Origin of the sequence: Bradyrhizobium sp. MOS003 (genome assembly GCF_003020125.1) — a bacterium.
Classification (GTDB): domain Bacteria; phylum Pseudomonadota; class Alphaproteobacteria; order Rhizobiales; family Xanthobacteraceae; genus Bradyrhizobium.
The window spans coordinates 487501-544338 of the sequence record NZ_PYFW01000002.1; the positions used below are offsets into that span (position 1 = coordinate 487501).

The 56838-nt window shown below is 64.9% G+C and carries 51 protein-coding genes, 1 rRNA gene and 1 riboswitch (2 of these 53 cut by a window edge); of the genes, 20 read left to right on the forward strand and 32 right to left on the reverse strand.

What is annotated here, in order from left to right; translation table 11 throughout:
• Positions 1–1158: ribosomal RNA gene (locus tag C7G42_RS12790) — 16S ribosomal RNA — on the reverse strand (it extends 331 nt beyond the left edge of the window).
• A 1156-nt stretch (positions 1159–2314) separates the two neighbouring features.
• Here C7G42_RS12790 and C7G42_RS12795 point away from each other — a divergent pair.
• Positions 2315–4381, forward strand: a complete 2067-nt coding sequence (locus C7G42_RS12795) for a M23 family metallopeptidase (RefSeq protein ID WP_106949315.1) — start codon at positions 2315–2317, stop codon at positions 4379–4381.
• 145 nt (positions 4382–4526) lie between these two features.
• Positions 4527–6146 (forward strand): NHL repeat-containing protein, encoded by a 1620-nt coding sequence (locus C7G42_RS12800; protein ID WP_106949316.1) that lies wholly within the window; start codon positions 4527–4529, stop codon positions 6144–6146.
• A gap of 162 nt (positions 6147–6308) precedes the next feature.
• On the opposite strand, the gene clpB is transcribed toward C7G42_RS12800, so the two are convergent.
• Positions 6309–8948, reverse strand: a complete 2640-nt coding sequence (gene clpB / locus C7G42_RS12805) for an ATP-dependent chaperone ClpB (RefSeq protein WP_106949317.1) — start codon at positions 8946–8948, stop codon at positions 6309–6311.
• 242 nt (positions 8949–9190) lie between these two features.
• On the opposite strand from clpB, the gene C7G42_RS12810 reads away from it, so the two are divergent.
• Positions 9191–9979, forward strand: coding sequence for an MOSC domain-containing protein (locus C7G42_RS12810; protein ID WP_106949318.1), 789 nt, complete (start codon positions 9191–9193; stop codon positions 9977–9979).
• 126 nt (positions 9980–10105) lie between these two features.
• On the opposite strand, the gene C7G42_RS12815 is transcribed toward C7G42_RS12810, so the two are convergent.
• Positions 10106–10927, reverse strand: coding sequence for a TIGR02594 family protein (locus C7G42_RS12815; RefSeq protein WP_106949319.1), 822 nt, complete (start codon positions 10925–10927; stop codon positions 10106–10108).
• A gap of 214 nt (positions 10928–11141) precedes the next feature.
• Between C7G42_RS12815 and C7G42_RS12820 the strand changes: the two genes are divergently transcribed.
• Entirely contained in the window at positions 11142–12005 is an 864-nt protein-coding gene (locus C7G42_RS12820; RefSeq protein WP_106949320.1) for an alpha/beta fold hydrolase, read from the forward strand.
• A gap of 145 nt (positions 12006–12150) precedes the next feature.
• Here C7G42_RS12820 and metW read toward each other — a convergent pair whose 3' ends face one another.
• Together metW and metX are read right to left on the reverse strand one after the other, a co-directional pair.
• Positions 12151–12813: a methionine biosynthesis protein MetW gene (gene metW / locus C7G42_RS12825; protein WP_199580872.1), complete on the reverse strand. Its 663-nt coding sequence runs from the start codon at positions 12811–12813 to the stop codon at positions 12151–12153.
• Between the two features lies 1 nt (position 12814).
• Positions 12815–14011, reverse strand: coding sequence for a homoserine O-acetyltransferase MetX (gene metX, locus C7G42_RS12830; protein ID WP_106949714.1), 1197 nt, complete (start codon positions 14009–14011; stop codon positions 12815–12817).
• Between the two features lie 91 nt (positions 14012–14102).
• Positions 14103–14182: riboswitch (SAM riboswitch) on the reverse strand.
• 157 nt (positions 14183–14339) lie between these two features.
• Here metX and C7G42_RS12835 point away from each other — a divergent pair.
• From C7G42_RS12835 to C7G42_RS12845, 3 genes are read left to right on the forward strand one after another with little or no spacing between them, the layout of a single operon-like run.
• Positions 14340–15188 carry a chorismate mutase gene (locus C7G42_RS12835; protein WP_094973254.1) on the forward strand — a complete coding sequence of 283 codons (849 nt, stop codon included), beginning with the start codon at positions 14340–14342 and terminating at the stop codon, positions 15186–15188.
• Between the two features lie 36 nt (positions 15189–15224).
• Complete coding sequence (gene hisC / locus C7G42_RS12840; protein ID WP_106949322.1) at positions 15225–16322, forward strand: histidinol-phosphate transaminase; 1098 nt, start codon at positions 15225–15227, stop codon at positions 16320–16322.
• Entirely contained in the window at positions 16319–17254 is a 936-nt protein-coding gene (locus C7G42_RS12845; protein ID WP_106949323.1) for a prephenate/arogenate dehydrogenase family protein, read from the forward strand. The genes hisC and C7G42_RS12845 overlap by 4 nt, the downstream gene beginning before the upstream one ends.
• 62 nt (positions 17255–17316) lie before the next feature.
• Here the strand turns inward: C7G42_RS12845 and C7G42_RS12850 are convergent, their stop codons facing one another.
• Positions 17317–18501: a DUF2125 domain-containing protein gene (locus tag C7G42_RS12850; RefSeq protein ID WP_106949324.1), complete on the reverse strand. Its 1185-nt coding sequence runs from the start codon at positions 18499–18501 to the stop codon at positions 17317–17319.
• Positions 18502–18611: 110 nt separating this feature from the next.
• Here C7G42_RS12850 and C7G42_RS12855 point away from each other — a divergent pair, with 110 nt between their 5' ends.
• Positions 18612–19220, forward strand: coding sequence for a gamma-glutamylcyclotransferase (locus tag C7G42_RS12855; RefSeq protein ID WP_199580873.1), 609 nt, complete (start codon positions 18612–18614; stop codon positions 19218–19220).
• Here the strand turns inward: C7G42_RS12855 and C7G42_RS12860 are convergent.
• The 4 genes from C7G42_RS12860 to ftsE all read right to left on the reverse strand — a co-directional run bounded on the left by C7G42_RS12860 (position 19217) and on the right by ftsE (position 22582).
• The gene (locus C7G42_RS12860; protein ID WP_106949326.1) at positions 19217–19990 is read right to left on the reverse strand and encodes a lysophospholipid acyltransferase family protein; all 774 of its coding nucleotides are present in this window, start codon (positions 19988–19990) and stop codon (positions 19217–19219) included. The genes C7G42_RS12855 and C7G42_RS12860 overlap by 4 nt on opposite strands.
• A 34-nt stretch (positions 19991–20024) precedes the next feature.
• Positions 20025–20729: a YdcF family protein gene (locus tag C7G42_RS12865; RefSeq protein WP_106949327.1), complete on the reverse strand. Its 705-nt coding sequence runs from the start codon at positions 20727–20729 to the stop codon at positions 20025–20027.
• A 232-nt stretch (positions 20730–20961) separates the two neighbouring features.
• Positions 20962–21930, reverse strand: coding sequence for a cell division protein FtsX (locus tag C7G42_RS12870; protein WP_106949328.1), 969 nt, complete (start codon positions 21928–21930; stop codon positions 20962–20964).
• The gene (gene ftsE / locus C7G42_RS12875) at positions 21923–22582 is read right to left on the reverse strand and encodes a cell division ATP-binding protein FtsE (RefSeq protein ID WP_063694655.1); all 660 of its coding nucleotides are present in this window, start codon (positions 22580–22582) and stop codon (positions 21923–21925) included. Before ftsE ends, C7G42_RS12870 begins: the two co-directional genes overlap by 8 nt.
• A 161-nt stretch (positions 22583–22743) precedes the next feature.
• Here ftsE and C7G42_RS12880 point away from each other — a divergent pair, with 161 nt between their 5' ends.
• Both C7G42_RS12880 and C7G42_RS12885 read left to right on the forward strand, forming a co-directional pair.
• Positions 22744–23625, forward strand: coding sequence for an MJ0042-type zinc finger domain-containing protein (locus C7G42_RS12880; protein WP_106949329.1), 882 nt, complete (start codon positions 22744–22746; stop codon positions 23623–23625).
• A gap of 46 nt (positions 23626–23671) precedes the next feature.
• Positions 23672–24049, forward strand: coding sequence for a response regulator (locus C7G42_RS12885; protein WP_106949330.1), 378 nt, complete (start codon positions 23672–23674; stop codon positions 24047–24049).
• Positions 24050–24194: 145 nt separating this feature from the next.
• Here C7G42_RS12885 and C7G42_RS12890 read toward each other — a convergent pair whose 3' ends face one another.
• Both C7G42_RS12890 and C7G42_RS12895 read right to left on the reverse strand, forming a co-directional pair.
• Positions 24195–25349: a DUF4175 family protein gene (locus C7G42_RS12890; RefSeq protein WP_106949331.1), complete on the reverse strand. Its 1155-nt coding sequence runs from the start codon at positions 25347–25349 to the stop codon at positions 24195–24197.
• Positions 25337–27274 carry a TIGR02302 family protein gene (locus C7G42_RS12895; RefSeq protein WP_106949332.1) on the reverse strand — a complete coding sequence of 646 codons (1938 nt, stop codon included), beginning with the start codon at positions 27272–27274 and terminating at the stop codon, positions 25337–25339. The genes C7G42_RS12890 and C7G42_RS12895 overlap by 13 nt, the downstream gene beginning before the upstream one ends.
• A gap of 167 nt (positions 27275–27441) precedes the next feature.
• Between C7G42_RS12895 and C7G42_RS12900 the strand changes: the two genes are divergently transcribed.
• Together C7G42_RS12900 and C7G42_RS12905 are read left to right on the forward strand one after the other, a co-directional pair.
• Positions 27442–27825: a carboxymuconolactone decarboxylase family protein gene (locus tag C7G42_RS12900; RefSeq protein ID WP_028134137.1), complete on the forward strand. Its 384-nt coding sequence runs from the start codon at positions 27442–27444 to the stop codon at positions 27823–27825.
• A gap of 218 nt (positions 27826–28043) precedes the next feature.
• Entirely contained in the window at positions 28044–28952 is a 909-nt protein-coding gene (locus C7G42_RS12905) for an NAD(P)-dependent oxidoreductase (RefSeq protein WP_106949333.1), read from the forward strand.
• 191 nt (positions 28953–29143) lie between these two features.
• Here C7G42_RS12905 and lysA read toward each other — a convergent pair whose 3' ends face one another.
• The 3 genes from lysA to argH form a co-directional block, all read right to left on the reverse strand.
• Complete coding sequence (gene lysA, locus C7G42_RS12910; protein ID WP_106949334.1) at positions 29144–30409, reverse strand: diaminopimelate decarboxylase; 1266 nt, start codon at positions 30407–30409, stop codon at positions 29144–29146.
• Between the two features lie 23 nt (positions 30410–30432).
• Positions 30433–30729, reverse strand: a complete 297-nt coding sequence (lptM, locus tag C7G42_RS12915; RefSeq protein ID WP_106949335.1) for an LPS translocon maturation chaperone LptM — start codon at positions 30727–30729, stop codon at positions 30433–30435.
• A 93-nt stretch (positions 30730–30822) separates the two neighbouring features.
• A complete protein-coding gene (argH, locus tag C7G42_RS12920; RefSeq protein ID WP_106949336.1) occupies positions 30823–32220 on the reverse strand; it encodes an argininosuccinate lyase in 1398 nt (465 codons plus the stop codon).
• A 101-nt stretch (positions 32221–32321) separates the two neighbouring features.
• On the opposite strand from argH, the gene tlpA reads away from it, so the two are divergent.
• Positions 32322–32987 (forward strand): thiol:disulfide interchange protein TlpA, encoded by a 666-nt coding sequence (tlpA, locus tag C7G42_RS12925; protein ID WP_106949337.1) that lies wholly within the window; start codon positions 32322–32324, stop codon positions 32985–32987.
• Positions 32988–32991: 4 nt separating this feature from the next.
• Here tlpA and C7G42_RS12930 read toward each other — a convergent pair whose 3' ends face one another.
• From C7G42_RS12930 to C7G42_RS12955, 6 genes are all read right to left on the reverse strand, one after another.
• A complete protein-coding gene (locus C7G42_RS12930) occupies positions 32992–33186 on the reverse strand; it encodes a hypothetical protein (RefSeq protein WP_094973271.1) in 195 nt (64 codons plus the stop codon).
• 169 nt (positions 33187–33355) lie between these two features.
• Positions 33356–34237, reverse strand: a complete 882-nt coding sequence (locus C7G42_RS12935; RefSeq protein ID WP_106949338.1) for a 3-hydroxybutyryl-CoA dehydrogenase — start codon at positions 34235–34237, stop codon at positions 33356–33358.
• A 210-nt stretch (positions 34238–34447) separates the two neighbouring features.
• On the reverse strand, positions 34448–35398 hold the full coding sequence (locus C7G42_RS12940; protein WP_106949339.1) for an electron transfer flavoprotein subunit alpha/FixB family protein: 951 nt from the start codon (positions 35396–35398) through the stop codon (positions 34448–34450).
• A complete protein-coding gene (locus C7G42_RS12945) occupies positions 35398–36147 on the reverse strand; it encodes an electron transfer flavoprotein subunit beta/FixA family protein (RefSeq protein WP_106949340.1) in 750 nt (249 codons plus the stop codon). Before C7G42_RS12945 ends, C7G42_RS12940 begins: the two co-directional genes overlap by 1 nt.
• Positions 36148–36273: 126 nt before the next feature.
• Positions 36274–36846 (reverse strand): cob(I)yrinic acid a,c-diamide adenosyltransferase, encoded by a 573-nt coding sequence (locus C7G42_RS12950; protein WP_106949341.1) that lies wholly within the window; start codon positions 36844–36846, stop codon positions 36274–36276.
• Positions 36847–36848: 2 nt separating this feature from the next.
• A complete protein-coding gene (locus C7G42_RS12955) occupies positions 36849–37043 on the reverse strand; it encodes a twin transmembrane helix small protein (RefSeq protein WP_106949342.1) in 195 nt (64 codons plus the stop codon).
• A gap of 317 nt (positions 37044–37360) precedes the next feature.
• Here C7G42_RS12955 and C7G42_RS12960 point away from each other — a divergent pair, with 317 nt between their 5' ends.
• The gene (locus C7G42_RS12960; protein ID WP_106949343.1) at positions 37361–38254 is read left to right on the forward strand and encodes a YihY/virulence factor BrkB family protein; all 894 of its coding nucleotides are present in this window, start codon (positions 37361–37363) and stop codon (positions 38252–38254) included.
• Here the strand turns inward: C7G42_RS12960 and C7G42_RS12965 are convergent.
• Together C7G42_RS12965 and gluQRS are read right to left on the reverse strand one after the other, a co-directional pair.
• The gene (locus C7G42_RS12965; RefSeq protein WP_106949344.1) at positions 38181–39455 is read right to left on the reverse strand and encodes an ATP-binding protein; all 1275 of its coding nucleotides are present in this window, start codon (positions 39453–39455) and stop codon (positions 38181–38183) included. The genes C7G42_RS12960 and C7G42_RS12965 overlap by 74 nt on opposite strands.
• A 103-nt stretch (positions 39456–39558) precedes the next feature.
• Positions 39559–40428: a tRNA glutamyl-Q(34) synthetase GluQRS gene (gluQRS, locus tag C7G42_RS12970; RefSeq protein ID WP_106949345.1), complete on the reverse strand. Its 870-nt coding sequence runs from the start codon at positions 40426–40428 to the stop codon at positions 39559–39561.
• 181 nt (positions 40429–40609) lie between these two features.
• Here gluQRS and C7G42_RS12975 point away from each other — a divergent pair, with 181 nt between their 5' ends.
• The 4 genes from C7G42_RS12975 (at position 40610) to C7G42_RS12990 (ending at position 44960) form a co-directional block, all read left to right on the forward strand.
• Positions 40610–41257 carry a DNA-3-methyladenine glycosylase family protein gene (locus C7G42_RS12975; protein ID WP_106949346.1) on the forward strand — a complete coding sequence of 216 codons (648 nt, stop codon included), beginning with the start codon at positions 40610–40612 and terminating at the stop codon, positions 41255–41257.
• A 129-nt stretch (positions 41258–41386) separates the two neighbouring features.
• Positions 41387–43162 carry a flavin-containing monooxygenase gene (locus C7G42_RS12980; RefSeq protein WP_106949347.1) on the forward strand — a complete coding sequence of 592 codons (1776 nt, stop codon included), beginning with the start codon at positions 41387–41389 and terminating at the stop codon, positions 43160–43162.
• A gap of 48 nt (positions 43163–43210) precedes the next feature.
• Positions 43211–44188, forward strand: a complete 978-nt coding sequence (locus tag C7G42_RS12985) for a peptidyl-alpha-hydroxyglycine alpha-amidating lyase family protein (RefSeq protein ID WP_106949348.1) — start codon at positions 43211–43213, stop codon at positions 44186–44188.
• Positions 44189–44402: 214 nt separating this feature from the next.
• The gene (locus C7G42_RS12990) at positions 44403–44960 is read left to right on the forward strand and encodes an HNH endonuclease (RefSeq protein ID WP_008142962.1); all 558 of its coding nucleotides are present in this window, start codon (positions 44403–44405) and stop codon (positions 44958–44960) included.
• Positions 44961–44969: 9 nt separating this feature from the next.
• On the opposite strand, the gene C7G42_RS12995 is transcribed toward C7G42_RS12990, so the two are convergent.
• The 3 genes from C7G42_RS12995 to C7G42_RS13005 all read right to left on the reverse strand — a co-directional run bounded on the left by C7G42_RS12995 (position 44970) and on the right by C7G42_RS13005 (position 48465).
• The gene (locus tag C7G42_RS12995) at positions 44970–46439 is read right to left on the reverse strand and encodes a GH1 family beta-glucosidase (RefSeq protein WP_106949349.1); all 1470 of its coding nucleotides are present in this window, start codon (positions 46437–46439) and stop codon (positions 44970–44972) included.
• 2 nt (positions 46440–46441) lie between these two features.
• The gene (locus C7G42_RS13000; RefSeq protein ID WP_106949715.1) at positions 46442–47443 is read right to left on the reverse strand and encodes a glycoside hydrolase family 16 protein; all 1002 of its coding nucleotides are present in this window, start codon (positions 47441–47443) and stop codon (positions 46442–46444) included.
• A 140-nt stretch (positions 47444–47583) separates the two neighbouring features.
• Positions 47584–48465 (reverse strand): DMT family transporter, encoded by an 882-nt coding sequence (locus tag C7G42_RS13005; RefSeq protein ID WP_106949350.1) that lies wholly within the window; start codon positions 48463–48465, stop codon positions 47584–47586.
• Positions 48466–48628: 163 nt separating this feature from the next.
• On the opposite strand from C7G42_RS13005, the gene C7G42_RS13010 reads away from it, so the two are divergent.
• A complete protein-coding gene (locus C7G42_RS13010) occupies positions 48629–48850 on the forward strand; it encodes a dodecin (RefSeq protein ID WP_106949351.1) in 222 nt (73 codons plus the stop codon).
• Between the two features lie 81 nt (positions 48851–48931).
• Entirely contained in the window at positions 48932–49579 is a 648-nt protein-coding gene (locus C7G42_RS13015) for an HAD family hydrolase (protein WP_106949352.1), read from the forward strand.
• A 16-nt stretch (positions 49580–49595) separates the two neighbouring features.
• Here C7G42_RS13015 and C7G42_RS13020 read toward each other — a convergent pair whose 3' ends face one another.
• The 6 genes from C7G42_RS13020 to C7G42_RS13045 all read right to left on the reverse strand — a co-directional run.
• The gene (locus C7G42_RS13020; RefSeq protein WP_106949353.1) at positions 49596–50564 is read right to left on the reverse strand and encodes an ABC transporter ATP-binding protein; all 969 of its coding nucleotides are present in this window, start codon (positions 50562–50564) and stop codon (positions 49596–49598) included.
• Positions 50561–51556 (reverse strand): ABC transporter ATP-binding protein, encoded by a 996-nt coding sequence (locus C7G42_RS13025; RefSeq protein WP_106949354.1) that lies wholly within the window; start codon positions 51554–51556, stop codon positions 50561–50563. The genes C7G42_RS13020 and C7G42_RS13025 overlap by 4 nt, the downstream gene beginning before the upstream one ends.
• A complete protein-coding gene (locus tag C7G42_RS13030; RefSeq protein ID WP_106949355.1) occupies positions 51556–52473 on the reverse strand; it encodes an ABC transporter permease in 918 nt (305 codons plus the stop codon). Before C7G42_RS13030 ends, C7G42_RS13025 begins: the two co-directional genes overlap by 1 nt.
• Positions 52439–53398: an ABC transporter permease gene (locus C7G42_RS13035; protein ID WP_106949356.1), complete on the reverse strand. Its 960-nt coding sequence runs from the start codon at positions 53396–53398 to the stop codon at positions 52439–52441. Before C7G42_RS13035 ends, C7G42_RS13030 begins: the two co-directional genes overlap by 35 nt.
• 30 nt (positions 53399–53428) lie before the next feature.
• Positions 53429–55222 carry a peptide ABC transporter substrate-binding protein gene (locus C7G42_RS13040; protein ID WP_106949357.1) on the reverse strand — a complete coding sequence of 598 codons (1794 nt, stop codon included), beginning with the start codon at positions 55220–55222 and terminating at the stop codon, positions 53429–53431.
• A 261-nt stretch (positions 55223–55483) separates the two neighbouring features.
• A protein-coding gene (locus tag C7G42_RS13045) for a M20 family metallopeptidase (RefSeq protein ID WP_106949358.1) crosses the window boundary here: on the reverse strand, positions 55484–56838 show its 3' portion. The gene runs 64 nt beyond the window's last position; the window shows 1355 of its 1419 coding nt (coding positions 65–1419); the start codon falls outside the window, past its right edge — the gene reads right to left on this strand; it ends in the stop codon at positions 55484–55486.

Genomic DNA, 56838 nt, shown 5'->3' on the forward strand with positions numbered 1-56838 from the left:
AAGGGCCATGAGGACTTGACGTCATCCCCACCTTCCTCGCGGCTTATCACCGGCAGTCTCCTTAGAGTGCTCAACTAAATGGTAGCAACTAAGGACGGGGGTTGCGCTCGTTGCGGGACTTAACCCAACATCTCACGACACGAGCTGACGACAGCCATGCAGCACCTGTGCTCCAGGCTCCGAAGAGAAGGTCACATCTCTGCGACCGGTCCTGAACATGTCAAGGGCTGGTAAGGTTCTGCGCGTTGCGTCGAATTAAACCACATGCTCCACCGCTTGTGCGGGCCCCCGTCAATTCCTTTGAGTTTTAATCTTGCGACCGTACTCCCCAGGCGGAATGCTTAAAGCGTTAGCTGCGCCACTAGTGAGTAAACCCACTAACGGCTGGCATTCATCGTTTACGGCGTGGACTACCAGGGTATCTAATCCTGTTTGCTCCCCACGCTTTCGTGCCTCAGCGTCAGTATCGGGCCAGTGAGCCGCCTTCGCCACTGGTGTTCTTGCGAATATCTACGAATTTCACCTCTACACTCGCAGTTCCACTCACCTCTCCCGAACTCAAGATCTTCAGTATCAAAGGCAGTTCTGGAGTTGAGCTCCAGGATTTCACCCCTGACTTAAAGACCCGCCTACGCACCCTTTACGCCCAGTGATTCCGAGCAACGCTAGCCCCCTTCGTATTACCGCGGCTGCTGGCACGAAGTTAGCCGGGGCTTATTCTTGCGGTACCGTCATTATCTTCCCGCACAAAAGAGCTTTACAACCCTAGGGCCTTCATCACTCACGCGGCATGGCTGGATCAGGGTTGCCCCCATTGTCCAATATTCCCCACTGCTGCCTCCCGTAGGAGTTTGGGCCGTGTCTCAGTCCCAATGTGGCTGATCATCCTCTCAGACCAGCTACTGATCGTCGCCTTGGTGAGCCATTACCTCACCAACTAGCTAATCAGACGCGGGCCAATCTTTCGGCGATAAATCTTTCCCCGTAAGGGCTTATCCGGTATTAGCACAAGTTTCCCTGTGTTGTTCCGAACCAAAAGGTATGTTCCCACGCGTTACTCACCCGTCTGCCGCTGACGTATTGCTACGCCCGCTCGACTTGCATGTGTTAAGCCTGCCGCCAGCGTTCGCTCTGAGCCAGGATCAAACTCTCAAGTTGGACTTGAACTTTGAACCGGCTGATCACAACGTTTGACGAGGTCCCACCATTATCGACCGAAGTCGATGTGCTGCCTGCGATTCACATCGCGGGCAACGATGGTGTTTCCTTGAAAACGTGTACCGCCGAAGTCTTTCGTCCCCTCTCAGAATTCAAAAGCCGAAGCTCTTCAATGTCCGAGAGGCGCAAGGACTCCGCCGTCCACGTTTCTCTTTCTTCATCTTCACTTGTCAAACAGCCCGGGACCAAGAGGCCCCAACCTTCCAGAGTGGAAGGGTTCCGACACCCTTACCGACGACGAATGAACTCCAACCGATTTGTGTCGGCTGTTGTGCACTCAACGAGGTGAGGAGCATCAGTGGCGCGTTCGCTCGCCTTGGTCAGTGACCCGGCGGCGCCGCGCTCAGTGGTCGGGTTATAGGCCCCCGCCCTCGGGATTGTCAACGCCCAATGTCAACAAATCGTCGCACGGTGGATTGTCGCGAAAAACGCCGCGTTTCCAGGCGGTTACAAGGACGGCAAATGCGCCAATCCGATCGGGTCGGTGAAAAAAGTTGAAAAAAGTTTGGGGCCCAGGGGGCTCCGGAGCCGCCCCGGGAGGGGGTGTGGAGGCAGGCGCGGGGAGCGACCCGAAAAGCCCCGGGGGATACGGTCTGGCCAGTGGCTTGCGCGCGGGTCGGCGACTTGGACAGGATGCTTGGGCTGGATATCCGGCACGGATCGCTGGGGAGGCTCGAAGGCGGCTCGCCGTAGTTTTTCGGTAGGACGCGGCTTACGGCGCCCTCTCGGAAGGGCCCCTGCCCCCAGGACGTTCAGGAAACTTTTTCCATGACAGGCGCCGTACTTGAGCCACAATCCCGCGGCGTTCTGATAAGAGACGAGCTTGAATCGCAGGGATGCCAGTGGGGGCTGTCGGCGGTTTTCATGGGGTCAGAGGAAGGCGATCTTGCAGATGACGCGGCCTTCTTCCGACATTCGAGAGACATCGAGAGAGCTTTTTCCGCACAGCTGTTCGTAATTTCGGCCGGGCCCTTCGCGGGGCCTTCTGAGCGCGAACGCCTGCGCGGCTTGCCTTTTCCCGGCTATCCCCCTTCAAGAGGGCGGCCAGGGACAGGGTTCGAACCGGGCTTCTTGGGTCGTTGATTGGGGGACTTGAGTGAACCACAGGACATCACGCGGCGCTTACGGGCGTGAGACCGGGATCATCGATCTCGGCCACGAGCCGCCGCTGTCCGTCGATGGTTCCGAGGCCGCCGTGATCGATCGCCGCCGCGTCTCGGTGCAATGGTTCAGCGGGACAATTTTGACCGGACTTTGCGGCGCAGCCCTGATCGGCGGCGCCGTTTTCGCATCGCTCGACGGCGAGATGACCTTCGCCAAGGTGCCGGAGCGGGTCGAGGGCGCGCTGCGCGGTGCATTCGGCGCCGCCGATCGCGCCGCCACGCTGCACAAGAGCGATCGCCTGCCGCCACCGAGTGAATCCACGGCGTCCCGCAACATCGTGCGCGTCTCCACCGTCGCTCGTGTCGGCAACCGCGACGTGATGCGGGTGCGTCCCTTCGTGCGGATCGCCGGCAATCTGTCGATGACCACGAGCGACCTGTCGGCGAAGATCCCGCCGTTCAACGCCCAGCGCCTGCTCACCGACGTCGGCTCCGATCCGAAGACGGCTGCCGAGGACCCTAACAATCCGGAAGCCGTCGAGCCCGACGCGGAAGTCTCCTTCGTCACCAAGGACCTTTCGGCGGTGCTGCCGAAGGCCAAGATTTCCGCCGTGGTGGCGCTCGACGACATCCTGATGCGGGTGCGCGACGCCGCCAACTGGCGCGGCAATGGCGGGGTGCGCTACGCCTCGCTCGCCAATGCCGCCGCCGACATCTCGGGCGCGACCGGCCCTTCCGACATGAGAAGCGCCTACGCCGCCGAAGCCTCGCCGTCCGATCCCTATGCCGGCTTCGAGACCCGCGTGGTGCCGGAAAACGTGACGCTGCTGCCCAAGACCAAGGAGCAGATCACCGGCGGCAATCCCAATGGCGAACGCGTCCATCTGGTCAAGAAGGGCGACAGCGTCACCTCGGTGCTGCGCGATCTCGGCGCGACGGCCGAGGAAATCAAGGCGATCGCCGCGACGCTCGGCCCCCGCGGCCGCGACGGCGGCCTCAAGGAAGGCGAGAAGCTCCGCATCCTGATGGCGCCGGCGAGCCCCGGCGCCCGCCTCCAGCCCTATCGCGTCGTGGTTGCAAACGAAACCATGGTCGAGGCGATCGCGGCGCTGTCCGATCTCGGCAAATACGTCGCGGTCGACGTCTCCAGCATGAACACCGTCGCCGACGCCGCGGCCAGCGCCAGCAGCGAAGACGACGATGATGACGACGGCACCGGCGTGCGGCTCTACCAGAGCATCTACGAGACCGCGATGCGCAACAAAGTGCCGATGCCCGTCATCGACGACATGATCAAGATCTACTCCTACGACGTCGATTTCCAGCGCAAGGTGCAGCCGGGCGATTCCTTCGACGTGTTCTACGCCGGCGAAGACGAGGGCGTGACCTCGAGCGAAAAGAACGATGTGCTGTTCGCCTCCCTCACCGTCGGCGGCGAGACCAAGAGATACTATCGCTACCAGAGCCCCGACGATGGCGTCGTCGACTACTATGACGAGACCGGCAAGAGCGCGAAGAAATTCCTGGTGAGGAAGCCCGTCAACAACGCCATCATGCGCTCGGGCTTCGGCGGCCGCCGCCACCCGATCCTCGGCTATGTGAAGATGCACACCGGCGTCGACTGGGCCACTTCTTACGGCACGCCGATCTTCGCCTCCGGCAACGGCGTGATCGAGAAGGCCGGCCCCGAAGGCGGCTACGGCAAATATATCCGCATCAAGCATTCCAACGGCTACGAGACGGCCTACGGCCACATGTCGGCGTTTGCCAAGGGCATGGAGCCGGGCAAGAAGGTGCGGCAGGGCCAGGTGATCGGCTTCGTCGGCTCGACCGGCCAATCGACGGGCCCGCACGTCCACTACGAAATCCTGGTCAACGGCCGCTTCGTCGATCCGCTGCGCGTAAAGTTGCCGCGCGGCCGTTCGCTGGAAGGCCCGGTGCTGGCGGGCTTCGAGAAGGAGCGCGACCGGCTCGACAGCATGATGAGCGGCCGCGGCGGCGCGATCGCGCGGATGTCGGATGCGACCGGCGGCCCCTTGCAGGTCAGCAACCGGCAGTAGCAACCGGCAGGCATCGGCCTGACATCCAGATGCGATCCAAACTCGGCGTTCTCGCGAGGCCCGCGTCGCGGCGTCTCAATTTAAAGTTTCGTTTGCCAAAGCCGCATCAGGGGCGAATACTTTCCAAAAAACGGGAGGTCTCGCCATGAACGACAGGCTCGCCTGCGCAGCATTCGTCGCAGCTTTTTTTGCCACCACGAGCGTATCGGCCGAGACCTGGGAGGTCAGCAAGCTGGTCCAGGGCTCGGCATTCCATGGCGTGCACGGGCTCGGCATCGACAAGGCCGGCCATCTGTTCGCCGGCAGCGTCGCCGGCGCGGCGCTCTACGAGGTCGACATATCCGGCGGTACCGCCAAGGTTGCAATCCCTTCTCCGGTCGGAATGGCCGACGACATCGCGTTCGCGCCCGACGGCACCATGGCCTGGACCGGATTCCTGACCGGCGATCTCTATGCGCGCAAGGGCGACGGCCCGATCAAGAAGCTCGCCAGCGGCCTTCCCGGCATCAACTCCCTCGCCTTCCGCAAGGACGGCAGGCTCTACGCCACGACCGTTTTCCTCGGCGACACGCTCTACGAGATCGACGTCGAGGGCGTGAAACCGCCGCGCCAGATCATGGAGAAGATGGGCGGCCTCAACGGCTTCGAGTTCGGTCCCGACGACAGGCTGTACGGTCCGCTCTGGTTCAAGGGCCAGGTCGCAAAAGTCGACGTCGACAAAGCCGAGCTGACCGTCGTCGCCGACGGCTTCAAGATCCCGGCCGCGGCGAACTTCGATTCCAAGGGCAATCTGTGGGTGGTCGACACCGCGCTCGGCCAGCTCGTCCGGGTCGATCCCAAATCGGGCGCCAAGACCATGGTCGCGCAGCTGAAGCCGTCGCTCGACAATCTCGCCATCGACGACAAGGACCGCATCTTCGTCTCCAACATGGCCGACAACGGCATCCAGGAGGTCGATCCCGCGACCGGCCAGGCCAGGCAGATCATCATCGGCAAGCTCGCTTTGCCCGGCGGCATCGGCGTCACCTCGGAGAGCGGCAAGGATACGATCCACGTCGCCGACGTGTTCGCCTATCGCACGTTGGACGGTGCGACCGGCGAGGTCACCGAGAAGGCTCGCATGCACGCCGCCGGCATCACGCTCGAATATCCGATGAGCGCGACGGCGCGAGGCAACGACGTGGTGCTGTCGAGCTGGTTCACCGGCACGGTGCAGGTGATCGACGCCAAGACCGGCGCCACCCGCGACATGCTGCACGGCTTCAAGGCGCCGCACGACGCGATCGTGCTCGCCGACGGCACCATCCTGGTCGCCGAGCTCGGCACCAAGTCGCTGGTCAAGGTGAGCGGCGAGCACGGCAAGGATCGCACCACGCTGATTGGCAACCTCGAGGGCCCCGTCGGGCTTGTCCGTGGCAAGACCGACGAGGTCTACATCACCGAGGCGTTTGCGGGCACGGTGTCCCGGATCGACAGCAACGGTGAAAAGACCGTGGTCGCCAGGGAGCTGAAGATGCCGGAGGGCATCGCGCGCGGCAGCGACGGCATGCTGATCGTCGCGGAAGTCGGCGCCAAGCGGCTGATCGCAGTCGAGCCGGACAGCGGCAAGATCACCGAGATCGCCGCCAATCTCCCGATCGGCCTCGCGGGCGCGCCGGGCGGATTGCCGACCAACATTCCGACAGGCGTCGGCATGGGGGCTTCAGGCGTGATCTATTTCTCGTCGGATATCGAAAACGCAATTTACAAGGTAGTGAAGAAGTAGCGCGTAGTCGCTCCGATCAGCCTAACCGGGATGAGCGCATCATTTCCGGAGGAGCTTCGCTTCCGCGACCGTGATTTGGACCCGGCGGACGTGATCAAAAAAGTCCCGGAGAGGCTGACCTCTCCGGGGCGTTTTATCTTTTCAGGCTTCGACCGCCAGCGTTCAGTTCAGCTTTCGCTTCGCTGGCGGTGCCTCGAACTGGGCGATCTCCGCGATCTGCGGGGCCTTGCCGTTGAAGGTCAGCACGTTGCCTTCGGACGAGATCGCGACACTGTCGCCGTCCCTGACGTCGCCGGCCAGGATCATCTCGGCGAGCGGGTCCTGGACATGGCGCTGGATCACGCGCTTCAGCGGCCTTGCGCCATAGGCGGGATCCCAGCCCTTGGCGGCGAGCCAGTCGCGACCGGCGGCGTCGAGCGTCAGCACGATCTTGCGATCGGTCAGCAGCTTCTGCAGCCGCGCGAACTGGATCTCGACGATCCGCCCCATCTCGCTCCGCTGCAAGCGGTGGAACAGGATGATCTCGTCGACGCGGTTGAGGAACTCGGGACGGAAATGCCCGCGCACCATTCCCATCACCTGCTCACGCACGGCTGAGGTGTCTTCGCCCTCGGGTTGATTCACCAGGAATTCGGAACCGAGGTTCGAGGTCATGATGATCAGCGTATTGCGAAAATCGACGGTACGTCCCTGGCCGTCTGTCAGGCGGCCGTCGTCGAGCACCTGCAACAGCACGTTGAAGACATCGGGATGCGCCTTCTCGATCTCGTCGAACAGCACGACCTGGTAAGGCCGGCGCCGCACCGCTTCGGTGAGCGCGCCGCCCTCGTCATAGCCGACATAGCCCGGAGGCGCGCCGATCAGCCGGGAGACCGAGTGCTTCTCCATGTACTCGGACATGTCGAGGCGGACCATCGCGGTCTCGTCGTTGAAGAGGTACTCCGCGAGCGCCTTGGTCAGTTCGGTCTTGCCGACGCCGGTGGGGCCCAGGAACATGAACGAGCCCATCGGCCGGTTCGGGTCCTGCAGGCCCGCGCGCGAACGGCGCACGGCGGTCGCAACCGCATGCACGGCTTCGGCCTGTCCGACGACGCGCTTGCCGAGGGAGTCCTCCATCTTCAGGAGCTTGTCTTTCTCGCCCTCCAGCATCTTGTCGACGGGCACGCCGGTCCAGCGCGAGACCACCTGCGCGATGTGGTTGGCGGTGACCGCCTCCTCCATCATCTCGCCGGAGTTCTCCTTGGCCTCGATGTCGGCAAGCTGCTTCTCGAGCTCGGGGATCCGGCCATAGGCCAGCTCGCCGGCTTTTTGGAATTCACCGCGCCGCTGGGCGTTGGCAAGCTCGACCCGCAAGCCGTCGAGCTCGGCCTTCAGCTTCTGGGCGTCGGAGAGCTTGTTCTTCTCCGCACTCCAGCGTGCCGTCAGCGCCGCGGACTTCTCTTCGAGGTCGGCCAGTTCCTTCTCCAGCGTCTGCAGGCGGCTCTTCGAACCGGCATCGCTCTCCTTCTTCAATGCTTCCTGTTCGATCTTCAGCCGAATGATTTCCCGATCCATCGAATCGAGCTCTTCCGGCTTGGAATCGACCTGCATCTTCAGCCGCGCCGCGGCTTCGTCCATGAGGTCGATCGCCTTGTCGGGCAGGAAACGGTCGGTGATGTAGCGGTTGGATAGCGTCGCCGACGCCACGAGCGCGGAATCGGTGATCCGCACGCCATGATGCTGCTCGTACTTGTCCTTCAGGCCGCGCAGGATCGAGATGGTGTCCTCGACCGAGGGCTCGCTGACGAAGATTGGCTGGAACCGCCGCGCCAGCGCAGCGTCCTTCTCGACGTGCTTCTGGTACTCGTCGAGCGTGGTCGCGCCGATGCAGTGCAGCTCGCCGCGCGCAAGCGCGGGCTTGAGCAGGTTGGAGGCGTCCATCGCGCCGTCGCCCTTGCCGGCGCCGATCAGCGTGTGCATCTCGTCGATGAACAGGATGAAGGTGCCCTCGCTCCCGGTCACCTCCTGCAGCACGGCCTTCAGCCTTTCCTCGAACTCGCCGCGGTATTTTGCACCCGCGATCAGCGAACCGAGATCGAGCGAGAGCAGCTTCTTGTCCTTCAGGCTCTCCGGCACGTCGCCGTTGACGATGCGCAGCGCGAGGCCCTCGGCGATGGCGGTCTTGCCGACGCCGGGTTCGCCGATCAGGACGGGATTGTTCTTGGTCCGGCGCGACAGCACCTGGATGGTGCGGCGGATCTCTTCGTCGCGGCCGATGACCGGATCGAGCTTGCCGTCGCGCGCAGCCTGGGTCAGGTCGCGGGCATATTTCTTCAGCGCGTCATAGGCGTTCTCGGCGGTGGCCGAGTCGGCCGTGCGGCCCTTGCGCAGCGCCTCGATCGCGGCATTGAGATTTTGCGGGGTGACGCCGCCCTTGGCGAGGATTGCGCCGGCCTCGCTGGTCTTTTCCAGCGTCAGGCCGAGCAGCAGCCGCTCGACCGTGACGAAGCTGTCGCCGGCCTTCTCGCCGGCCTTTTCGGCGGCATCAAAAGTGCGGGCGAGTTCGGGCGCCAGATAGATCTGGCCGGCGCCGCCGCCGGAGACCTTCGGCACCTTGCCGAGGGCGTCCTCGGTCGCCTTCAGGATTGCGCGAGAATTGCCGCCGGCGCGGTCGATCAGACCGCCGGCCAGTCCCTCGCTGTCGTCGAGAAGTACCTTGAGGAGGTGCAGGGTCGAAAACTGCTGGTGCCCCTCGCGCATCGCGAGCGACTGCGCGGACTGGATGAAGCCCCTGGAGCGTTCGGTATACTTGTCGATGTTCATTTCGTTGTCTTTCCCTCGGCCTGCCCTCGGAGCCCTCAAAGGCACTCCTAGCGGCATCTTCATTGGGTTTCCGCTTGCCGCGTTGACATTCCTCAACCGACATCGGTCGTTAGCAGCCGGCGCTGGCGTCGGCCTGACCCAGATGTGGGAAGCGTGGCCTTGGATCGGAAGAGGCGACTTCACAATTTCGTGCGCTGATCCTCCTGCTTGGCGCCGCCTGGCCGAATCCCCTAAGTAGCGTCATGACAGCCAGCCAGACCGCCGAAATCACCGGCCTTTACCGCTACCCCATCAAGGGCCTGACGCCAGAGCCTTTGACCCGCGTCCTCTTGCGGACCGGCCAGACCCTGCCCGCCGACCGTCGCTACGCCATCGAGAACGGCCCGAGCGGGTTCGATCCCGAACAGCCGCAGTGGAAGCCGAAAATCCAGTTCCTGATGCTGGCGCGCAATGAGCGGCTGGCGGCCCTCGACAGCCGGTTCGACGACGCCACCAATGTCTTGACCATTCGCCGCGACGGCCAGACCGTCGCCAGCGGCGACCTTGAGACCGCGGCCGGACGCGCCGCCATCGAGAGGTACTTCGCGGAGAATTTTCAGCCGGAGCTGAAGGGGCCGCCGAAGCTGCTGTCAGGCCGCGACCACAGTTTTTCCGACGTCGCCCGCAAGGTGGTCTCCATCATCAATCTCGGCAGCGTCCGCGCCATCGAGACCATGCTGGGCGGCACTGCCGTGCATCCGCTGCGCTTTCGCGCCAATCTCTACCTGAAGGGCTGGCCGGCCTGGTCCGAGCTCGAACTCGTCGGCCAGACGCTGGCGATCGGCGCGGCACGGCTGAAGGTGGTCAAGCGTATCGTTCGCTGCCCGGCCACCAACGTCGACCCGGTGACGGCCAAGCGCGATCTCGAAATCCCGCCGACACTCTCGCGCAACCTCGGCCACATGGATTGCGGCATCTATGCCGAGGTGATCGAGGGTGGCGACATCGGCGTGGGTGATGCGATCGCGGTCGAACAGCCGAGATTGGTGTGAGCGAGCAACGCTGCTGCAGGGTGGGCAAAGGCGCACTTGCGCCGTGCCCACCACTTTCTCTGAGTTGATAGAAGCCGTGGGCACGCTTCGCTTTGCCCACCCTACGGCACCGTCGCCGTCGTTACCTCAATTCGGCATCACATACGCATAGATCCGGCCGCGCGAGACCGGGGCTTCGCGGACGCGATTGCCGTTGTTGCCGGAGATCATGATCGGATTGCCCTGCGCGTCGACGCCGGTGATGATGCCGACGTGACCGCCCCGGCGCCCCCGCGACATCACCGCGATGGCACCTACCTGCGGGCCGGAGACACGCGTGCCGTAATGCGCGAACGAGTTCGCCATGTCAGATCCGGTGCCGCGGTGGCCGGTTTTCTCCAGCACCATGTTCATGAAGCGCGCGCACCACAGGCTACCGCGGCCGGTCGGATTGCCGCCGACATAGCGGCGCGCCTCGGACACGAGGCCTGATCCCCCGCCGAAGCCGCTGCTCATGCTCATGTTGCTGGCGTTGCCCATATCGCCGGCGCCGTTTTTGTTCACGGCATAGCTCTTGTTGACGGCACGGCTCATATTGCCGGCGCGGCTCATGTTGCCAGGGCGGCTCATGTTGCCAGGGCGGCTCATGTTTCCGCCAAAGCCCATGTCTCCACCGCCCACGTAGCGCATGCCACCCATGCCGCCGCTGTTGGCGTTCGGATCGTAGCTGGCCTGGGTGTCGGCGAATCCGCTCGCCTGCAATTGCGCCGCACCGCGCTCAAAGCGCGAGCTGCGTGCATGGTGGCGGTAGTGATGATGATATCTGGCGTGATGCGCGTGAGCGTGCCGCTCTGCGCTATGACGATACGGCCGTGCCGAGACCGGAGAGGAAAACGCGGCAACCGCCGCGGACAAGATCGCCAGCGCGACAACACAACGCGACAGGCGAGACGCAAACAACTCAAACATTCTTCATCCTTCGTTGACACCCCGCTTCCAATCGGCCCGTGCAACGGCCGACATCGCTTTGGCCGTTAAGCCGCCGGATGTGGCGAGAAAAAGACGACGCGCCCGTGAATAGCTGCGATGACTTTGTGCCGACACTGGATCGAGGCTGCCGCATTGCGGACAACGGCATTAACTGCGATCCTGCAAAGGCGGCTTCAAGAGAGGGAAACGGTTAATGCCCCACGCCACGACCAGGGACGACGTCCGTATCTATTTCGAAGAAGCGGGCCAGGGAACGCCGATCATTTTTCTGCACGAGTTCGCGGCCGACCACACCAATTGGGAGCCGCAGATGCGCTACTTCTCGCGCGGCCACCGCTGCATCACCTATTCGGCGCGCGGCTACACGCCGTCGGACGTGCCAGATGGCGAGGTCTACAGCTACACGCATTTCTACACCGATGCGCTCGCGGTGCTCGACCATCTCAAGATCGAGCGCGCGCATCTGGTCGGCCTGTCGATGGGCGCCTACTCCTCGCTCCAGATCGGGCTCAACGCGCCGCAGCGCGCGCTGTCGATGACGCTGGCCGGCGTCGGCTCCGGCTCCGAGCTCGAGAATCTGGACGCCTGGCGCAAGCAGTGCCGCGCCAACGCCGAGCAGTTCGAGACGCTGGGCTCCGCCGAGGTCGCGAAAGTCACGCGCGAGGCGCCGAGCCGGATTCCCTTCCTGGTGAAGGACCCCCGCGGCCATGCCGATTTCTACGCCGGGCTGGCTCGGCACGATTCCAAGGGATCGGCAAACACGATGCGTGGCTTCCAGGGCGGCCGCCCCTCGATCTACACGATGACGGATGCGATCAAGAAAGCGTCCACGCCGGCGCTGATCGTCTGCGGTGACGAGGACGATCCCTGCGTCGGACCGAGCCTGTTCCTGAAGCAGCATCTGCCTGCGGCCGGGCTCGCGATGTTTCCGAAGTCGGGCCATGTGCTCAACCTCGAAGAGCCCGCACTGTTCAACGAGACAGTAGCGCGGTTCGTGACGCTGGTGGAAGCCGGGCGTTGGCCGGTGCGCGATCCGCGGTCGCTGGCCGCGCATTAGGACGAGGCGCAATCGCATATTCCGTCATTGCGAGCGTAGCAAAGCAATCCAGAATCCCCCCGCAGAAAGACACTGGATTGCTTCGCTACGCTCGCAATGACGAAGATAGAGCTGAGTTGACTATCCAGAGCACACGGACCAGAGACTACTTCCCCCCGCCCCTGCTCAGCAGAAACACGCCCTGCTCGCCGAACATGTTCCACACCCACCAGGGCAGATTCAGCGGGATCGGGCGGCCGTAGAGATCGAGCGCCACCGAACGCTCCATCTTGACGTTGATTGCGTCGCAGAGTTCGACGAAATCCTTGATGGTGCAGAAATGGATGTTGGCGGTGTCGTACCAGGTCGCCGGCAGATTCTCGGTGCGCGGCATGTGGCCGCCGATCAGGAGTTGGAGCCGCATCTTCCAGAAGCCGAAATTCGGGAACGAGACGATGGCGCGGCGGCCGATGCGCAGCAGATTTTCCAGCACCACGCGCGGCTGCCGGGTCGCCTGCAGCGTCTGCGACAGGATCACGTAGTCGAACGCATCGTCGGGATAGTTGACGAGGTCGGTGTCGGCATCGCCCTGCACCACCGCCAGCCCCTTGGCGACACAGCGGTTGACGCCCTCGCGCGACAGCTCGATGCCGCGGCCGTCGATGCCGCGGGTTTCCAGCAATTGAAGCAGATCGCCCTCGCCGCAGCCGACGTCGAGCACTTTCGAGCCGGGCTTGACCATCTCGGCCACCAGCCGATGATCGGCGCGAAAATCGCCGGACTGCCCGGTCGCGACGCCGCCCAGCGGCAATACTTCCTGCACGGACATGCTAGCCATCCTTCAGTCCGCGCGCCTTGCCTGCCGATTGCAGGAAAGCGCGGGAGATATCGAGGAATTCGGGCACGTCGAGCAGGAAGGCGTCGTGGCCGCGATCGGTCTCGATCTCGGCGAACGACACCCGCGCGCTCGACGCATTCAGCGCGTGCACCAGCGCGCGCGATTCCGAGGTCGGGAACAGCCAGTCGCTGGTGAAGGAGACAACGCAGAAGCGGGTCTTGATGTCCGCAAACGCCTTCGCGAGCACGCCGCCATGGTCGGCGGCGATGTCGAAGTAATCCATCGCGCGCGTCAGATAGAGATAGGAGTTGGCGTCGAAGCGCTCGACAAAGGACGAGCCCTGGTAGCGCAGATAGGACTCGACCTGGAAGTCGGCGTCGAACGAGAAGGTCGGCAGCTCACGGTCCTGCATGCGCCGGCCGAACTTGCGATGCAGCGCGGCGTCGGAGAGATAGGTGATGTGAGCGGCCATCCGCGCCACCGCCAGCCCGCGATGCGGATGGATGCCCCGATCGGCATAGCCGCCGCCGTGCCAGTCGGGATCGGCCATCACGGCCTGACGGCCGAGCTCGTGGAAGGCGATGTTCTGCGCCGAGTGCCGCGTCGCGCAGGCAATCGCCAGCGCGGAAAACACGCGAGCAGGATAGGCCGCGGTCCATTGCAGCACCTGCATGCCGCCCATCGAGCCGCCGACCACCGCGAACAGCGTGTCGATGCCGAGCCGGTCGATCAGCATGGCCTGCGCGCGCACCATGTCGGGGATGGTGATCACGGGAAATGCCAGGCCCCAGACCTTGCCGGTGGCGGGATTGATCGACGCCGGCCCGGTCGAGCCCATGCAGCCGCCGATCACGTTGGAGCAGATGATGAAGTAGTGCTTGGGATCGATGGGGCGGCCGGGACCGACCAGCGTCTCCCACCAGCCGGGCTTGCCGGTGACGGGGTGCACATTGGCGACATGCTGATCGCCGGTCAGCGCATGGCAGATCAGCACCGCGTTGGAGCGATCGGCGTTGAGTTCGCCATAGGTCTGGTAGGCGATCTGGAACGGGGTGAGATCGACGCCGCAATCGAGCCGCAGCGGCTGCTCGGCGCCGAAATGCGCGACCTGCGAGCTTGGATGATCCACCTCATGCGACCGCTCGTCGGCGCTGATCGCAGGACTCGGTATCGACTTGACGTCACCCATCTGACCATCGACCTCGTTTGCGGTCAGGCTCGAGACCGCATTTGAAATCAGGCCATGAAAAACCCGGCCTGAACGATAGGTTCGGCCGGGATCGAAAACGTCCCCGGCCTGTTTAGCGAGTTTTTTAACGTGGCTGCAAGCCGGCCGGCTCAAATGACCACGGAACGAGCAAAAGCTACCGTCTTGGGCGGTTTTCGTCAAGTCGCGGCCCGGATCGACCAAAATCGCCTGCTCCGCCTTCGGCGGAAAGAAGCGTCATTTCTCTTTGCTTTCGCGGCCCCGACTGCCTAATCAGGGCATTCCCCATCGGAACAATCGACAGCCAGACATGTCCCAAATTCCGCCCGCGCCACCATCGCTGCAGGAACTGCGCAAGGAGATCGACGCGATCGACGACGGCATGCATCGCCTGTTGATGCAGCGTGGCGACATCATCGACCGCCTGATCCAGGTGAAGCAGACCCAGGAGGTCGGCTCGGCGTTCCGCCCGGCGCGCGAGGCCGCCATGATGCGAGACCTCGTGCAACGTCATCGCGGCATCCTGCCGCTCGACACGGTCGAGAGCATCTGGCGCGTCATCATCTCGACGTTCACTTACGTGCAGGCGCCGTTCTCCGTGCATGCCGACATCTCCGTGAGCGAGCCCGCGATGCGCGATTCCGCGCGCTTCCATTTTGGTTTCACGGTCCCTTACGTCGCGCATTTCAGCGCGCAGGCCGCGGTCGAGGCGGTGGCGAAATCCAAGGGCGACCTGGCGCTGGTCTCGGCGACCTCGAGCCGCACGCCGTGGTGGCTCTCGCTTGAGGAAAAAGGCGCGCCGAAGATCATCGCGCGCATGCCCTTCGTCGAGCGGGCCGACCATCCGGCCGCATTGCCGGTGTTCGCCATCTCGCGCGTCCCCGACAGCGCCCTGGTAACCGAGGTCGAGACCTTCAGCGTCCGCGTCTCGGGGTGGAACGCCGAGGTCGCGCGCGCTCTGTCCCCGCTCGCCGAGATCGTGGCGGTGCCCGATACCGCCTTCGACGGCGCGGCGCTGCTGGTCTCGGTCACGAGCGCGACCAGCATCGACAAAATCAGGGCTGCCCTGATCGAGGCGGGGGCCTCGGTGCGCTCCACGGCCCTCGTCGGCAGCCACGCAACGCGCTATACGGTGCCCCCGACCGGGGCGAAATCGTAAGTCACGCGCCGCGCCCCGCCATTTTCGGAGTTCAAGATGTCACGCCCCGTGCCGAATCCCGGCATTCTCGATATTGCGCCCTACACGCCCGGCAAGAGCCCGGTCGCCGAGCCGGGCCGCAAGGTGTTCAAGCTCTCCGCCAACGAGACGCCGTTCGGGCCCTCGCCCAAGGCGATCGAGGCGTTCAAGAACGTGGCGGATCATCTGGAAGACTATCCGGAAGGGACCTCGCGGGTGCTGCGCGAGGCGATCGGCCGCTCCTTCGGGCTCGATCCCAACCGCATCATCTGCGGCGCCGGCTCGGACGAGATCCTCAATCTGCTCGCCCACACCTATCTCAGCCACGGCGACGAGGCGATCTCCACCACGCACGGCTTCCTGGTCTACCCGATCGCGACCATGGCGGTCGGCGCCAAGAACGTCGTCGCGGCCGAAAAGGACCTCACCTGCGACGTCGACGCCATTCTCAAGGCGGTGACGCCGAAGACGAAGCTGGTCTGGCTCGCCAACCCCAACAATCCGACCGGGACCTATATTCCGTTCGACGAGGTCAAGCGGCTGCGGGCCGGCCTTCCCTCGCACGTGCTGCTGGTGCTCGACGCCGCCTATTCCGATTACGTCTCGCGCAACGACTACGAGATGGGGATCGAGCTGGTCGCCACCACCGAGAACACGGTGGTAACCCACACCTTCTCGAAGATCCACGGCCTTGCCGCACTGCGCATCGGCTGGATGTTCGGTCCCGAGCACATCATCGACGCGGTCAATCGCATCCGGGGTCCCTTCAACGTGTCGACGCCGGCGATGTATGCCGCGGTCGCAGCGATCGAGGACACTGCGCACCAGGCGATGTCGAAGCAGTTCACCGAGACCTGGCGCAACTGGCTGACCGAGGAGATCGGCAAGCTCGGGCTGAAGCTAACGCCGAGCGTCGCCAATTTCGTGCTGATCCACTTCCCGACCGACAAGGGCAAGACCGCCGACGAGGCCGACGCGTTCCTGACCAAGCGCGGCCTGGTGCTGCGCGGCCTGAAGAACTACGGCCTGCCGCATTCGCTGCGCATGACCATCGGCACCGAGGAGGCCAACCGCCTCGTCGTCGAGGGCCTGCGCGACTTCATGGCAGGCAAATGAGCAGCGCACCGCACTTCCAGCGCGTCGCGCTGATCGGCTTCGGCCTGATCGGCGGCTCGATCGCGCGCGCTGCGAAGCTCCAGGGCCTGGCCGGCGAGATCGTCACCACCGCGCGATCGGAAAAGACCCGCGCGCGGGTGATGGAGCTCGGCATCGTCGACCAGGTCGTGGCGACCAATGCGGACGCCGTGAAGGATGCCGATCTCGTCATCCTCTGCATTCCCGTCGGCGCCTGCGGGCCGGTGGCGCAGGAGATTGCCGCGCACCTGAAGCCCGGTGCGATCGTGTCCGACGTCGGCTCGGTCAAGGGCGCCATCGTCAGGGACATGGCGCCGCATCTGCCGAAGACGGTTCATTTCGTGCCGGCGCATCCTGTCGCTGGCACCGAGCATTCGGGACCGGATTCGGGCTTCGCCGAGCTGTTCATCAACCGCTGGTGCATCCTCACCCCGCCGGAAGGCGTCGATGCGGCCGCCACCGATCGCCTGCGCGCATTCTGGGCGGCGATGGGCGCCAAGGTCGAGGTGATGACGCCGGATCATCACGATCTCGTGCTCGCGATCACCAGCCATCTGCCGCATCTGATCGCCTACACCATCGTCGGTACCGCCGACGAGCTGGCGCAGGTGACGGAATCCGAAGTGATCAAGTTCTCGGCCGGAGGTTTTCGCGATTTCACCCGCATCGCGGCCTCCGACCCGACGATGTGGCGCGACGTCTTCCTCGCCAACAAGGAAGCCGTGCTGGAGATGCTCGGCACTTTCACCGAGGACCTTTCAAAACTCACCCGCGCGATCCGGCGCGGCGACGGCGAAGCGCTGTTCGACCATTTCACCCGCACCCGTGCCATCCGCCGCGGAATCGTCGAGATCGGCCAGGATTCGGCGGCGGCGGATTTCGGCCGCCAGCACGGCGCGCTGAAGAAGCCGTAGCTTTTTCCGCACTCTCCGTCATGACCGGGCTTGACGACGGCGCGTGTGATCGGCCCCTGCTCTCAATACAGCGGCGGGATCTGGCCGACCTTGACCGGGCCTAGCAGCACGGCGCCGTCAACGAATTTCAGCGGGAAGCTGCGCGCCTTCTTGCCTTCCAGCGTGCTCTCGGTACCGATCGAGTTGATGCCGGCAGCGACGCCGGCATTGGCGTTCTGCTTGATGACCTTGCCGAGACCGGGAACGGCGCGATCGAGCGCACCGAACAGATTGTTCAGGTCCTGCGACTTCACGCCGGGCGCGACGCGGTCGAGCGTGGCCTGCGGCACGCCCTCCTCCAGCATCTTCTCGATGCCGAGCGCCGGGATCACGCGTTCGAGGCCGGTCACCGTCATCTGCAATTCGCCGTCGAGCCGGCCGTTGGCCGAGAGGCCGAGCGTGCCGGCAGCGACCGCGATCATTTCGCCCTGCTGGATCCGCGACTGCACGATCTCGATGTGGCCGCCGGCGGCCTGGATCTCGCGGAAGCGCTGCGGCCAGGGCTTTGGCGTGAGGTCGGACAGGCCGGTGATCTTCGCGCGCGTGTCGGCCTCGAACGGCTCGGCGAGCAAGGGATGAACGCCCTGGATGCTGCCCTGCGCGACATGGAGCACGGTCTCGATCACAGGATGATCGGCTGGCGAGCCGTCCGCGAGGCGCCCGTGCAGCTCGACCTGCTTGGCGCGTGCGAGCGGCACCTGCACGCTGCCGTCGAGACGATTGAGACTTGGGTCATCGAACACGAGCGAGGCGCGGTCCGGGATGGCCGGCAGGCCGACCACGCTGCTCCGGCCCTTGCTCCAGTTCACCACGAAGGTGTTTTGCGTGACGCCATCGGTCAGCGTCGCGGGCGCGGAGAATTCGGCGATGACGAGCTTGGGATCGTAGACCTGGGCGACGACCAGGATGTTGTCGAGCTTGGCCGTGAACGGCGTCTTGCTCGCGTTCTGCGACACCAGCGAGACGCTGGCGCCGGAGCACTGGACCTCGAAGCGGAACGGGAAGCCGGCGATCGAGCGCTTGGCGCAGTCATAGATGCGGCCGGCCTTGGCCTCCTGCGCCCGCCAAGCGTCGGCGGCCACTTCGGCCTGCGAGGCCGCATAGAACCAGAAGCAGCTCCAGGCGACGGCAAGGATCAGGACGAGGACGGGGGCGATGAAAAGGCCCCAACGGGAGCGCCGGCCTGCGGAAACGGTCATATCGGACATGCGGCGACCCTTTGACCCCAGATGATGGCAAATGTAAGCGAGGTTCGGCTGCGACGAAAGGCGGAGAATCCGCTTCGCTTGGGAGCGCGGTTCTGGTAGCCGTGCCCGAAATGTCCGAAATCACCCTCCCCTCCGTCACCAAAGCCACGGGCGACCTCTGGGTGTTCGGCTATGGTTCGCTGATGTGGCGGCCGGGCTTCGAGTTCGAGGAACGCGTTCCGGCACGGCTGGTCGGCGAGCACCGCGCGCTCTGCGTCTATTCCTTCGTGCATCGCGGGACGCCGGAGAAACCGGGCCTGGTGCTCGGGCTCGACCGCGGCGGCGCCTGCCGCGGCATCGCCTTTCGCGTCGCTGAAAAGAACCGCGCCGACGTCGTCGCGTATTTGCGCGCGCGCGAGCAGGTCACCTCGGTCTATCGCGAGGTGATGCGCTCGGTCTGGCTGGAGAACGATGCGCGCCAGCGCGTCCCTGCGCTCGCCTATGTCGTCGACCGCGGCCATGTGCAATATGCCGGCCGCCTCTCGCTCGCCGAGCAGCACCGCCACGTCGTCCAGGGCCACGGCCAGTCCGGCGCCAACCGCGACTACGTCACCGCCACTGTGAAGGCGATCGAGGCCGAAGGCTTTCGCGATACGCAACTGCATCAGCTCGCGACCATGCTGCATGGCGATGCGCATTCGCTGCACGCGCCGGCTCCCGACGATCGAGACGGCCGCTAGCTCTCCGACGGCGCGTAACTCGGCGAGGCGCCGATCAATTGCTCCTGCTCCTTGCGGCCGGCCTCGACGAGGCGGCTGGTTGCCTCTTCGATCGCCGTTTGCACACGAGAGAGAAACTCGTCCTTCGGCAGGCCCGACGGCAGCGGATCGAGGAATTCCACCACGAGCGTGCCGGGATAGCGCATGAAGGTGCGGCGCGGCCAGAACAGGCCGGAGTTGAGCGCGATCGGCAGGCACGGCACGCCGCAGGACGAATAGATCTGCGCAAAGCCGGTCTTGTAGTCGGGCGGCGCGCCCGGCGCGCGGCGCGTGCCTTCCGGAAAGATCACGAGCTGTTTCCCACTGCGCACCGCCTCGCGCGCCCGCCGCGTCATGTCCAGCAGCGCCTTCACGCCGGCCTTGCGGTCGATCGCGATCATCCCGGTCTTGACCAGGAACTGACCGAACACCGGGATCTGCATGAGCTGACGCTTGAGGATGAAGATCGGACGATTGAAGAACCCGGGCAGCACGAACGTCTCCCAGAACGACTGGTGCTTCGCCGCGATCACCAGCGGCCCCTGCGGGATGTTCTCGACACCGCGGAATTCGACCTTGATGTTGCAGACCACGCGCATCAGGACCAGCGTCGCCTTCGCCCACCATTGCGCGACCGTCAGCATAGCGCGCGGCGGCAGCAGGAAGGTCGGCAGCGCCACGATCGCGAGGCACACCAGCACGGCGTAGAACAGCACGTTGAACACGAGCGAGCGCAGGAAAATCAGGAACATCGACGATCCGATTAATTTGCCGATCAATTGCCGGTCAATTGGCCTGTGCGGTGGCGGGCCGCCTCACTTGCTGACCTGCAGGCTGCTCCGACATCTCGGGCGAAAGGTCAATCCCGAAATCCTCCAGCCGCACCCTGAGCTCGGCCGCGATGTACTTGACATATTCCGACAGCAGCAGCCGCAAGGTGGACGCCGAGGTCCACCACGGCTCCTCGCGCCATTTGTCGCCGACCACCGCGAACGGGATCAGCGTCGTCTGTGGCATCGCGTGCGAGAATTCCACCAGCGCGCGCGGCATGTGATAGTTCGAGGTGACTACGATCAGCGACTTGAACCGGCGGCCCTCGGCCCAGCGCCGCGCCTCCGCCGCATTGCCGCGGGTCGAAAGCGCGGTGCGGTCGAGATCGACGCAACAGGTCATGAAGGACTGGTTCTCCGGCAGCGTTCGGGAGATGTCGCTTGCCGTCGATGTCGGATGCACGCCGGAGATCAGCAGCCGCCTGCCGTAGCCGGAAGCAAGCAGCTCCATCGCATCCGACACCCGCGAGGAACCGCCGGTCAGGACCACGATCCCGTCTGCCTTCCGGCTTGGGGCGATCTCGGCGCCGCGCAATTGCGACAGGAACGCGATGAAGCCCGCCGCAGCCCCGACAAAGGCGAACGCAATCGTCGACACCAATGCCGCGCGCAGCCAGCCGCGTGGCAGGTTCGGCGATCGATCGTCGGTCGGCGAGGTCATGTGATGTCAGTGAACCCTTCCCTGGGTTGATTTTAAAACGTTTTGAGGCGAAGTGGAGTCCGGTTTCTTCACCCTCTCCCCTTGTGGGAGAGGGTGGCTCGCCGCTTAGCGGCGAGACGAGTGAGGGGTTCTCTCCGCGAATGATCCTGTTGCACTGAGCACGCGGAGAGAACCCCTCATCCGGCGCTCCGCGCCACCTTCTCCCACAAGGGGAGAAGGAAGAAAATTGCACTCAATCCACATCATTCAGCGTCGCGAAAAGGGTCTGGCGTGAGGCCACCGCGGTGATCGCGCCAATCAGCACGGCCTGGACCACGAGCACGATGTAACCGGACGGCCGCAACGAGAAGGTGCCGAGCAGCGCGGCGAACTGGTCGCCGACGGGGGTACCGGAAAACCAGCCGGCGATCGACTCGGAGAAGCCGAACACCAGCATCGCGGCACCGCCGCCGATCACGCCGCCCTCCAGGCCCAGCCTGAGGAAATGGCGCAGGAAATGATTGGCGATGTAGCGGTCGCCGGCGCCGACGAAATGCAGCACCTCGACGATCGGACGGTTCGCCGCCATGGCGCCGCGGGTCGCGAACGAGACCGAGATGATGGTGGCGATAATGACCAGCGCAAGGATACCGAGGCCGGCGAGCACGGTGGCGTTTGTCATCGAGCGCATCCGCTCGATCCAGGCGCGATGATCATCGACGCTGGCACTTGGCGCGACTTGGCTCACGCGCGCGCGCAGGACGCCGAGATCGAGCGGCGTGCCGGGTTGCACGCGCGCGATGATCATGCGCGGCACCGGAAGATCGTCCATCGACAACCCGGTGCCGAGCCAGGGCTCGAGCAGCTTGCCGCTCTCCTCCTTGCTGAACGGCTTGACCTCGACGATTCCGGCTTGCGCGCGCATCGCTTCCGTCACCGCCGCTGTGTCGCGATCGAGATCGCGGCCGGCCTGCGGGCGAACCTGGATGGTGATCTCGCTCGAGACGTCCGACTGCCATTCCGCGGCGGAGGCACTCACCAGCAGCACCGTGCCCGTGGTCATCGACGCCAGGAAGGTCATGATGGCGACGACGGCGACCAGCGCGCGGCCCTGGATCGAGGCGCGCGGCACGATCGGCGACATGTTGCGCGCGTTGGCCGGAAGCTGCGGACGCTCCTGTCCGAGGTCGACCAACACGCCGCGCTCGTCGGTCCTATTCATAGACGTGCAACCGTCCCTGATGCAGCACGAGACGGCGGGCCTCGTACTGATCCATCAGGCCGATGTCGTGAGTCGCGATGATGACGGCGGTGCCGGATTTGTTGAGCTCGATGAAGAGCCGCAGCAGGCGGCGTCCGAGCGTCGGATCGACGCTGCCGGTCGGCTCGTCCGCGAGCAGCAGTTGCGGCCGCGAGATCACGGCGCGCGCGATCGCCGCGCGCTGCTTCTCACCGCCCGACAGGATCGGCGGCAGCGCGTCCATGCGCTCGCCAAGCCCGACCCAGCGCAACAGATCGATCACCTCCTTGCGATAGCTCGACTCGCTGCGGCCCATGACGCGGAACGGCAGCGCCACGTTCTCGTAGGTCGTCATGTGATCGAGCAGGCGGAAATCCTGCAGCACGATTCCGATGCGCTTGCGCAGATCGGCGATCTCGTCCTTGCCGAGCTGTGAGATGTCGTGGCCGAACAGATTGACGAGGCCCCGCGTCGGCCGGTGCGACAGGAACAAGAGGCGCAGCAGCGAAGTCTTGCCCGCACCGGAGGGGCCGGTGAGGAACTGGAACGAATGCGCCGGGATCTGGAAGCTGAGGTCGCGCAGGATCTCCGGCCCCAGACCGTAACGCAATCCGACATTTTCGAACCGAACCAAGTTCAGCTCCGTTCGAGAGGGGGCGCGGGTCGCATGGCTGCGCTCCGCCATACGCGATCAACGGGTTTTGCCGCCGTTATGGTTTCCGGTTCGTTAACGGTCGCCTTGTAGCATCCAGGGTGCCCGGTTCGGCGCGACTGGGTCATCGTCGAGGCTCGTCCATGCATATCGTCTGCCCCCATTGTATGACATCCTACGCCATCAAGCTCGCGAGCCTTGGGGCGAACGGACGGGCGGTCCGCTGTTCCCGCTGCAAGGAGACCTGGATCGCCCACGCCGAGGATGCCATCGAGGAGGCATCCGTCCCGGCCATGGCCACGGCCAGCCAGGCCGACGACCAGGCCGACCTTGCCGAGCAGTGGAACTCCTACGCCAAGGACGACGGCGCCACTGATGCACCTGTCGTCGACAGCCCGTCGATCGCCAGCGACTGGCCCGAGGAAGAGGCTCCCAGTGAAACCGAGGACGAGTGGTCGGCGGCGGCCCGGGAAGCCGAGGAGGAGGTCGTCGGCGCGCAGCACCAGTCCTGGTTCCGTAGCCTGTTCCCCCGCCGCGGCGCACGGGTCAGCCGTCCGGTCACCACCGCTGCGCCCAAAAAATCTTATTTCGGCCTGCCGACCGCCTGCGCCGCCATGGGCGCGCTGGTGCTGGCGCTGGTGATCTGGCGCGGCGACATGGTGCGGCTGCTGCCGCAGACCGCCGCCTTCTACAAGATGGTCGGGCTTGAGGTGAACCTGCGGGGCCTCACCTTCAGAGACGTGAAGCTGTCCAGCGAGACCGTGGACGGTAAGCAGGTGCTGGTGATCGAGGGCGTGATCGTCGGCGAGGGTAAGAAGCCGCTCGACATTCCACGGCTGCGCTTTGCCGTCCGCGACGGGCAAGGCGCGGAGATCTACGCCTGGAATACGGTGCTGGAGCAGACCGTGCTGCGGCCCGGCGAGCGCGCCGTCTTCCGCTCCCGCCTCGCCTCGCCGCCGCCGGAAGGCCGCAATATCGACGTTCGCTTCTTCAACCGGCGCGACATTGCCGGCGGCAGCGTATAATCGCGCCGCCCAGTGCCGCCCGGGAGCTGATCCGAAGGTTGATCCCATGCCGAAGATCCTGATCGCCGACGACGAGGATTCGATGCGCACGCTGGTGGCGCGCGCCATTGCCATGGACGGGCACGAAACGGTCACCGCGCAGGACGGCGCCGAAGCGCTCGAGATCCTGACCCGCGAGGACGGCGCGTTCGACCTGCTCCTCACCGACATCCAGATGCCCGTGATGGACGGCATCGCGCTGGCGCTCTCCGCCGCGCGCGATTTTCCTGATTTGACCATCCTGCTGATGACCGGCTTTGCCGACCAGCGCGAGCGCGCCTCGAACCTCAATGCGCTGGTGCACGACGTCGTGACGAAACCGTTCTCGATCGCCGATATCCGCACGGCGGTGGCGGACGCGCTGGCGGCGAAGAAGGGGTCGTAGGCGACACTAGCCACATGTACTGCTGTCAGCCCCGCGAAGGCGGGGCATCCAGTACGCCGCAGCCTATCGATAGAATCACGACTGTCTGGGAGTACTGGATCGCCCGATCAAGTCGGGCGATGACAGTGAGCCTGTGGCGTCCGACTCAAAAATCCTTCAGCAGCCGCTCGATGTAATCGAGCTCGATCTGCGGGCGCGAGCTGTCCCCTAAGCGGCGACGGAGCTCTTCGAGGATGCGGCGGACGCGCTGGGCGTCGATCTCGCCCGGGATCTTGACGGTGTAGTCGTCGCTGAGGTCGCGGCCGTGGAGCGGGCGGCCCAGCGGATCGGTCTGATTGCCGCCGCTTTGCTGACGGCCGGCCCGATTGCCGGGACCATCGCCCTGCCCGTCGCCATCGCCCTGCTGCATCGCCTCGGCCATTTTCTGCGCGCCCTTGCGCATGGCGTCGAGGGCCTTGCCTTGCGAATCCACGGCGCCATCGGCATTGCCGTCGCCGAGCTTCGAGCCGGCATCGCCCATGGCACCGTCGGCGTCGTCCAGGCTGCCGTCGTCATCTCCCTGATCGCCGTCCTGATCGCCGCTCTGGCCCGGATCGCCCTGCTGGCCTTTCTGACCCTGTTGACCCTGCTGACCCTTCTGGCCTTTTTGTCCCTTTTGCGCGAGGCCGCGCTTGGCGAGTTCGTCCTGCAGCTTCTTCAAGCGGTCACGCAGTGATTGCTGATCCTGCTGCAGGTCCGACATCGATTGGTCGCCCTGCTGCTTGCCGCGCGAGCGGTCACGCCGGGAATCCTGGCCCTGCTTGAAAGTCTTGTCGCGCAATTGCTGCTGCTTGCGGATCATGTCGCTGAGCTCGTTCAGCGCCTGCTCCATTTCGCTCTCGCCGGATTGCCCGGGCTGCGCCATCTGGAGATTTTCCATGATCTGCGCGAGCTGCTCGAGCAGGCGCTGGGCCGCCTCTTTATTGCCCTCGCGCGCCGCCTTCTCGATCTGCCGCAGGAGGTCATCGAGATCGCGCTGGGTAATGACGTTGCGATCACGGCTGGAGGATTGGCTCCGTTCCGTCGCCCGCTTGTACTCCTCGAGCTTCTGGATGGCGTCGGACTGGTTGCCCAGGCTCTTGCCGGATTCCTTCTGCCGGAGGCTGTCGCCGGACTCCTGCATCGCCTTTTCCGCGCTGTCGAGCAGCGCATCGGGATCCTGATCCAGCTGGGCAGCGGCCGGCCAAACGCCGCCCAACAGCAGGGCGAGGCAGGCGATCGACATCGCCTTCAAGACTGGCGCGCGTGCTAGCTTCCGCATTTCCGGTCCCGCGTGAACTGGTTGGTCTTGTCGTCTCCCGCCTTGTTGGCACGGCTGTTCGCCGACTTCCGATAGGCCTGAAGCTGCTCGCGCAACACGTCCTGCTGCTGCGCAAGATCCGCGAGCTGCTCGGGCGTCGCCTTCTGGGTCTTTTGTCGCAACTCGACTGCCTTGTCGAGGATGAGCTGGACCTCCGCGGGGAACGGCTGCCGGGCACCAAGTGGATTCTGCTCGGCGCGGCGGGCGAGATCACGCACCTTGCCGGCCATGGCCTCGCGCAGCTTCTGCGTCAGCACCCTGAGTTCGTCCTCGCTGGCGCCGCGTTCCAGCGCCGCCTTGAGCGCGTCCTGCGCCGAGCGCAGCGCCGCATTGACGCTGCCGGCGACACCGTCGTCCTCGATGGTGGTCGCGAAGGCCCACATGCTCGCCACCACGTTGCGCAGCGCATCGTCGGTACGGGCAGCCTCAAGCTGGGTCGAAAGACTCCGGAGGCCGAGATAGCAGCCGGCATCCGGCGTGAACAATTCGGGCGCGATCATCAGTGCGTCGAGCGCAGTGTAGACGTCCGAGTTCCTGTTGGCGTCGAGCGCGAGAATGCGGCGCTGCTCGATCAGCGCACGCGCAAGCGAGTTGGTGAACAGACGCTCGGGCAGGCGCATGTTGAAGGGTTCGCTCCTGGCCTCGTTGCCGGCCTCGTCCTTGGCGGTGAGCGTCAGCGTGACGTCGGCGCCGGCATAGGGGTCCTCGCTGAGGTCCTTCACCGTCTGGCCGACGCCGTTGCGGGTACGCGCGTTCGGCAGCACGAGCGGGAATTGCGGCGGCTGGAACAAGGGTCGCGGCGCAGCCTTGCCGTCGGAATCCTTGCTGGCGTCTTTGGCGTCAGCGGGGCGCAGGGCAATCTGCGCATCCGCGCCGGTGACGCCGTAATCGTCCTCGATCTTGTAGGAGAGCTGCAGCCCGCCGCGCGCCTGGCGCTCGGGATCCTTGGCGAGCGCGATCGTCGGCGCATGGTCCGGCGTGGCCGCAAAGGCCCATTGCGGCTGGCCGGAGGGCGCGCGGACATGCGCGGTGCCGTCAGCAGTGATGGTGAAATGCTTCTCGTTGGTGCCCTTGGGCGCGGCTTCCGCGGGGGCGGCCTCCTTGAGGCCGCCGGAGACGACGACATCCAGACTGCCGCCGGAGGAGCGCACGATCAGGGTCGAGCCTGCCGGAACGGCCAGCGGGCCGGAAGCCGGCAGCGCCGCGGCCTCCTTGTTGGCAGCCGAAAGGATGACCGGCGGCTTGCCAGTGTAGAGCGGCGGGGTAACCCAGGCATCGACGCGAACATCGGCCGGCGCCAGCACGCCGTTCCAGTCGAAAGCGGCCCCGAGCCGCATTCCGCGCTCGTCGCCGGCGGCGAAGAAGGTCGCAACCAGCATCACCATGACCAGCGCGCGCAGCGCCCAGGGATCATGCAGCGCCAGCCGCGGATGCGGCAGGCCGGCGCGGATGCGCTTGAGCGAGGCCAGCGTACGCTCGCGCTGCGCCTGCCACAGTGCCTGTGCGACCGGATCCTGCGAGGTCAGCGTGTCCGTCAGCGTCGTGGCCGGGCGGTGACGGATGCCGGAGCCACGATCGAGCCGGGCCAGCGCCTCCTCGCGGCTCGGCCAGCGGAAGCGAATCAAGGGAAACAGGACGGCAATTGCGATGCCGGCGAAAACGACGAGACCGACGGCACGGGCGACGAATGGCAGCGCCAACCAGAGTCCCGCCCAGGACACCACCAGGAACAGGCCGACAACGGTCAGAAGCCGCGCCAAATTCGGCCAGGCACGCTCCCACGCGATGGCATAAATGGCCCGATCGAGGGCCTGCGCCAGCTTCAGCCGCGACAGAGCGTCACTGTTGCGGATCGGGTCTGACGGGTCGGGGGTGACGCCGTTCAATCAACTCTCCAGGTTGCCCGGGAGAGAAGCCTATCACAACGGCAGCACTGAGGCATCCGTTCCGGTACGGGAGACACCCCTTTTCCCGCATAACACGAGGACGTGACTGGCCCCGCACAACCCCGTAATTTCCGCGCCGCCATCCGAGGGAGACGAGAGGAAACGCCATGGACAAGAAGATGCACGACAAGGGCCTGGAAGTCCGCAAAGCGGTGCTGGGCGAAGCCTATGTCAACAACGCCCTGAAGAACGTCGACGATTTCAACCGCCCGTTCCAGGAGATGCTGAACGAATATTGCTGGGGCACGGTGTGGGGCCGCGAGGAGCTGCCGCGCAAGACCCGCAGCATGCTCAACATCGCCATGATCGCGATCCTGAACCGCCAGCACGAGTTTCGCGCGCATCTGAAGGGCGCGCTGACCAACGGCGTGACCCGCGAGGAGATCCGCGAGATCCTGATGCAGGTCGCGATCTATGGCGGCATGCCCGCCGCAGTCGACAGTTTCCGCATCGCGCGCGAAGTGTTTGCGGAGATCGACGGCAAGGCGTGAGCGGGGCGGTCTCCTCCGTCATCCCGGGGCGCGCGAAGCGCGAGCCCGGGATCCATAACCACAGGAAGACGTGGTTAGCGGGACTCGGAGTGACCGCCTTCGCGCAACGACTTCTCCCTGGGGTTATGGATCCCGGCTCATCGCTTCGCGATGCCCCGGGACGACACCGCGGGTCGATCAAGCATCTCTCACAAGAATGAAGAAAAGAAGGAAACACCATGGACATCGGATTCATCGGCCTCGGAAACATGGGTTTCCCGATGGCGCGGCGGTTGATCGAGGCGGGACACAAGCTCGTCGTGTTCGACACGCGCAAGGAGGTCACGGACAAGCTCGTGGCGCTCGGCGCGACGGCGGCGACATCGCCGAAGGACGTTGCCGACAAGGTCGAGACCGTGATGGCGAGCCTGCCCTCGCTGCAGGCCTCGCTCGACGTCGCTACGGGAGCGAACGGCGTGATCGCGGGTAGCCGCGCAAAGCGCTTCATCGATCTCTCCACCGTCGGCTCGGCGATGGCCAAGAAGATTCACGGCCTGCTCGCCGAACGCAACATCGTGCAGATCGACTGCCCCGTCTCCGGCGGCGTCGGCGGCGCCGAGAAGGGCACGCTGGCGGTGATGGTTTCCGGACCGAAGGCGGACTTCGAGCTGCTCAAGCCGGCCCTCGACGTGATCGGAAAAGTGTTCTTCATCGGCGAGAAGCCTGGCGCGGCCCAGACCATGAAGCTTGCCAACAATTTCCTGTCGGCCACCGCGATCGTGGCGACGTCGGAAGCCGTGGTGATGGGCGTGAAAGCCGGGCTCGATCCCGCCGTGATGATCGACGTCATCAATGCCGGCTCGGGCATGAACACCGCGAGCCGCGACAAGTTTCCGCGCGCGGTGCTGCCGCGCAGCTTCGATTTCGGCTTCGCCACGGGGCTGATGGTGAAGGACGTGCGGCTGGCGCTGGAGGAGATGAAGCAGCTCGGCCTGTCGATGGAGGTCGCCGACGCGGTCGGACGGCTGTGGGAGACCGTGATAGCTGCGGAAGGCGCCGAGTCCGATTTCACCGCGGCGATCAAGCCGATCGAGAAGAAGGCGGGCGTGGTGGTGGAAGGAACGAAGGCCGGATTGGCGGGGAAGTAGCCGCCCCGCACGCTGCTCGTCGTCCCGGGGCGCGCGCAGCGCGAGCCCGGGACCCATAGCCACAGCAAGATGTGGGACGAAGACTCGGAGTTGCCAGCTTCGTGCGACAACTACTTCCTGGGGTTATGGGTCCCCGCCTTCGCGGGGACGACACCCAAATTGTTGAACCGCCTTACCGCCCTCTCACGCACTCACAGCCACGGTGCAGGCTTATCCATCGCAATGAGCTGCTCGACCTCGATACGCGGGCGCACGACGGCGTACTGGTCGTCCTTCACCAGCACCTCCGGCACCAGCGCTCGCGTATTGTAGGTCCCGGCCTGCACCGCGCCGTAGGCGCCCGCAGTCATGATGGCGATGAGATCGCCGGGCGCAGGCGTCGGCAGCGTGCGGTCGAGCGCGAGATAGTCGCCGGTCTCGCAGACCGGGCCGACGACATCGGCCCGGATTGTCGCGGCGTCCCTGGCGGGTTGTTTCACCGGCAGGATGTCGTGATGCGCCTCGTACAGGGTCGGGCGGATCAAATCGTTCATCGCCGCGTCGATGATCACGAAGTTCTTGCCGTCGCCGTGCTTCACATAGATCACCCTGGCGACCAGGATGCCGGCATTGCCGACGATCATGCGGCCCGGCTCGAACATCAGCGTGCAGCCGAGATTGTGGCTGACGCGCTTGACCATGGCGGCATAGGCGGCCGGTGCCGGCGGCGCCTCGCGGTCCATGTAATAGGGGATGCCGAGGCCGCCGCCGAAATCGACATGACGGATATCGTGGCCGTCGGCGCGCAGCGTCTGCACGAACTCGGAGAGGATGCGGAACGCCGTCTCCATGCCGGAAAGGTCGGTGATCTGGCTGCCGATATGCACATCGGTGCCGGTTACCTCGATGCCCGGCAACTTCGCGGCGCGGGCATAGACCTCGCGGGCATGCACGATCGGGATGCCGAACTTGTTCTCGGACTTGCCGGTCGAGATCTTGGCGTGGGTGCCGGCGTCGACATCAGGATTGACGCGCAACGAGATCCGCGCGGTCTTGCCGGTCTCGGTGGCCAGGCGCGACAGCAGTTCGAGCTCCGGCTCGGATTCGACGTTGAGACAGAGGATGTCGGCGGAGAGCGCCGCGCGCAGCTCTGCTTCCGTCTTGCCGACGCCGGAAAAGACGATCTTGCTGGCGGGAATGCCGGCCGCCAGCGCGCGCTTCAACTCACCGCCGGAGACCACGTCAGCACCGGCGCCGAGCTTGGCCAGCGTGCGCAGCACCGACTGGTTGGAATTCGCCTTCATGGCGTAGCACACCAGCACCTTCTCGCCGGCGAAGGCCTCGGTGAAGACGCGATAGTGCCGCTCCAGCGTCGCGGTCGAATAGCAATAGAACGGCGTGCCGACGGTCGCGGCCAGCTCGGACAAATTCACCGCCTCGGCGTGCAGCACGCCGTTGCGATAGTCGAAATGATTCATGGCGCAGGCTCGGTTGTCCCGGCTTATCTCTTGCCGGGAGGTTCGTCCAAGAGCGGATCGAGAATGAACGGTTTCTTGCTGCCCCTGGCCGCCGCGGGCGCGGCATCCGCACCTGATGAGGTGGGATTGAACATGCTCGACGACTTCTGGGCTGCGGTCTCGGTGTCGGTTGGAGCTGCGACATTGGCCGTGGACGCGCTGGAGGCCGTCGGCGGCAGATCCAGTGGGCCCTTGCGGCCGCAGCCGGCCAGCGCAAGCGCCGTCAGGCTCAAGACAATGATGGCCCACCCCGAGCTGGCCGGGCGAAACTTTGACGTCACGACGAAATCCCCACTACGCGGGCCGCACCATACAGAGATTGGCGCTCGCTGGCGAGAGCCGGATGACCATGAAACATAAGCGAAATTTTGCCCTCAGCCCAATTTTCGCTCTTTTTCCAGCCGCTTCGCCCAAGCCTTCGCCTGCGACGCCACGTTCTTCGGCGCGGTGCCGCCGAAGCTCGTCCGGCTCTTCACCGACGATTCGACCGAGAGCACGCCGAGCACGTCCTTGGTGATTTTTGGTTCGATTGCCTGCATCTCCTTGAGCGGTAGCTCGTGCAGCGCGACGCCGCCCTCGGCAGCCTTGGCGACGATGCGGCCGGTGACGTGATGGGCCTCGCGGAACGGCATTTTCAGGGTGCGCACCAGCCAGTCGGCGAGGTCGGTCGCGGTGGCATAGCCCTCTCCCGCAGCCGCCTTCATCCGGGCCTCGTCGGGCTCGAGGTCGCGGACCATGCCGGTCATGGCGCGGATCGCCAGCGACAGCGCAGCGAAGCCCTCCATGGCGCCCTGCTTGTCCTCCTGCATGTCCTTTTGATAGGCGAGCGGCAGGCCTTTCATCACGATCAGGAGACCATTAAGTGCGCCGATGATGCGGCCGGTCTTGGCGCGCACCAGCTCGGCGGCATCCGGATTGCGCTTCTGCGGCATGATCGAGGATCCCGTGGTGAACTTGTCGCTGAGCCGGATCAGGCCGACCAGCGGCGAGGTCCAGATCACGATCTCCTCGGCAAAGCGCGACATGTGCACGGCGCAGATCGAGGCCGCCGACAGCGTCTCCAGCACGAAGTCGCGGTCGGAGACGGCGTCGAGCGAGTTGGCCATCGGGCGGTCGAAGCCGAGCGCCTTGGCGGTGGCGTGGCGGTCGATCGGGAACGAGGTGCCGGCGAGCGCGGCGGCGCCGAGCGGGGATTCGTTCAGCCGCTTGCGCGCGTCCTGGAAGCGGCCGCGGTCGCGCGCGGCCATCTCGACATAGGCGAGCAGATGATGGCCGAAGGTCACGGGCTGCGCGGTCTGCAGGTGGGTGAAGCCCGGCATCACGGTTGCGGCATGCTCCAGCGCGCGATTGACCAGCGCGGCCTGGAACGCGGCCAGCGCCGCGTCGGTCTCGTCGAGGACATCACGGACATAGAGACGGAAATCGGTCGCGACCTGGTCGTTGCGCGAGCGCGCGGTGTGCAGGCGGCCGGCGGCGGGGCCTATCAGCTCGGTCAAGCGGCTCTCGACATTCATGTGAATGTCCTCGAGTGCGCGCTTGAACTCGAAGCCGCCCTTGCCGATCTCTGACAAAATCGTGTCTAGACCCTTGCCGATATTTTTCGCATCAGAGCCCGTGATGATGCCCTGGCTGGCAAGCATCGCAGCGTGGGCCTTGGACGCGGCAATGTCCTGGGCGAACAGGTGACGATCGACGTCGATGGAGACGTTGATCTCTTCCATGATCTGGTCGGGACGTTCCGAGAACCGGCCGCCCCACATCTTGTTGCTCATGATCCCCTGCTCACGCCTTGATTTGCCGCACGTTTGCCGGCCGCCGTCAGCCGTACTAAGAGGCCCCTGATAGCCATATCTGCGACCGGATGACAAACGATATGCTCGACAAGAAGCCCTCCGCCACGCGCCGGGTCCCCCTCGTCATCGCCACGGTGGCGATAGGAGGGCTGGCCGGCTTCGCCGCGCTGTACTTGCTGGGCCTGAGCCGTTCGCCGTCGGGCGATCCGACCTGCAAGCCGGCGGTGGCGACGGCGCAAAAGATCGCCCCCCTCGCCCACGGCGAGCTGGCGGCGCTGACCATGGCGAGCGCGCCCCTCAAGCTGCCCGACCTCACCTTCGAGGATTCCGACGGCAAGCCGAAAAAGCTGTCCGATTTCCGCGGCAAGACGCTGCTGGTGAACCTCTGGGCCACCTGGTGCGTGCCGTGCCGGAAGGAAATGCCGGCGCTGGACGAGCTCCAGGGCAAGCTGTCGGGCCCGAACTTCGAGGTGGTGGCGATCAATATCGACACCCGCGACCCGGAGAAGCCGAAGACCTTCCTGAAAGAGGCCAATCTGACCAGGCTCGGCTACTTCAACGATCAGAAAGCCAAGGTTTTCCAGGATCTTAAGGCGACAGGCCGAGCCTTGGGCATGCCGACCTCGGTGCTGGTCGATCCGCAAGGCTGTGAGATCGCGACGATCGCGGGGCCGGCGGAATGGGCGAGCGAGGACGCGCTCAAGCTGATCCGGGCCGCGACGGGCAAAGCCGCCGCAGCGCTTTAGAAGTTCAGGCCGTCACGTTGAGATTGCCGCCGACGCCGGCACCGACATTGGCGAGCGAGGGCTGACCGGCACCCATCAGCGTCAGGACGGTGGATTTCTCCATATCCGCGTTCTGTTTGGCCAGCGTCGCCGAGATGTTCGACTGCAGCGCGCCTTGCTGAGCGGCCAGCATGGTGCTGACCATTGCCATCATGTCCATTACGTGAACCCTTTTACAGGGCGCAGCCTAGGGCGGATGGGTTAACGCGACATGAATTGTCACGGGTGCGGAGGCACGTAGATTAAGCGCTGCCCGTGTCCCGGACGCGGCGCGGCACGCAGTGACGCACCGCTAACGCGCTGCACTGTGTCCGGGGCACGAGAGAGACTTACCTCGTCGGAACCGGCTTGGCGCCGCGGTAGTCGTAGAACCCGCGCTGGGTCTTGCGACCGAGCCACCCGGCCTCGACGTATTTCACCAGCAGCGGACACGGGCGGTATTTGGAATCGGCAAGCCCCTCATGCAGCACCTGCATGATCGAGAGGCAGGTATCGAGGCCGATGAAATCGGCGAGCTCCAGCGGGCCCATCGGATGGTGGGCGCCGAGCTTCATCGCCGCGTCGATCGCCTCGACATTGCCGACGCCTTCATACAGCGTGTAGATCGCCTCGTTGATCATCGGCAGCAGGATGCGGTTGACGATGAAGGCCGGAAAATCCTCGGAGACCGCGACCTGCTTGCCGAGCTTGGCGACGAATTCCTTGGATGCCTCGAAGGTGGCGTCATCCGTGGCGATGCCGCGGATCAGCTCCACCAGCTCCATCAGCGGCACCGGATTCATGAAGTGGATGCCGATGAAGCGCTCGGGCCGGTCGGTGGCGGCGGCGAGCCGGGTGATCGAGATCGAGGACGTGTCGGAGGCGACGATCGCCTCGGGCTTCAACACCGCGCAGAGCTCGTGGAAGATCTTGCGCTTGACCTCTTCCTTCTCGATCGCAGTCTCGATCACGAGATCGCAGTCGGCGAGACCGTCGAGCTTCTCGGCGAGCGAAATACGGGCGATCGCCTTGGCCTTGTCGTCCTCGGTGACGCCCTTCTTGGAGACCTGGCGCGCCAGATTGCCATTGATGGTGGCCATGCCCGACTTGAGACGGTCGGACGAGACGTCGTTGAGCACCACGTCGAAGCCGGCCAGCGCCGCGACATGCGCGATGCCGTTGCCCATCTGCCCCGCGCCGATCACGCCGACCTTCTTGATCACTGCCGCCATAATGTCATCCACCGGAACGGCGCGCGACACGCGCGCCTGCCTATCCCCCGAGCCGGGAGGTCTGATTTGATCAGAAGCTTGATTTAATCAGAACCCGGGCTCGAAACCTAGATTGGATCGCCTCCCCGGCGTGCCCCACGCCAAAGAAAACGCCTCAGAAATGAAACACCGGCCGGAGTTTATCCCTCCGGCCGGTGTTTTCGACGTGTTTTACTTGCCGAGCTTGCCGAGTTCGGCCGTCAGCTCCGGAACCGCCTGGTAGAGATCGGCGACCAGGCCGTAATCGGCAACCTGGAAGATCGGCGCGTCCTCGTCCTTGTTGATCGCGACGATCACCTTGGAGTCCTTCATGCCGGCCAGATGCTGGATCGCGCCGGAAATGCCGATGGCGACATAGAGCTCGGGGGCCACCACCTTGCCGGTCTGGCCGACCTGCCAGTCGTTCGGCGCATAGCCGGCGTCCACCGCCGCGCGCGAGGCACCGACACCGGCCCCAAGCTTGTCAGCGAGCGGCTCGATGTACTTGGCAAAATTCTCGCGGCTCTGCATGGCGCGGCCACCGGAGACGATGATCTTGGCCGAGGTCAGCTCGGGACGGTCGCTCTTGGCGACCTCCTCGCCGATGAAGGACGACAGGGCCGGATCGGCCGCCGCCGCGACGGTCTCGACCGGTGCGCTGCCACCCTCGCCGGCTGCGGCGAAGGTGGAGGTGCGGACCGTGATGACCTTCTTGGCGTCCTTCGACTTCACCGTCTGGATGGCGTTGCCGGCATAGATCGGACGCTCATAGGTGTCGGGGGCGACAACCTTGATGATCTCCGAAACCTGCATGACGTCGAGCAGGGCGGCCACGCGCGGCATCACGTTTTTGAAGCGCGAGGTCGCGGGCGCGACGATCGCATCGTAGCCCGAGGCCAGCGAGACGATCAGCGCGGCCAGCGGCTCGGCGAGATCGTGTGCGTAAAGGTCGCCTTCGGCGACCAGCACCTTGGCGACACCAGCGAGCTTCGCGGCCGCCTCGGCCGCAGCCTTGGTGCCCTGCCCGCCGCCCGCGACCAGCACGTGGACGTCGCCGCCGAGCTGCGAAGCCGCAGTGAGCGCCTTGTTGGTGGAGTCCTTGAGGACGTCGTGTTCGTGTTCGGCAATCAGCAGCGTCGTCATCAGAGCACCCCGGCTTCGTTCTTGAGTTTCGACACCAGCTCGGCGACGTCCTTGACCTTGACGCCCGCCTTGCGGCCGGCCGGCTCCGTCGTCTTGACGATTTCGAGACGCGGAGCGACGTCGACGCCGTAATCGGCGACGGCCTTCTCGGCGATCGGCTTCTTCTTGGCCTTCATGATGTTCGGCAGCGAGGCATAGCGCGGCTCGTTGAGACGCAGATCGGTGGTGACGATCGTTGGTCCCTTCAATTTCACGGTCTGCAGGCCGCCATCGACTTCGCGGGTGACCTTGAAGTCAGAACCTTCGACCTCGAGCTTCGAGGCAAACGTCGCCTGCGACCAGCCGAGCAGCGCGGCCAGCATCTGGCCGGTCTGATTGCTGTCGTCGTCGATCGCCTGCTTGCCGAGAATGATCAGGCCGGGCTGCTCTTCGTCCGCAACCTTCTTCAGGATCTTGGCGACCGCGAGCGGCTCGACCGCGCCGTCCGCTTTCACCAGGATGCCGCGATCGGCGCCCATGGCAAGACCCGTGCGGATCGTCTCCGACGCCTGCGCGGGTCCAATGGAGACCACCACGACTTCAGTCGCCTTGCCGGCTTCCTTCAGGCGCAGCGCTTCCTCGACCGCGATCTCGTCGAACGGGTTCATCGACATCTTGACGTTGGCGAGTTCAACGCCCGATCCATCGCTCTTGACGCGGACCTTGACGTTGTAATCGACCACCCGCTTTACCGGCACAAGAACCTTCATCGATCCTCTTTCACTCAATTTGGGAGGGGGGTTATCAACTGGCGCGGAACCTAAAGGCCTGATCTGCCCCGGTCAACGCGCGAACGGGCCTAATTTTAGCCCTTTGAAATGCGAGAGTTCGATGGGTCAGCGGTTCTGGCCCGGAACCCAGAGCACGTCACCGGCGCCTTGCCCGTTGGCCGCTCGGCTGGCCACGAACAGGAAGTCCGACAGGCGGTTCATATATTGGATGCCAGCCGCACCGACCTGTTCGCCGGGTCGGGCCGCCAGTTCCACGACCACCCGTTCCGCCCTGCGGCATATCGTACGCGCCACGTGGAGATGGGCCGCGGCCGGCGTGCCGCCCGGAAGCACGAAGGAGGTCAGCGGCGCGAGCTTGTCGTTGAGCGCATCGATGTCACGCTCGAGCCGTTCGACTTGGCTCGCCACCACCCGCAGCCGCTCGGCTTTGCCTTCGCGTTCCGGCACCGCGAGGTCGGCGCCGAGGTCGAACAGATCGTTCTGGATGCGGCCGAGCATCGCATCGAGATCCGGCATGTCTGCGGTATGGAGCCTGACCACGCCGATCGCGGCGTTGGTCTCGTCGACAGTGCCGTAGGCCTCGATGCGTAGATCGTATTTCGGACGCCGCTCGCCGGTTCCGAGCGCCGTCGTGCCGTCGTCACCGGTCTTGGTGTAGATGCGATTGAGCACGACCATGATTACCGCCCCATCGCCCAGACCGCGAGCATCGCGACGACGATCGCCACGAATTGAAGCAGCACGCGCCAGCGCATCAGCTTCTGCGAGGTGTTGGGCGAACCGCCGCGCATCATGTTGATGAGCCCGAGCAGCAGCACCAACGCCACGGCGCCGGCTGCCACCGGCAGGATGAAAGTACTCAGGAGAGATGCCATTGGGGGGTGATAACACCGTGGGCGCCGGTCCGCCAAGGTGCCGCGGCAGCCTTCGGCGTCGTTCCGGGGCGATGCGAAGCATCGAGCCCGGAATCCATCGGGCCCCCCATATTGTGGTGAAATGGATTCTCAGATGCGCAATTGCGCATCATAGCTCGCGCTGCGCGCGCCCCGGAATGACAGCAGGGCGCTTCGCGAACTGGCTTTTGGGGCAATAATATCAGATGGTAGCGCAATGATTTCCGATTTGCGCCCATTGCCTGTTCTCCTGCTCTCTCCCTACCTGCCGGGGAAGAGAGCAGCGGTGTAGGTGCCACGTGAAAGCGATCCGCACCATCTACGACGTCGCGATGGACGCGTTCTACACGTTCCTGGCCGACGACGGCTGGGCGATCGCGAGCCACATCGCGCTGTCGACGCTGATGGCGCTGTTCCCGTTCCTGATCGTGCTGACCTCGCTCGCTGGCTTCTTCGGCTCCAAGGAACTCGCCGACCAGGCCGCTAGCCTGATGCTCCAGGTCTGGCCCAAGCAGGTCGCCGATTCGATCTCGGGCGAGGTGCATGACGTTCTGACCACGACCCGCACCGGCGTGCTCACCGTCGGCGCGGCGCTTTCGGTCTATTTCGCCTCCAACGGCGTCGAGGCGCTCAGGGTCGCGCTCAACCGCGCCTATGCGGTGGTGGAGATGCGGCGCTGGTACTGGCTGCGGCTGGAATCGATCGGCTACACGCTGGTCGCGGCCTTCACCGCGCTCGCCATGGCGTTCCTGATCGTGCTCGGCCCTCTGTTGATCGAAGCTGCGCGCAGCCACATTCCGCTGTTCGTGGAGTCCAACGAGCGGATTTTGACCGGCATCCGCTATGGCATCACCATCGGCGCGCTGGTGGTGGCGCTGCTGATCCTGCACGCCTGGCTGCCGGCAGGACGGCGCAGCTTCGTCCAGATCCTGCCCGGCATCGTCTTCACCATCGTGGCGTCGCTGATATCAGGCATCGTGTTCGGACAATATCTGGCGCGCTTCGCCAACAACTACGTGACGATGTATGCGGGGCTCGCCTCGGTGATCATCGCGCTGGTGTTTTTGTACTTTATCGCCGCGATTTTCGTTTACGGCGGCGAGCTCAACGCCGCGATCATCAAGTCGCGGCTTCCTCACGGCGTGTCGCTTCAAGCAGCGCAGTCGCTAGCGCCCGCGGAGACACAGGCTTGAGCAGGAAGGCGTCGGCGCCGGCCTCGCGCGAGGCCGCTTCGTCCTCGCCGCGGCCGGACACCCCGATGATCGGGATCCGGGCCAGCGGCGCCTCCATGGTGCGGATGCGCCGAATGGCCTCGACGCCGTCGATGCCGGGCAGCACCATGTCCATCAGCACCGCGTCGAACGCGCCTTGCGCCAGTCGGCCGACGGCGTCCTCGCCGCGCCCGATGAACTCGGCATGATGGCCGAGCTCGGTCAGAATCGTATTGAGCACGACGCGGCCGAACGGATTGTCCTCGACGCTGAGAACGCGTAGCGCGGCGGCCGCATCTGCCTCCGTATCGCCCTTTGACCTGCGGGATTTGCCGGGGGCCGCCGCGTCAAGCGACACCGTCAACGTAAATGTGGCGCCGCCGCCGCGGCGCAGTGCGACGGTGATGTCGCCGCCCATCGCGCGCGCCAATTGCTTGACCGAGGACAGCCCTAAGCCGGCACCGCCGAAGCGCGAGGCGATGGTGACATTGGCCTGGGTGAACGGGCGGAACAGCCGCTTGATCTCGGCCATGGTCAGGCCGATGCCACTGTCGGACACCGCAAAGGCGACGCCGACCCTGCCCTTCGCCTTACCCTTGACGGGGCGCCAGGGTGCGACTTCGAGCGCCACGCCGCCCTGGTCGGTGAACTTCACAGCATTGTCGATCAGGTTCTCGAGCGCGGCGCGCAGGCGGACGGGATCGCCGACCACGAGGCCGGGGAGCTTGTCGGAAATCCCGACCTGGGCCTGGAGACCCTTGGCGGCGGCGCGGCCGGCGAGTGAATCGCCGGCGGTGCGGGCGAGTGTCCCGAGGTTGAACAGGTCCTGCCGCAGCGTACTTCCGGCCTTGCCAGCTCCCTTGCCGGCCCCCTTGCCGGTTCTGGCGGCGTCGACGAACAGGGTGGCGAGGTTCGCCAGATGCTCGGCGCCGGCCTTGATGGTGTCGGCCCAGCGCCGCTCCCGTTCGCCAAGATCGGAGGTCGCGAGCAGATCGCTGATCGCCAGGATGCCGGTCAGAGGGGTACGGACCTCATGGGCAAAGGCGGCGAGCGCCGCCTGGACCACGTCCGGCGCGACCGCCTTGGTGCTGCGCTTGCGCACCGGGGCGGCCGGCCCGGGCCGCTTCCGAGGCGGTCGCCTGGACGTCCGCGTGGTGCGCGCTGGGCTCTTCTTCGCCGCCATAAATCCCCTTCGAAGTGTCCCCTTCGAACCCCGGGCCATCAGCAAGCATGGCACGGCGGAACCCTCGGAGTCACGGCGGCGTTTAGCTAAACCCCAGAGAAATCTAACCTAATCCCACCAAGGCACGGATGCTCACGGGCGAGGCCCCGGCGGCGCGTAACTCCCGCAGACCGGTCGAGCGGCTCGATTTCGACAGCTTCCGCCCCTCGCCGTCGCAAATCAGCCGGTGATGCCGGTAGGCGGGTTCGGGCAGGCCGAGCAGGACCTGGAGCAGGCGGTGGACGGCGGTGGCGTGGAACAAATCCTGGCCCCGCACGATCTCGCTGACACCCTGGAGCGCGTCGTCGACGACAACAGACAGATGGTAGCTGGTCGGCGTCTCCTTGCGGGCCAGGATCACATCGCCCCAGGCCTCCGGTCGCGCCGGGACGATGCCGCCCTCGCCGCCGTGCTCTTCGCCGAGTTCCCTCCAAGTCAGGCCGGCGACGCGCTGACAGGCGGCCGCCATGTCGAGCCGCAGCGCGTAAGGTACGCCTGAAGCGATCAGACGCGCCCGCGCGTCGCCCGGCAGCGATTTGCACTCGCCGGGATAGAGCGGTGCGCCGTCGGGATCACGTGGCCATGGGCCATCGGCCTCGCGCGCGGAAACGAGCCTTGCGATCTCAGTGCGGCTTTCGAAGGCGGGATAGACGAGACTCAGCGCCGACAGCTTGTCCAGCGCGGTGCGATAGTCGGCGAGATGCTCGGACTGCCGCCGCACCGGCATCTCCCAGCTGGTCCCGAGCCAGGCCAGATCCTCGTAGATCGCCGCCTCGAATTCCGGCCGGCAGCGCGTCGTGTCGATGTCCTCGATCCGCAACAGCAGCCGGCCGCCGGTCTCGCGCGCGCGGTCGAAATTCAGCAGCGCCGAATAGGCGTGGCCGAGATGCAAATGGCCGTTGGGGCTGGGGGCAAATCGGAAAACGGGTGGCATCGGTTTCAGGGACCTCGTCATTGCCGGGCTTGACCCGGCAATCCATCATCCACGACTCTGTTACGATAGGAGATGGATGCGCGGGTCCCGCCTACGCCGAAGGCTTCGGCGGGCTTCGCGGTATTGGGCCGGCGGAGCCTTAGCAGAGACGGCAAGCCCGCGCATGAGAAGTTGAGTGACCATGACCATCCACCTCGAAACCCAGTCCGATCTCGAAGAGGCCGTTCACGCGTTGATCAAGCGCGACCCGCGCCTCAAACCCGTGTTCGAGATCGCGGGCATGCCGGCGCTGCGGCGGCGCGAGCCGGGTTTTGCGGGCCTTGCCCACATCGTCTGCGGCCAGCAGCTCTCGACCGCAAGCGCCGCGGCGATCTGGGGACGATTGTCGACCGCCTTCGATCCGTTCGACCACGACGCGGTGCGCCAGGCCCGCACCGACCGGCTGGGGCGACTCGGCCTGTCGGTCGCCAAGATCAAGACCCTGAAACATCTCGCGCGCGAGATCGGCGCGGAGCGGCTGAACCTCGACGTGCTCGCCGAAGAAGACGCCGATGCGGCGCATCACACGCTGATCGCGCTGCCCGGCATCGGCCCCTGGACCGCGGACGTCTATCTGCTGTTCTGCCTCGGCCATGGCGATGCCTGGCCCGCCGGCGACCTCGCCGTGCAGGAGGCAATCAAGATCGGCCTCGGCCTTCCGGCGCGGCCGACGGAAAAGCAGATGGCGCCGCTCGCCGAGCCCTGGCGTCCGCTGCGCGGTGCGGCGGCGCATTTGTGGTGGAGCTATTATCGCGCAGTGAAGAAGCGCGAAGGCGTGCTGCCGGCGTGACACGGCGCATTCCGCCCGAGCAGGGCCACATGCTCTCACTGCCCGGGTAAAGCGCTTTCGACCACCATCGAACCGGTATACCGTTTGACCTCACGGGAAACGCCGCAAAAGACGGCCAAGAGGTCGCGCATGCTCGACAAGACTAAGGATCTATCCGTCAGCGCCCAGGCCTGGCTCGACGCATTCGAGCGCGCGCTGGGCAGGCCCGATCCCGCCACGCTGGATCGCCTGTTCCTGGCCGACAGCTTCTGGCGCGACGTGCTGGCGCTGAGCTGGAACCTGCAAACGATCGCCGGCCGCGAAACGATTGCGCAAGCCCTGGCCGCGCTCGGGCCGAAGGCGGCACCGGCCAATTTCAGGATCGCGCTCAACCGCGCGCCGCCGCGTTGGGTGACGCGTGCCGGCGCCAACACCATCGAAACGATCTTCGATTTCGAAACCGCAATCGGGCGCGGCAGCGGCATATTGCGGCTCATTCCCGACAGCGCCGACGGCGACCGTCTGAAGGCATGGACGCTGCTCACCGCGCTCGACGAATTGAAAGGCTTCGAGGAACAGCTAGGCACGTCGCGGCCGCGCGGCCAAGCCTATTCGCGCGATTTCCGCGGACCGAACTGGCTCGATCTGCGCAACGTCTCGCGCGACTATGCCGATCGCGATCCGGCCGTGCTGGTGGTCGGCGGCGGCCAGGCCGGGCTCGCGATCGCGGCACGGCTGAAGCAGCTGCAGGTCGACGCGCTGATCGTCGATCGCGAATCGAGAATCGGCGACAATTGGCGCAAGCGTTATCATGCGCTGACCCTGCACAACCAGGTGCAGGTCAATCACCTCCCCTACATGCCGTTCCCGCCGAACTGGCCGACCTATATCCCCAAGGACAAGCTCGCCAATTGGTTCGAAGCCTATGTCGAGGCCATGGAGTTGAACTTCTGGACCGGCACCGAATTCGAGGGCGGCTCTTACGACGAGGCAAACGGACGTTGGACGGTCACCCTGCGACGCGCCGACGGCAGCCAGCGGACCCTGCATCCGCGTCACGTCGTCATGGCAACCGGCGTCAGCGGCATCGCCAATATTCCCGATATTCCGACCCTCGACAATTTCAAGGGAACGCTGCTGCATTCCAGCCGCTACGAGGACGGCGAGAGCTGGACCGGCAAGCGCGCGATCGTCATCGGCACCGGCAACAGCGGTCACGACATCGCTCAGGATCTTCATTCCAGCGGCGCCGATGTGACGCTGGTGCAACGCTCTCCGACGCTGGTCACAAATATCGAACCGTCGGCGCAGCTTGCTTATGCGACCTACAATGAAGGCACGCTCGAGGACAACGATTTGATCGCGGCCTCGATGCCGACGCCGCTGGCGAAGAAGACGCATGTGATGCTGACGGAGCAGTCGAAGCAGCTCGACAAGGAGTTGCTCGAAGGCCTTGCCCGCGTCGGCTTCAAGCTCGACTTCGGCGAGGCCGGCACCGGTTGGCAGTTCAAATACCTCACCCGCGGCGGCGGCTATTATTTCAACGTCGGCTGCTCCAATTTGATCGTCGAGGGCGCGATCAGGCTCAGGCAGTTCGACGAGATCGAGAGCTTCGTAACCGACGGTGCGCGGATGAAGGACGGCACCACCATTGCGGCCGATCTCGTCGTGCTCTCAACCGGCTACAAGCCGCAGGAATATCTCGTGCGAAAACTGTTTGGTGACGGCGTCGCCGACCGCGTCGGCCCGATCTGGGGCTTTGGCGACGGCGTTGAGCTTCGCAACATGTATGCGCGCACGCGGCAGCCCGGCCTCTGGTTCATCGCCGGCAGCCTCGCGCAATGCCGCATCAACTCGAAATACCTCGCGCTGCAGATCAAGGCGATCGAGGAAGGGATTTTGGGGCGAGCGGTGGGCGCCACTTGAGGCTCCATCATTGCGAGCACGACAGAGACAGTGAGAGGAAGGAACACAATGCCAGCCATTCTCGGCAGCGGCGAGCACCGCTACCGCGTCGTCGACAACTTCGCGAAACTGCCCGCAGGCTGGCAGCTCACAGACGTCGCCTCCGTCGCAGTCGACAGCAAGGACCGCGTCTACGTCTTCAATCGCGGCGCCCATCCGATGGTGGTGCTCGACCGCGACGGTAATTTCCTGCGCAGCTTCGGCGAAGGGCTGTTCTCGCGCGCGCACGGCCTGCATATCGACGCCGACGACAATCTCTACTGCACCGATGACGGCGACCACACCGTGCGCAAATGCACCACCGACGGCAAGGTGCTGCTGACGATCGGCATTCCCGAGAAGCCTGCGCCATTCATGAGCGGCGAGCCCTTCCATCGCTGCACCCATACCGCGCTGTCGCCGAAGGGCGAGATCTACGTCTCCGACGGCTATGGCAATGCGCGTGTGCACAAGTACACGCCGGACGGCAAGCTGCTCAAGAGCTGGGGCGAGCCCGGCACCGATCCGGGCCAGTTCAACATCGTGCACAACATTGCGACCGATGCCGACGGCTGGGTCTACGTCGCCGACCGCGAGAACCATCGCGTCCAGATATTCGACGGCAACGGCAAATACGAGACGCAGTGGAACAATCTGCATCGGCCCTGCGCGCTGTGCTGTTGCGGTGGGGCCAAGAGCCCGACTTTCGTCATCGGCGAGCTCGGCCCGGGCCTTGCCATCAACCGCAAGGTGCCCAATCTCGGCCCGCGGCTGTCGATCGTGGACGCCAAGGGCAATCGCATCGCCCGCCTCGGCGGCGAGGACGGGCCGGGCGTAGCGAGCGGAAAATTCCTGGCGCCCCACGGCATCGCGCTGGATTCGAAGGGCGATATCTATGTCGGCGAGGTCGGCGTCACCAACTGGGACACCAGCTTTCCCGACGAGGAGATGCCGGCCGCGGTGCGCGCGACGCGGTGCTTGCAAAAGCTGGAGCGGGTACGGGAGTAGCTGCCGCAGCGGGCCACGACCCGCCGGTCAGTGCAGTTCCGCGCCAGACGCTGACCTTCCCAAAATCGCGGCTTTTTGAGCACTTTCGCCACCCCGGCGCCGCATTGCTTGCGCTTGAATAAGTCGCTCAACGGGCTTCACAATCCCGTCACGCTGCATGTAGTATGTCAGGACATGCTGCTTCGCAGCGTATATTGGAGGCCGGGAGCGTTACTTGAACGCACATGTCTCGCAAGGCAGTTGGCCGGTGTTGGTGCTGAATGCGGACTTCCGGCCGCTGAGTTACTACCCGCTGTCTCTTTGGTCGTGGCAGGACGCGATCAAGGCGGTGTTCCTCGATCGCGTCAACATCGTCGCGCATTACGATCAGGCTGTTCACAGCCCCACGCTGCAAATGCAGCTGCCGAGCGTCGTCTCGCTCAAATCCTTCGTCAAGCCGACCACCCATCCGGCCTTCACCCGGTTCAACGTCTTCCTGCGCGACCGTTTCGCCTGCCAATATTGCGGCTCGCCCGAAGACCTGACCTTCGATCACATCATCCCGCGCAGCAAAGGCGGCCAGACCACCTGGGAGAACGTGGTCGCGGCGTGCTCGCCGTGTAATTTGCGCAAGGGCAATCTGACGCCCGCGCAGGCAAAGATGTTTCCGCGCCAGAGCGCGTTCGCGCCGACCGTGCACCAGCTCCACCGCAACGGCCGCCTGTTTCCGCCGAACTATCTGCACGATAGCTGGCTGGATTATCTGTACTGGGATACGGAGCTGGATCCGTAGGGTCTGGTCTCACATCCCGATCGCATTCCGCGCCACCACGTCCCGATAGAACGCCGCGCTCAGCTTCGGCACCCTTGCCTGGGTCTCGAAGTCGACCCGGTAGAGGCCGAAGCGTTTGCGGTAGCCGAAGATCCACTCGAAATTGTCCATCAGGCTCCAGAGGAAATAGCCGCGGATCGGTACGCCCTCGGCGGTCGCGCGCTGCATCCGGGACAGGTAATTGCGCAGGAACATGATGCGGTCGAGGTCGTAGACCTGGCCGTCGGCGGCGATCTTGTCCTCGGACGAGGTGCCGTTCTCGCTGATGTAGATATTCTCGATGTTCCAGATCTTTGCAGCAAGGCGCGGCGCCCAGTAGATCACTTCGGGACCGACGCGCAGCCATTTCGAATTCATGTGCGGAAACGAGGTGGGGAACGGCAGCACGTGGAAGCCGGGCGCGCGGTCGGAAGCCGTGACGTAATATTGCGGCGCGTAGATGTTGAGGCCGACGAAATCGTTCGGCGTGCCGATGATCTTCAATTCTTCCGCGGTGAATTTCGGCGCATCCGCGCCGGCATAGGCGAGGAAGCCGTCGGTATATCTGCCCTCCAGCACCACGCCGAGGAAGCCGGCGTTGAGCTCGCGCGTCGCGATCTCGGCGGCGCGGATGTTTTCAGCCGTCGCGATCGCCGGCACGCAGGCGGCGATGTTCTCGGCCGCGCCGACGCGGGTGCCGGCGCGGCCGGAGGCGCGGATCGCCTGCACGGCAAGCCCGTGCGCCAGCGCGACATGATGGCGCGCCTGGTTGAGTTGCGCGGCCGGCAGCTTGAGGCCGGGCGCATCGATGCCCCAGCCATAGCCGAAATTCACGAAACGCCCGACCTCGTTCACGGTGAAGATATTTTTCACGCGATCGGTCAGGCGCGCGGCGACGTACGCAGCGTAATCGGCAAAAGCCTTCGACGTGTCGCTCGACGACCAGCCGCCGACGCGGTCCTGGAGCGCCTGCGGCAGGTCCCAGTGATAGAGCGTCGCATAAGGTTCGATGCCGTTCGCGAGCAGCTCGTCGACCAGGCGATCGTAGAAGTCGAGGCCTTTGGGGTTGGGCTGGCCCGAACCTTCCGGAAACACGCGCGGCCACGCGATCGAGAAACGGTAGGCCTTGACGCCGATCGCCTTGATCAGCGCGACGTCTTCCCTGTAGCGATGATAATGCTCGTTGGCGCGGTCGCCGGTCGAGCCGTCCTCGATCTTGCCGGCGGTGTGGCTGAAGGTATCCCAGATCGACTTGCCGCGGCCGTCCTCGTTGACCGCACCCTCGATCTGGTAGGACGAGGTCGCCGTGCCCCACAGAAAATCCTTTGGAAACGGTGCCGGCAGGTGGCGTTCGGTCGATGCGGCCTCGTCATTCTCCGCGGCCCGGGCGCCTGCGGCAACGCCCAGCGCGGCAAGGCCCGTGAGCTTGGCAAAACGGCGCCGCGAGACTTCGGTTGGCATCGCTATCTCCGCGCCTGCTCCATGTCGATCTGATAGGCGGAAATCCGGTCGATCTCGAATGCGACGCTCCGTGGCGATTCCGCATCGACGGGACTGACGCCCGGAAAGAACTTCGATCCGATCGCAAGATTGACGATCATGTACATGGGATCGTCGAAGCCGATGGGCACCTTGATATCGGAGACCGGACTACGGTCGATGAAATAGACCAGCCGATCCTCCTGCCACAACACACCGTAATTGTGGAATGCGCTCGAGGCGTCGCCGACCGCAAAATCGAAACCGCAGGACTGGATCTTCTGGGTCGACGGGATTCGCCAATGTGTCGTCATCACGAGATCGCCCGGCCGCTCGCCGCGGCCCTCCAGCACGTCGACCTCCGGCGGCCAGCCGCCATCGTCCGCCAGCATCCAGAACGCCGGCCACACCGCATGGCCGACCGGCACCTTGGCACGAATTTCGAAATAGCCGTGCTTCTGGGCGAACCTGCCCTGGGTCGTCAGAATTCCGGAGATGTACTCGTTGTCGAACAGCAGCGGTTTCAATTCCGGCGGCGTGCGGCTGGCGACGATCGACAGCACGCCGTCCTTCACCCTGAACGGATCGAGCCCGAGCGGCGCTGCAGCGCGGCCGGCATAACGCGGATCGACGTAGATTTGCTGCTCGCCATTGGCGCTGGTCTTGCGCTTGAAGTCGGAGCCGTCGCCGCCCCAATAGCGCGCCTCCGGCCAGGCCGCTCCGCCCGCATAATGCGGAACCCAGCGCCCGTTCGACAGCGGGTGCTCGTCGAAATCCTCGCTGAACGTACGGCGCAGCGGCAGGAAAACGAGCGAGGCCGGATTGACCGTTTCAAGCCGGCGGCACGCGATGGTGGAGGGATCGGTCGTGACCTGCAGCGACATGTGCACCGGCGCGCCATCGAGCTCGTCCTGCGCGATGCCCGGCGCAGGCACGGCGCAAAGACCGATGGCGACCAGAGCGCCCCTCGTCCAACGCTCGATCATCATCGCACCTCGGAGAGACCAGGACATGCGCGGAAGTTAGCTCACCCGTCTTCGCGCCGGCAACGGCGGCATCCGACGCCAGCGGGCGATTTGAAAACCGCCTTTCTCGCTTCCGCTCCGCGACCGGGAGCGTGACGACCCTACCCGCGCTGCAAGGCAAGCATCACGCCACCGAGCGTGAGCGCCATCGCCGTCCACTCGCGATAGCCCAGCGGCTCGCCCAGAATGATGGCGGCAGAGACCACGCCGATCACGGGAACGATCAGCATGCCGGTCGAGGCGGTGGTCGGCGGCAGGCGGCGCAGCGTCTCGAACCAGGTCACGTAGCAGATGCCCATCGGCACTAGCGTCATGTAGACGAAGCAGCCGAGCCCCAGCGGGGTGATCGCGGTGACGTCGGGACGCTCGAACAACACGCCGAGGACCAGCATCGTGCCGCAACCGAGCCCGACCTGCCAGGCGACGACGACAAGCGGCGGCATCGGCAACGGCTTGCGGTTGAGCACGTTGCCGAGCGCGAACAGGATGGCGCAGAGCAGCGCGAGCGTGATCCCGACCAGCTTGTCGGCGCCGAACGCAAAGCCGTTGCCGCTGAGGAGCAGCGTGACGCCGGCAACGCCGAGGACGAGCCCAAAGACGTCCCGTATGGCTGGCCGCGTGTGCAGCACCGGCCAGGCGAACAGCATCGCCCAGATCGGCATGGTGTAGGCGAGCAGGGCGCCTTCGCTCACCGTCACATATTTCATCGCGACCGTGCCGAGCCCCATCCAGGCGAAGACATTGGTGAAGGTCGCAAACAGCAGCCGCGGAATGGCCTCGCGCGGCACGGCGAACGATTCTTTCCGGCTCAGCACCAGCGTGCCGAGAATGACCGAGGCGGACACGCCCGCAAGCCCGCGCGCGAACAGCGGCGGCCATTGCTGGAGCAGCAGCTTCATCAGCGGCCAGTTCAGCGCCCAGCCGATCGCCGTCACACAGAGGCAAAGAGAGCCGATCGTCCTGTCGCGTCGCGCCAAATCCATGGATAGCGATTAGCAGGCAAGCGCGGCCGGCTCCACCTCGGCCGGCGCATGCGGGCCATCACGGCCCCGGGGAACCCGAAGCGCGCAGGCCCGTTCAGAGTCAGCGCCATGCGCGCTGCACCGAACGCCTTCGTCGGCCGCAAGATGAAACAGGGGAAGACCCATGCCCACACCCGAGAGCGAACATGTCTACAAGATCCTAGACCTCGTCGGATCCTCCGAAAGCTCGATCGAGGACGCGATCAAGAACGCGATCACCCGCGCGTCCAAGACCATCCGCGAAATGAAATGGTTCGAGGTGGTGCAGACGCGCGGCCACATCGAGAACGGCACTGTCCGCCACTACCAGGTGACGCTACGCGTCGGCTTTACGCTGGAGGGATGAGGCGGCCTTCGTCGCGGCGATCCGGCCTCACCCCGGATTGTCGCCTGCGTTCCGGCGAGATAAGACTCAGATCAAGGCCGGCTGTCCGGCCGATCCACGAGTGCCGCCGTGACCAACGCCATCAAGCTCGTCCTCTTCGACATGGACAATGTCCTCTGCGCCTACGACAGGCCGACGCGTGTCGCCTATCTGGCGGAGCTTGCGGGAACGACGCGCGAAGCGGTCCAAGCGGCGATCTGGGACAGCGGATTCGAGCTGCTCGGCGATTCCGGCACGCTCGATGCCGCCGATTATCTGCGAGGCTTTGGCGAATGCATCGGCTATCCGCTGTCACTCGAAGAGTGGGTGGAGGCCCGGCGCCGTTCAATGCAGCCGGATCGCGCGATGCTGGACATCGCCGGCCGCTTGCGAAACACCGTCGATATCGCCGTCCTGACCAACAACACCGCGCTGGTCGCCGACCATATCGACACGCTGCTGCCGGAGTTGCGCCCGCTGTTCGGCACCCGGATCTACACCTCGGCGCAATTCAAGACGGCCAAGCCGGACCCGCACTGCTATCGCCGCTGCCTGTCGGAGCTCGACACGAGGCCAGAAGCCGTCCTGTTCGTCGACGATCTCGCAGCCAACGTGGCCGGCGCGCGCGAGGCGGGCCTGCTCGCGCATCGGCACACGTCCGTGGAGAGCTTCAGGCAGTCGCTGTCGGAGCACGGCCTGCTTCGCGAGTGAACCCGCTTTCGCCGCCTCAGGCGAGATGACACGCCACGAAATGCCCGCCCGCGCCTTCCCTCAGCACGGGCGCGACTTCCGCGCAGCGCGGCTGGGCGATCGGGCAGCGGGTGTGAAAGTGACAGCCTGACGGCGGCTTCATCGGGCTCGGCACGTCGCCCTTGAGGCGGATGCGCTCGCGCTTCAGCTTGGGATTGGGCACCGGCACCGCCGACAGCAGCGCCCTGGTGTAGGGATGCTGCGGGTTGCGGTAGAGGTCACTGGCCTTCGCCAGCTCGACGATGCGGCCGAGATACATCACCGCGACGCGGTCGGAGATGTGCTCGACCACCGAGAGGTCGTGCGCGACGAAGAGATAGGTGAGGTTCAGCTCGGCCTGGAGGTCTTCCAGCAGGTTGATGACCTGGGCCTGGATCGACACGTCGAGCGCCGAGACCGGCTCGTCGCAGACGATCAGCTTCGGCTCGACCGCGAGTGCCCGCGCGATCACGATGCGCTGGCGCTGACCGCCGGAGAATTCATGCGGATAGCGCCGCATGTGCTCGGCCTTGAGGCCGACCTTGACGAGAAGGCTGGCGACGCGCTCTTCGCGCTCCTTGGCCGAGGAGCCGAGCTTGTGGATGATCAGCGCCTCGCCGAGGATCGCACCGACCGTCATGCGCGGATTGAGCGAGGCGAACGGGTCCTGGAACACCAACTGCATGTTCCGCCGCATCGCGCGCAGATCGTTGCCGTCGAGCTGGCGCACGTCCTGGCCGTCGAAAGTGACCTCGCCGTCGGTCGGCTCGATCAGGCGCAGCACGCAGCGTCCCGTCGTCGACTTGCCGCAGCCGGATTCGCCGACGAGACCGAGCGTCTCGCCGCGATTGACCGAGAACGACACGCCGTCGACCGCATAGACGGTGCCGACCTGGCGCGACAGCAGGCCGCCGAGCACGGGGAAGTGCTTCTTCAGGTTGGAGACTTGCAGCAAGGGCTCGCTCATGCCGCGCCTCCCAGATTTGTATCGCCGAGATGACAGGCCATGCGATGGCCGGGTACGATCTCGCGCAGCAGCGGCTCCTTCTCGGTGCAGACGTTCATGGCGAACTTGCAGCGCGGCGCAAAGCGGCAGCCGACCGGCGGGTTGATCAGGATCGGCACCGAGCCGCCGATCGCCTCGAGCCGCGTCTTGTGCTCGCTGTCGAGGTCGATGCGCGGAATCGAACGGATCAACCCTTGCGTATAGGGATGGCCCGGGTTGCTGAACAGATCGTCGACCGGCGCTTCCTCGACCACTTTGCCGGCATACATCACGACGACGCGTTGCGCGGTTTCGGCGACGACGCCCATGGCATGGGTGATCAGCATCACCGCCATGCCGAAGCGCTCCTTCATGTCCTGGAGCAGATCGAGGATCTGCGCCTGGATGGTGACGTCGAGCGCGGTGGTGGGCTCGTCTGCGATGATCAGCTTGGGCTTGCAGGCAAGCGCCATCGCGATCATCACGCGCTGGCGCATGCCGCCGGAGAACTGGTGCGGATAATTGTGCACGCGGCCTTCGGCGTTGGGGATCTGCACCAGCTTCAGCATCTCGACGGTACGATCGAGCGCCTGCTTCCGGGTAACGTTCTCATGCCGGCGCAGGCTCTCGGCGATCTGCTCGCCGATGGTGAGCACCGGGTTGAGCGAGGTCATCGGCTCCTGGAAGATGAAGCCGATCTCTTTGGCCCTGATCTCGTCGAGCTGGTTGCTCGTCAGCGGCACGAGATCGCGACCCTCGAACATGATCTGGCCCCCCGCTATGCGGCCCGGCGGCATCGCGATCAGCTTGAGGATCGACATCGCGGTGACGGTCTTGCCGCAGCCGGATTCTCCGACGACGCAGAGCGTCTCGCCCCGGTTGATGGAAATGTCGACGCCGTCGACGGCCTGGAGGATGCCGTCGTCGGTGGAGAAGTGGGTTTTCAGTCCCTTGATCTCGAGCAGCGGCGCCATCAGATCACCCGTCGCGCATCGAGCGCGTCACGCAGGCCGTCGCCGATGAAGTTGATGGCAACCACCGCGATGAAGATCGCGCCGCCCGGAAACAGCGCCCAATGCGGGCCGATGTCGAGAAAGTCCTTGGCGTCATACAGCAGCCGGCCCCAGGTCGGCGTATCCGGCGGGAAGCCGAGGCCGAGGAAGGACAGTGTCGATTCCGCAATGATCGCGGCGGCAACGTCGATGGTGCCGGCGATGATCACCGGGCCGAGCGCATTCGGCAGGATATGCCGCACCACCTGCCGCACCGGGCTGGCGCCGAGCGCCCGCGCGGCCTCGACGAATTCCTTCTCGCGGATCGACAGGAACTGCGCGCGCACGAGCCGAGCCACCGGCATCCAGCGCAAGCCCCCGATCACGAGCACGATCAGGATGAAGATGCCGCCTTCGGGGCCGAACGCGGCCTTCAGGCCGTCGCGGAAGAGATAGATCAACAGCAGCAGCAACGGCAATTGCGGCAGCGACAGGAACAGGTCGGTGAGCCACATCAGCCCGTGACCGAGTGCACCGCGCGACATGCCGGCGAGCGCGCCGATCAGCGTGCCGACGAATACCGACACCAGCATGGCAGCGAGGCCGACCGCGAGCGAGATGCGCCCGCCATAGATCATGCGTGCGAGAATGTCCTGACCGAGATCGTCGGTGCCGAAGGGATGGGCGAGCGACGGACCCTGGAGCCCGGCCACGATGTCGATCTCGTCGATCTTGACGCGCCAGATGAAGGGCCCGACCAGGACGGCGAGAATGAGAACGAGGAGCAGGAAGGCGCTGACCACGGCGAGCTTGTGGCGGCTGTAGCGCCGCCACGTCTCGCGCCAGGGCGAGTAGACGCGCCGCTCAGCGGAAGGAGATGCGAGGGTCAAGCCAGCCATAAAGGATGTCCGCGATGAGATTGAACAGCACGACCAGGCACGCGAACACGAAGGTGACGGCCATCACCACCGGCGTGTCGTTGGACAGGATCGAGGAGATCAGCAGCGAGCCGATGCCGGGGATGCGAAAGATCTGCTCGGTGACGATGGCGCCGCCGAACACCGCGGGGATCTGCAACGCGATCAGCGTCACGACCGGGATCATGGCGTTGCGCATCACATGCTTGACGATGACCTTGGCTTGGCCGAGGCCTTTGGCGCGCGCCGTGGTGATGTAGTCGAGCCGGATCACATCCAGCATTGCCGAGCGCACGAAACGCGTCATCGACGCCGCCTGGAACAGGCCGAGCACCGCCACGGGCATGATCGCCTGCCGGATCATCTCGAACACCCAGTGAATTCCGGTTGCCTTGACGTCTGTGGTGTAGACGAACGGCAGCCAGTCCAGCGTCACCGAGAAGATCAGGATGAACAGGATGCCCGTGAAGAAGGTCGGCAGCGAGAAGCCGACGAAGGCGAGCGTGTTGGCGACCTGGTCGAACAGCGAATACGGCTTCGTCGCGGCATAGACGCCGACGGGAATCGCGATCAGAAGCGCCAGGATCTGCGCCGAGCCGATCACATAGAGCGTGGTCGGCAGGCGCTGCAGGATCAGCTTGTCGACGTCCATCCGGCTGACGAAGGAGAAGCCCCAGTCGCCGTGCAGCATGGCGTTGAGCCAATGCACGTAGCGGAGGTAGATCGGATCGTCGAGGCCGAACTTGGCCCGAAGTGCGGCCTGCACTTCGGGCGGGACGTTCGGATTCGTCGCCAGCTCCGAGAACGGATCGCCGGGCGCGAGCGCCAGCACGAAGAACAGCACGGCCGAGATCCCGAGCAGGCTCGGAATCGCGATCAGCAGGCGACGCAGAACGTATTGACTCATGAGGGGAAGCCCCGGTCTAGCGCTGGGGGATCATTCCTCGCGGTACCAGTCGAACAGATTGTCGGTCTCGTTGGCCCAACCCGAAATCACCGGACGCAGATTGTTCGCGGCCGCCTCGACCTTGAGACGATGCATCACGGGGATGAACACCGTGTCTTCCCACATCAGGTCGTTGGCCTTGATGTAGAGCGCGGCGCGCTTGACCGGATCCATCTCCGTATCGGCAGCGTTGATCGCAGCGTCATAGTCCTTGTTCACCCAGCGCGGGAAGTTGGTGCCCTGCCACTTGTTCTCCTTGGTCGCAACCGCGGTGGAGAGATAGCGGCGCATGTGCTGCGACGGGTCCGGCTGGCTCAGCGGGATCTGGAACATCTCGATGTCGGCGTAGAACTTCGGATAGGTATCGGGATTGGCGACGTCCGACGAGAAGAACACCGATGCCACTACCGATTTCAGCTCGACGTCGATACCGGCCTTCTGACAGGCCTGCTTGACGATGGCCTGGGTTTTCTGGCGCGGCCCGTTGATCGCGGTCTGATAGAGGATCTTGAGCTTCTTGCCGTCCTTCTCGCGGATGCCGTCGGCGCCGGGCTTCCAGCCGGCGTCGTCGAGCATCTTCGCAGCCTTCTCGATGTTGAATTCCCAGTTCGTGTTCTTGGATACGAACTTCTCGGGGCCGTTGAGGAAGTTGGCGGTGGTGCGGCCGGCACGACCGTAGATCGCCTTCTTGACGGAGTCGCGGTCGACCAGCATCGACAGCGCCTTGCGCACGGCCGGATCCGAGAACAGCGGATGCTTGGTCTTCATCGACGAGCGCTCGCCGTCGACCTCGACGTTCGGGTCGGTGAAATTGAGCGCGATGAACTCGGTGTCGCCGCCGACCGCGTAGACGGTCTTGCCCTTGCCGCCCTTCTCCAGGCGCAGCAGCACGTCGTCCTCAACCTGGATGTTCCAGCCGAAGTCGTACTCGCCGGTCTGGATCACCGCACGCGCGGCCGAGACGGCGTCGCCGCCGCCCTTCATCTCGACCGAATCGAAATACGGACGGTTCTGCATGTGGTAGTCGGGATTGATCACGCCGCGGATGAGATCGCCCGGCTTGAACTCAACGAACTTGTACGGGCCGGTGCCCACCGGCGACAGATTGGTCGGGGCCTCGCGGGATTTCGAGCCGATGTAGTCGGCAAACAGATGCTTCGGCAGGATCTGGCCGGCGCCGGCACCGACGAAAGCATCCGCCCAGAACGGCGTCGGCTTGGGGAAGGTGATCTTGACGGTGAGATCGTCGATCTTTTCGACCGTGATGTCGCGATAGACACCGATGGTAATGGCCGCGGTCGCGGGATCCTTGGCATACTGCCAGGTGAACACGAGATCGTCGGCCGAGAACGGCTTGCCGTCGTGCCACTTCACGCCGGGCTTCAGCTTCCAGGTCACCGACTTGCCGTCGGCCGCGAGCAGGCCGTTCTGGATGGACGGAATCTCCGTCGCCAGCACCAGCTTCATGTTGCCGTCGGGATCCCAACAGGCGAGCGGTTCGTAGAACAGGCGCGAGCCGTCCTGATCCTTGGTGCCGGTGGCGAAATGCGGGTTGAGCAGGGTCGGGCCCTGCCACCACAAGAGCTTCAGCGCACCGCCGCCGCCACGCTTGGTCGGCTTGTAGGTCGAGGCGCCCTCGGCCATGGCAACGCCGCCCAGCGCGAGGATCTGATTGGCGAGGGGAGCGGTGAGACCGACAGCGGCCATGCGCTTGATGAAGGCGCGGCGATCCATTCGCCCGTCCTTCACTTGGCCGATCATCGAACGCAGTTCTTTATCCAGCATGGTTATCCCCCGTCTGGTTCCCATAGTGATGAGGACGGCCGAGAAAGCTGGCCGCCCAATTTGCTGGCAGTAGATGGCACACCGAATGGGGGGCCCGTCAACTGGGACCGTGTGTATGCAAACGGTCTTCTGGCTGTCTGTTGGGCAAAACTGCGCTCCGCAGCCCATCCATTTGGCAATCCAGCATCAAAACATGCTGGATTGCACGCTGCACTGCGAAAAATTTGTTCGCAACATCAGACGAAGTGTCGAGGCGTAATTCTACGCGACGGACATGTTGAGAGGCGGATCAATGTGATCGGGCAGCGGACAGACATACGGCGTCTTGGCCGTCCGCTTTTTCAGGTCGGCCTTGGCCGCCTTGATCAGTTCCGGATCTGTCAGCGCCTTGATGCCCAGACCGGCCATCGCCTTGGCGGCCTGCACCATGGCCTTGTGGGCATGCGGGCTCTTGCCCTGCGCCACCACCTGCCAGGTGTGGAACGGCGTGCCGATCGCAACCGTGGGTGCGTGAACCTGTACGGTCGGCACCACCCAGCTGACGTCGCCGACGTCGGTCGAGCCGACCAGCGGATTGCGCTTGGCATCGAGCGGCACCAGGAAGTCGGCCAGCGGCCGATCGGTCTGTTCCATGCCGATCGCGTAATAGACCGACGCGATGTCCTTGTCGCTCAACGTCGCGCGGATCTGGCTGGCAAAGCCCTTGTCCGCATCGTCGAAATGCGGCGGTCCGAGCTCTTCCATGACCCGGTGCAGCGCCTGCTCCAGCGGTGCGTTCGGCAGGATGTTGGAGACCGCGGAGATGATCTTCATCTCGACCTTGGTCTCGGTCATCAGCGCCGCGCCCTCGGCGATCTTGCTCACGCGTCCGACCAGCTCGTTCATGCCGGGAAGATCCCGCGCGCGGATCGAGTAGCGCACCCGCGCATGGGCCTGCACCACGTTGGGCGCGATGCCGCCTGTGTCGAGCACCGCGTAATGCACCCGCGCGTCGCTCGGCATGTGCTCGCGCATGTAGTTCACGCCGACATTCATCAATTCCACCGCGTCGAGCGCGGAACGGCCGAGATGCGGCGAGGCCGCGGCATGCGAGGTGCGGCCGGTGAAGATGAAGTCCGCACGCGTGTTGGCGAGCGACGGCGTCACCGCGACCTCCCAGAAGCTGTGCGGATGCCAGGTGATGGCGATGTCGGCGTCCTCGAACGCACCGGAGCGCACCATGAAGGCCTTGGCCGCGCCGCCTTCTTCGGCCGGGCAGCCATAATAGCGCACGCGACCGGGCACCTTGTTCTCGGCAAGCCAGTCCTTCACCGCGGTCGCAGCGAGCAGCGCGGCGGAACCCAGCAGATTGTGACCGCAGCCATGGCCGTGCCCGCCGGTCTCGACCGGACGATGCTCGGCGACACCCGCTTCCTGGCTGAGGCCGGGCAGCGCGTCATATTCTCCCATGAAGGCGATGACCGGACCGCCCTCGCCCCACTCGCCCATCACCGCGGTCGGAATGCCGGCCACCTTCTCGGTGATGCGGAAGCCTTGGTGGCGCAACTCGGCGAGATGCTCGGCGGCGGACCGGGCCTCGGTGTAGCACACTTCGGGCATGCCCCAGACCTTGTCGC

Bases quoted from the DNA above. Each gene is read 5' to 3' on its own strand.
- C7G42_RS13040 (WP_106949357.1), bottom strand. From the start codon at position 55,222: ATGCTGGATAAAGAACTGCGTTCGATGATCGGCCAAGTGAAGGACGGG.
- C7G42_RS12870 (WP_106949328.1), bottom strand. From the start codon at position 21,930: ATGAATAGGACCGACGAGCGCGGCGTGTTGGTCGACCTCGGACAGGAG.
- C7G42_RS12880 (WP_106949329.1), top strand. From the start codon at position 22,744: ATGCATATCGTCTGCCCCCATTGTATGACATCCTACGCCATCAAGCTC.
- C7G42_RS12980 (WP_106949347.1), top strand. From the start codon at position 41,387: ATGCTCGACAAGACTAAGGATCTATCCGTCAGCGCCCAGGCCTGGCTC.
- gluQRS (WP_106949345.1), bottom strand. From the start codon at position 40,428: ATGCCACCCGTTTTCCGATTTGCCCCCAGCCCCAACGGCCATTTGCAT.
- C7G42_RS12905 (WP_106949333.1), top strand. From the start codon at position 28,044: ATGGACATCGGATTCATCGGCCTCGGAAACATGGGTTTCCCGATGGCG.
- C7G42_RS13035 (WP_106949356.1), bottom strand. From the start codon at position 53,398: ATGAGTCAATACGTTCTGCGTCGCCTGCTGATCGCGATTCCGAGCCTG.
- tlpA (WP_106949337.1), top strand. From the start codon at position 32,322: ATGCTCGACAAGAAGCCCTCCGCCACGCGCCGGGTCCCCCTCGTCATC.
- C7G42_RS12995 (WP_106949349.1), bottom strand. From the start codon at position 46,439: ATGCCAACCGAAGTCTCGCGGCGCCGTTTTGCCAAGCTCACGGGCCTT.
- C7G42_RS13000 (WP_106949715.1), bottom strand. From the start codon at position 47,443: ATGATCGAGCGTTGGACGAGGGGCGCTCTGGTCGCCATCGGTCTTTGC.
- C7G42_RS12850 (WP_106949324.1), bottom strand. From the start codon at position 18,501: ATGTCCGATATGACCGTTTCCGCAGGCCGGCGCTCCCGTTGGGGCCTT.
- C7G42_RS12855 (WP_199580873.1), top strand. From the start codon at position 18,612: ATGTCCGAAATCACCCTCCCCTCCGTCACCAAAGCCACGGGCGACCTC.
- C7G42_RS12820 (WP_106949320.1), top strand. From the start codon at position 11,142: ATGCCCCACGCCACGACCAGGGACGACGTCCGTATCTATTTCGAAGAA.
- C7G42_RS12945 (WP_106949340.1), bottom strand. From the start codon at position 36,147: ATGAAGGTTCTTGTGCCGGTAAAGCGGGTGGTCGATTACAACGTCAAG.
- C7G42_RS12815 (WP_106949319.1), bottom strand. From the start codon at position 10,927: ATGTTTGAGTTGTTTGCGTCTCGCCTGTCGCGTTGTGTTGTCGCGCTG.
- C7G42_RS12965 (WP_106949344.1), bottom strand. From the start codon at position 39,455: ATGGCGGCGAAGAAGAGCCCAGCGCGCACCACGCGGACGTCCAGGCGA.
- C7G42_RS12900 (WP_028134137.1), top strand. From the start codon at position 27,442: ATGGACAAGAAGATGCACGACAAGGGCCTGGAAGTCCGCAAAGCGGTG.
- C7G42_RS12865 (WP_106949327.1), bottom strand. From the start codon at position 20,729: ATGACCTCGCCGACCGACGATCGATCGCCGAACCTGCCACGCGGCTGG.
- C7G42_RS12835 (WP_094973254.1), top strand. From the start codon at position 14,340: ATGTCCCAAATTCCGCCCGCGCCACCATCGCTGCAGGAACTGCGCAAG.
- C7G42_RS12845 (WP_106949323.1), top strand. From the start codon at position 16,319: ATGAGCAGCGCACCGCACTTCCAGCGCGTCGCGCTGATCGGCTTCGGC.
- C7G42_RS12935 (WP_106949338.1), bottom strand. From the start codon at position 34,237: ATGGCGGCAGTGATCAAGAAGGTCGGCGTGATCGGCGCGGGGCAGATG.
- C7G42_RS12885 (WP_106949330.1), top strand. From the start codon at position 23,672: ATGCCGAAGATCCTGATCGCCGACGACGAGGATTCGATGCGCACGCTG.
- C7G42_RS13005 (WP_106949350.1), bottom strand. From the start codon at position 48,465: ATGGATTTGGCGCGACGCGACAGGACGATCGGCTCTCTTTGCCTCTGT.
- C7G42_RS12930 (WP_094973271.1), bottom strand. From the start codon at position 33,186: ATGGACATGATGGCAATGGTCAGCACCATGCTGGCCGCTCAGCAAGGC.
- metW (WP_199580872.1), bottom strand. From the start codon at position 12,813: ATGTCCGTGCAGGAAGTATTGCCGCTGGGCGGCGTCGCGACCGGGCAG.
- C7G42_RS12955 (WP_106949342.1), bottom strand. From the start codon at position 37,043: ATGGCATCTCTCCTGAGTACTTTCATCCTGCCGGTGGCAGCCGGCGCC.
- C7G42_RS13010 (WP_106949351.1), top strand. From the start codon at position 48,629: ATGCCCACACCCGAGAGCGAACATGTCTACAAGATCCTAGACCTCGTC.
- C7G42_RS12860 (WP_106949326.1), bottom strand. From the start codon at position 19,990: ATGTTCCTGATTTTCCTGCGCTCGCTCGTGTTCAACGTGCTGTTCTAC.
- C7G42_RS12985 (WP_106949348.1), top strand. From the start codon at position 43,211: ATGCCAGCCATTCTCGGCAGCGGCGAGCACCGCTACCGCGTCGTCGAC.
- clpB (WP_106949317.1), bottom strand. From the start codon at position 8,948: ATGAACATCGACAAGTATACCGAACGCTCCAGGGGCTTCATCCAGTCC.
- C7G42_RS12810 (WP_106949318.1), top strand. From the start codon at position 9,191: ATGACAGCCAGCCAGACCGCCGAAATCACCGGCCTTTACCGCTACCCC.
- argH (WP_106949336.1), bottom strand. From the start codon at position 32,220: ATGAGCAACAAGATGTGGGGCGGCCGGTTCTCGGAACGTCCCGACCAG.
- C7G42_RS13020 (WP_106949353.1), bottom strand. From the start codon at position 50,564: ATGAGCGAGCCCTTGCTGCAAGTCTCCAACCTGAAGAAGCACTTCCCC.
- lysA (WP_106949334.1), bottom strand. From the start codon at position 30,409: ATGAATCATTTCGACTATCGCAACGGCGTGCTGCACGCCGAGGCGGTG.
- C7G42_RS12975 (WP_106949346.1), top strand. From the start codon at position 40,610: ATGACCATCCACCTCGAAACCCAGTCCGATCTCGAAGAGGCCGTTCAC.
- C7G42_RS12940 (WP_106949339.1), bottom strand. From the start codon at position 35,398: ATGACGACGCTGCTGATTGCCGAACACGAACACGACGTCCTCAAGGAC.
- C7G42_RS12890 (WP_106949331.1), bottom strand. From the start codon at position 25,349: ATGCGGAAGCTAGCACGCGCGCCAGTCTTGAAGGCGATGTCGATCGCC.
- C7G42_RS12950 (WP_106949341.1), bottom strand. From the start codon at position 36,846: ATGGTCGTGCTCAATCGCATCTACACCAAGACCGGTGACGACGGCACG.
- C7G42_RS13025 (WP_106949354.1), bottom strand. From the start codon at position 51,556: ATGGCGCCGCTGCTCGAGATCAAGGGACTGAAAACCCACTTCTCCACC.
- C7G42_RS13030 (WP_106949355.1), bottom strand. From the start codon at position 52,473: ATGGCTGGCTTGACCCTCGCATCTCCTTCCGCTGAGCGGCGCGTCTAC.
- metX (WP_106949714.1), bottom strand. From the start codon at position 14,011: ATGGGTGACGTCAAGTCGATACCGAGTCCTGCGATCAGCGCCGACGAG.
- hisC (WP_106949322.1), top strand. From the start codon at position 15,225: ATGTCACGCCCCGTGCCGAATCCCGGCATTCTCGATATTGCGCCCTAC.
- C7G42_RS12800 (WP_106949316.1), top strand. From the start codon at position 4,527: ATGAACGACAGGCTCGCCTGCGCAGCATTCGTCGCAGCTTTTTTTGCC.